We start from the raw sequence: 45,369 nt of genomic DNA, 5'->3' as shown, positions 1-45,369 counted from the left end.
ACTTCTGCGGGCGTTTTGTACCCCAAACATTTGCGCGGCGTATTGTTGAGCCGATGACAGATGAATGCGAGGTCTCGATCACTGAGGGTGAGCGGATCAAGGTCTCGGGGGAGCCAACGTCTTGTGCGTCTGTTGGTGTTTTCAACGGTGCCTTTCTGCCAGGGTGATTGCGGATCGCAGAACCATATTTGCGACCCTATTCCATTCTGTAGATACGACCACTCTGTAAACTCAGTGCCACGATCAAACGTGATTGATCGGCGGGCCATTTGGGGCAGGGGTTGGAGTACCCTAATCACGCCATCCATCACCGGCCGTGACTGACGATCATTGTTACGTAGCAACACAGTAAAGCGGCTCACCCGCTCGACCAGAGACGTCACATTGGCCTTGCCGAACCTCTTGCGAAACTGGATGAGGTCGCATTCCCATGTGTGGATACCCCCGGTAATGCAAGGATTATTTTTGGATTGCTCGAACGTGAGATCGGTTACGGTCATGTGTCAGGCCTCTGTTGAAGCGGCCATTTATGCCGCGGGCCGGTATGGCGATGCGAAGGTCAGGTCCATGTCAGTGGCGCGGGCGCGAAGCCCTTTGGGAATGCCTGGTTTTCCTGATCTCGATCTTGCCGATCTGTTTGCCCTTACTTTCCAACGTCCTCCTCACATAATCGGAGATTTCCGTTTCGGTATTAAGCCGAAACAGGTTCTCCCCGATATTCTTCACCTTTTGTCATCATTGCCCAGATCGCTCGCGCAGTCTTATTTGCTAAGGCGATAGCGATGAGCAATCGTGGTTTACGTTGCAGCATTTTCTGAAGCCACGAGCCTTCAGGGACTCCATTCTTGATCGCCCATCGAATGCGGGTCATTGCCCCAATGATTAGTAGGCGGCGGATGTCGCGTTGTCCCATTTTCGAAGTACGACCAAGTTTTTGTTTGCCGCCAGTCGACTTCTGCAAGGGTACAAGGCCAAGCCACGCCGCAAAATCACGGCCGCGACGAAAGCTGTTCATATCCGGCCCAAAAGCTTTGATAGCCATAGCGCTGACAGGGCCAATGCCCGGAGCTGTTTGCAGGAGTAGCGCCTCTGGGTCACGCTTCGCTTCTTCCTTCATCTGCCGCTCGACAACAGCAATCTTCGTATTGCAGCTCTGGAGCTGATCCATAAGTAGATGTCCGAGCTCCACTACCAGCAAAGGCAACGGTGTATCGGGATCTTCTATCTCCCGTTCAAGTTTGCGCACAAAAGTAAGGCCCGCAGGTACAACAATCCCGTATTCCATCAAGTGTCCGCGCAGAGCATTGACGATTTGGTTCCTTTGACGAACCAAAAGATCTCGTGTCTTAAAGACCATGGCCCTTGACTGCTGTTCAGCAGACTTAACCGGAACGAACCGCATGGTTGGTCGGATAGCGGCTTCACTAATGGCTTCCGCGTCGGCGGCATCATTCTTATGTCTTTTAACAAAGGGCTTAACGTAGATAGGTGGAATGAGCCTGACGTCATGGCCAAGGGCACCAATCTCGCGCCCCCAATAATGCGCAGAACCACAAGCCTCCATTGCGACTACTGTCGGCGACTGGCTTGCCAGAAAGACACTTAACTGATCTCTCGTCAGCTTTTTCCGAAACAGAGGTTTGCCAGTGACGTCTGCTCCATGCAGTTGGAATACAGACTTAGCGAGATCAATACCAATTATTGCGGCGCCTTCCATGAACACGTCTCCTGTGCCAGATTAACCCCGCACCCGCAGTATGCCTGATCTTCCTACGATCGGGGAAGGGGTATCCACACCATCAGTGTCCGAACTGCTTGCGCCTGGCAACCATGTCTGGATGATAAAGGATGCTCAGTTCTGGTGGAAAGCGGCGTCCATGATGACGCCGGGCATGACGTGGGCGGCGTCGGGCACGACGTTCCGGCAGATATTTCCAAAGCTCTTCTTTTCGACCGTCGGTGGAATACACAAACTGATAGATTGTTTCGTGACTGACAGATATGGGATGTTGCTCCAACCGCATTCTCCCAGCAATCTGTTGCGGCGACCATCCATCGCTGATGTGATCTATCACGGACTGCCGTAGCTCATCATACCGAATGAGCTTGCGTTGCTTCGAACGCCGCTCGCGGCATTTCTGCTCAGCAATCGTACAGTAATAGCCGTTTAAATCCTTAATCTCATCATCATTAAACTGATTGCGTTTCAGTTCACGAAAAATCGTCGAGCGATGCCTTCCAAGCTTCTCAGCAATAACGTCAACGGAAAGCTTTGCAGTGCGCCAGCGTGCTATTCTGCGACGTTCATCCAGATCAATATGCGAATAGGTGCGGTCCATGACGGGTTCCTTGCATTGGATAACTCATTGTTATCATTTGCAAGTCGCACTTCAAACTAGAACCCACCCGCTATTTTCAGTGTCTGGCATAATATTTCCGGTGCTTTGCTGGCAAATTGGTTCTCCAGCCGTGTAGAGGAGAAGGCTGAGCGGTCTTGAAAGCATGACCTTGATCTTTATTCAAAATCGTCTTGGTGGATGTTTATCTAGGGCCTTTTGGACGGGGCTTTTGGGCTAACCTAAGTGTAAACATCAGAAACGATAACGTGTGCTGCCTCAGCCTCGCTCTTGGATTTAGCGTCGCTATTGTTATCCATCGCGATAATTGTAGAAGCGGTGTGGTTGTATACCGCTTTCCACTGAGTTTTCGCATCGTCGAAGATGGGCTGGCTTATCGCGATATCTTCATCAAAAATAAGACAGTTTACCAATGGACTGCGATTTTCGGGCAGGCCCATGCTAACACCTACGTCGCCGTACCTTACGCCTTGGCGACAAATGGCGTCTGGATAAATGCGTGATATCCATCAAAGGTGAGCATTACATTCTTTTGCAGGTGGTTGAACGAATTACTAATAATGCGATTGCGTTTACAACGGTGTTTTTGCGTAACCTTTTGACAGAACTGGTCCTGTCGGACGTCCCGTAGGCGAACCACCCGCAGGCTCTAATGTAAGCTCATAAAGCTGCTCACCACGCGGCAGAGGCAAATCTGGCCCCTTCAACTGAGCTGAATGCGCGCCTTCAAGAAGACCCATTGAGACAGGCCCCATGTCTTGAGAAGGAAGCGTCCAGACCTGAATGGTTTTGCCCGATGGAATTTCGACATCGTTTAACAGGCGGACGCGCGCATTTTCATTGCCGAAATCTTCAACGATAGCCTGAACGTTTCCAGTATCATCCAGCAAAACAGCGATCACAACCGGTTCAATGGTTCTTGTAAGCGACCATCCAAGACCAATAGCAAGAAGGATTGATGCAGCCGATGCCGAGAGTGCTGCAAGTCGCCATCCATTAACACCAGGCTTGTTATCGTTGGCATTTTTGACAGGTGTTATTGCCGGGGCAGGCCTATCCGAAAGCTGATTTTCAACAGTTTCCCAGACGTGTTCATCGACGCGCATCGGCGTAGCGGATGAATCGAGCGCCAAAAATCGCTCACGGCTGCGGGCAACGTCCTGCCTCAGCTCGTCATTGCGGATAATTTCGGCTTCGAGCTGAAGGACTTCGTCCGGATTAAGCAGACCGAGCACATATTCGTCAGCAAGTTCCGGCGTATTATCAAATGATTTTATCATGTCATACATGCCCGCAATGCGCTCAGACCTCGTCTTACCCAGGATTTTGCGGTGCCCAAAGGTATTTGTAATCGCCCAGCAATTTCACCATGCGTGTAGCCACCGACGTAAGCCATAAGAATGCCATCTCGCTTGTCTTTGTCTAGAGCATCAAGACATTCTCTTAGCTGGCTTGTTTGATCAAGTTGATGCCAAGCTGTCAAAATGTCATTTGAGTGTTCGGCTTCGCTTAAAGCGTCGACATCATCCACTGTCTGCTCACGTTTTCCGTCGCGCAACACATTCAAAGCGCGATTACGCACAATCGCATAAATCCACCCTTTGGCAGAGCCCTGATCGGGCGCATATTGATGGGCATGGGTCCAGATGCGAATGAGCGCTTCCTGCAAAACCTCTTCCGCAAGTTCGCGGCGGCGCAGAATGCGGTGGGCAACGGCCAGCAATCGTCCCGATTCCTGATCAAAGATAGCTCGGAGTCCTGACCGATCACGCCGCACGCAGGCAGCAATAGCCTTTGCTAGCTCATCCGTTTGCCCGCCCATTCCACTCATCTCCTCATCCGTCAGCTAATTTAACCTTGATTTCTATACGCAGGAAACAGGCAAACAGATGCATTGGAATTTTATTTTTCTCCACTGCATCCAAACTGGTGGTCGCATGTGTCTGATAATCAGAGGCGCCGAAATCTACGACCCTAACGGCAGCTTCGAACAACGAAACAATGGAGGACAATGATGCATATTATTCAGCTGGTACTGGCTACATCCACAATTTTTGGCGTTTCGATTATTCATGGCATAGCCGCACCTGCGCTTGGCCTTGTCGGTGACAAGACGCTGGTGATGTTTGACACAGATGACGGCAAAGTCACAAAGACGATGGAAGTCGATGGCGTTGACAATCTGGTTGGTATTGATTTTCGACCTGTCGATAAGACTGTTGTCGGCGTTACCGGGGATCATCGGATCGTCGCAATCAATATCGATAGTGGAGCGATAACAGAAATCGCCAAAATGAATACGATGTTGCCAATGGCTGAAGGGCAGGCTGTCGTTGTTGATTTTAATCCAATGGCTGATCGGCTTCGTTTTATGACGGGCACGACAAATCATCGTGTGCATCCGGATACGGGTGAAGTCACGGTAGATGGTAAGCTGGCATATGAAAAGGGTGATACAGGTGAGGGCGCTGAAAGCAAAATTGTCGCCGCTGCTTACACCAATTCAATCGGTAAGCCTGAAAAGACAGCTATGTTTAATATCGATGCTGGCAATAAAACACTTGTGCAGCAAACGAAGCCAAATGACGGAACGCTGAAAACAATCGGCAATCTTGAAATCGAGGGGAGCCCGGAGACTTACGCGTTCGATATTCATGGAATGGCGGAAGGCAAAAACACGGCCCATCTCGTTGCAGACAACACGGTTTACACGGTAAATCTTGAAACTGGCGCTGCCACCAAAATCGGCACCGTTGAGAAACTGGAAAGCAATATGCGCGATGTGGCTATTTTGCCAGCGTCATAGTTTCCGGAATGGGGCCGGTTCCAAATCGGCCCTTTTTCTTTTTTTGCCTTATCTATAATCTGACGCTCCACTTGCCTCGCTACAGAACTCAAATCTATGTCTCGCCCCGCAAGCTTCTCAATGGCTGAGGTCACAAGATCACGTGCCACATACTCAGATTTGTGCCCTATGCCTTTGATCACCAAAAGCTCTGACCGTGCTATTGGGGATAATGAGTCGTCTGAACGCCTATTTCGTTACTAGACCAGTTCCCGTTGAGCATTACACCAAAAACCATGAACATAGAAAGATTATGCTTAGTAAATGCACTAAGGGGCGGGAAAGAGAAAAGAATTGTGATAATGCGCGTATGGCGGAATTTATTTTAAATAGCCATAAAGATGAATAACGCAACGAATATAAAGAATATTATTATTAAATATTGGCTCTTTAACATTTTTTTCTTATTTCGGTATTATTTTCATTATAATTGATAGTATGATTTATAGATAATTATAAATTTTTCTAATAATATTGACAAAATTGTGTCCGATCCTAGGTTGACATTTACCCCTTCTGTGTCCCAGTTCTGCGAGAGACAATGCTAGCCAAATTTATTATCAATCCGCCTGTTTTTTTTGGTTCGATAATTATAATAGGATTATTCTTGGCAGTCGGTGTAATCGTTCCAGATCAAGCCGCTGAAATTTTTGCTGCGTTGCAAACCAGTATTCTTTTGAATTTTGGTTGGTTCTACCTTTTGGTCGTAGGAATTTTTCTTGCCAGCGTTTTGCTGCTTAGTTTGGGGCGATATGGTCGCCTTAAATTAGGACCTGATGACTCTACTCCAGACTTTAGCTTTATGTCGTGGATCGCGATGCTGTTTGCTGCCGGTATGGGCATCGGATTGATGTATTATGCTGTTGGCGAGCCAGTGTCCCATTTCATGGCCCCGCCAACAGCTGAACCGCGCTCGATTGAAGCGACACGACAAGCAATGGCTGTGACTTTTTTTCATTGGGGGATTCACGCGTGGGCGATCTATGCGGTTGTGGGTCTGTCACTTGCGTATTTTGGCTATCGCTACAATCTTCCTCTAACGATCCGATCAGGCCTTTATCCTCTGTTGAAGGAACGGATTAACGGCCCTGTTGGTCACGCTGTTGATATTTTTGCGATTGTCGGAACAATGTTCGGTATTGCAACCTCTCTTGGACTTGGCGTCTCACAAATTAATGCCGGGCTGAATTATCTCACCGGAGTTCCCATTGGGTTAGAGGTTCAGCTTCCGCTGATATTGGTTATCACCGGCCTTGCGACCATATCCGTCGTCACAGGACTTGATAAAGGCGTTCGCATTTTATCAGAAGTGAACCTTTTGATAGCAATTTTGCTTATGCTGTTTGTCCTCGTTGTGGGACCAACAGCACAGCTTTTTCGCGATTTTGTTCAGAATATCGGTCTTTATCTGGATTCCTTAGTACTGAGAACGTTCAATATATATGCCTACCAGCCCACACCATGGATTGATGACTGGACACTTTTCTATTGGGCTTGGTGGATTTCCTGGTCACCTTTTGTCGGCATGTTCATCGCTCGTATTTCGAGAGGTCGCACCGTACGTGAATTTGTTACAGCTGTTTTGTTTATTCCAGCTGGCTTCACATTTTTCTGGATGACGGTTTTTGGAAACTCTGCGATCCTGATTGACACAACTATCGCCAATGGGAAGTTGGGAGCCGAGATAGCTGCTGACGTGTCGGTTGGTCTGTTCCATTTCTTTGAATACCTGCCCTGGACGACATTGACCTCAACGCTTGCCGTCCTCCTGGTAGCGATTTTCTTTATTACATCTTCCGACTCAGGGTCGTTGGTTGTGGATTCTATTGCTGCGGGGGGCGAGACTGAAACGACCACCGCTCAACGGGTTTTCTGGTGCGCGCTTGAAGGTATCGTGGCTGCCAGTCTGCTTGTTGCCGGTGGATTGGGTGCCCTTCAATCGGTGACAATCGCAAGTGCACTTCCGTTTTCCATCGTCATACTCGTTCTTGTTTGGTCACTTTTCAAAGGCATGCGAGCCGATCTTGCCCAGCAAGTCGCACATGCGGGAATTCCAAATGCGCCAACGGCACAGCCAGCAGCAGGTCTGACCTGGCAGCGCAGATTGGGGTTAATGCTGCATGCGCCTTCCGAACGTGAAGTGCTAACGTTTGTCGAAGGTCCGGCGATGAAGGCACTTTCCGAAGTTGCGTCAGAACTCAACAATCGTGGACGCGACACGGTTGTGGTGTCGGAAGACAACGGTTCGATAGCGCTGCGCTCCTCTGCAGAGGGTGTTCGTGACTTCATTTACGGAATAATGCCCGCCTCACACCAGATTCCGGCTTTCTCGACTATGGCCGTGGGAAAACCGGAATTTCGCTTTGAAGCCAGAACGTATTTTTCAAGCGGCGGTCGGGGCTATGATGTCATGGGCATGACGAAAGAACAATTGATCTCGGATGTACTGGTCCAGTTTGAGCGTTATCTGGCATTGGTTCACACACCAGAAACGCAATTGGTCCATAGCGCACCGGAGCATTCAGCCGACATGTGATGATCGGCCCACCAAATTCAAAATGCTCGCAATTGAGATAGGAATAATGGAACAAAAAGCGACCGAAATCTTTGAAAATACTAATCAATTTCTGTTCCAGACATCAGATCTGCTTTTGCGCTATTCTCAATCGACACTCGGTGCAATTTTGATCCTTTGCGCAGGATGGATATTAGCTGGAACACTTCAACGCTGGGCAGTAACGTCACTATCAAACATCCGTGGGCTTGATAAAACAATCTCAAAATTTTTTGGCGGAGTGATCCGCTATGGAATACTTGCTATTGTTCTTGTGATGGTTCTGGGCCAGTTCGGCGTCCAGACCGCCTCAATACTTGCGGCAGTGGGAGCAATCGGTCTCGCCATTGGCCTCGCCTTGCAAGGAACGCTTCAGAATATTGCAGCTGGCATTATGCTTCTGGTTCTTCGGCCGTTTCGAGTTGGAGAGTTTATAAGCGCAGGCAGTGTGGTGGGTACTGTTGAAGAGATAGGCCTGTTTACGACCGAGCTTATCTTACGACGGCCTATACATTATGGTTCCAAATTCTACTCTTTGGAACACCTCTGTTACCAATTACAGTCGCCTTAAAGCGCGGATGCACGACTTCAAGGTTAGCATAGGATACGATGACAGCATCGATGACGCTTTCAAAATAATTGAGAACATTGTTTCGTCACAAGTGGGCGTTCGGGCGGATCCTAAAGCGGCATTTTTCGTCGATGAGCTCGGCGATAGTGCAATTATTTTGTGCTATCGCTATTGGGTTGACAGCAACAATTATTGGGATGTGGTTCGCAACACGACCAGATCAGTGAAAACGTCCTTTGATGCAGCCGGAATAAAAATACCGTATCAGCAGGTGACCTATCATATGAAAGCTCAAAATTAGATTTTCATGTATCATCCTTATTAATGGCCATGCGCCGATTGGATGGTGCTCTAGGCGGCACTGTTATCGGTGCGCATCTGTCGTGTGCAGCATGACAAAAAATCAAAACTGGCAAATCGCGTAATTGCTCTCGGAATCAGAAGCCACCTCAGTCAGACCGGACAACGCTTCAATAAGTTACATATGATCTTTGTCGATTAAATATTTAATAATCACAATTATTTCGATATAAATAATCTCGTGACGAGCACATAAATGTCTGACCGTTTTTAATCAATGTGCAAAATGAAATGATAAATGAAAGTTGAAATGATGAAAACAGGTAAATTTGGTAAAATTATATCTTTGAATGTATTGATATTATCGTCATTATACTCGAATGCATTTGCGAGCTATGGCTTTTATGTTGGAAAAAATCTGACTGAAGACGGATCTGTATTGATAGGTGGTACAGGTGAGGAAGTTTCGGGGCATTGGTTGACTGTTGTGCCAGCTAAAAAGCATCCCGAAGGTGCGACAATATCGGTAGGAGCAACTGACAAGGCCTATATGCCAGGCAAACTCATTGAAATCCCTCAGGTTCCTGAGACTTTCAAATACATAAACATGAATTATAGCGATTTCGAAGGCTTTCCCGCACCGCTGACCAATGGCGGTTTGAACGAGCACGGCGTGGCGTTACGGGATATCTGGTCGAACTCACGCGACGAACTGGTTGAAATGACACCAAACCCGCAAACGGGTCCACAATACAGCGATCTGGCCCGTATTGCTTTGGAGCGTGCTAAAACGGCGCGTGAAGCCGTCGAGATTATCGGCGATCTTATCAATAAGCATGGTTATACCACCTACGGCGGTAACTCGCATCTGATTGCCGATAAGAATGAAGGTTGGGTAGTACTGCAATTCGCAGGCGGCAAAGGCTTATGGGTCGCTGAACGCTTAGGTCCAGATGATGTGCGCGTTTCATATCCTGGCTATATTGGCGATATTCCAGCCGACATCACTGGCAACAACGACTACCTGGCTTCCCCGAATTTTTATGATTTCGCCATCGAGCAGGGTTGGTGGAAACGTGATGGCGATAAACCGTTTAACGTGCATGCCGTCTATAGCGAACAAGACCGCCCGATGCGAACCGGTCAAAAGCACTGGACAATTGAAACCGTGGAAAAAGAACTCCACGATATGGCGCCGGTCACACTGAAAAAAATGATGAAACTGGTCCGTGATCCGCGTGTATCAACTGAGCGTTCCGGTTACGGTGAAGTCGCTCAGCTGCGTGATACATCGCATTCAGGTTTGAATCTGCTATGGGTTGCACCAACAGGTTCTGTTACCGCGCCGTTTGTGCCCTATCATATTGGGATCGATAAGGTCATCCCTGAGTATGGCATTCACAGATACCTTTTCCGTGATGCAGGCTCCACCTTCCTAAATGCTGAATATCAGTCGCAGGAAGCGACACAGTTTGCGGGACGTTTGTTTAAGCGAATTATGTACCATGCGTGCGCAAACCCAGAAACATTCATGCCTGAAATTACACAAGCCCTTGAAGCCTTCGAAGCTAAACAGATCGATGACATTCCTGAAGTTCAGGCGACAGCTGACATCCTTTACAAGGCCGAAAAGCCGGAGCTGGCTTCCAGATATCTGACGGATTACAGCGTGCGTCAGTCAGAACGAGCATTAGGCCTTGGTGAAGCCCTGCTTGCGTCAATCGAAGCGCGTTCGAAACTCCTCTACGGCATTGAAACCGCTGAAGGCACAGCGATCAATGCCGAGGGGACTGACATGCCATGCCGTAAAAAGTAAATTCCACTCACCAAAATAAATACCCTCAAGTTGATGCACGGACCTTTTTGACGGTTCGTGCATTCTTAGCTCTCGTCAAAAGTCGAACGATTGGTCTCAACATCTGGGTCAGATCTAATTGTCAGCTTTTTACGCGGTCGTTAGTTTCACTCTCTCAGATCAACGCGTACCGCAATGCGAAAACACAGAATTTGGATACAGGAAAGATTGTAAAGCCGGCCAAAATCATGGTTCCAGATGACAACGGATTTGCGTAATGTGAAGGAGGACGGAAGGCTAACGCATACATAAAGGCAGTGAGTATCTGACTTTAAAAACAAAAGCGTAACGAGAGCGGGATCGTCATCGCTGGCGAACGTGACCCCATCCGATCTCAGATTGAAGTTCAAGATTACGCTAGGACGCCACGGATGGGGAGCCAAAAGTGGCAGGCGTATATCATTCTGACTTTATCGCCTTGATCGCTAAGTGAAGCGTGGTTCCCCATACCAGTAAGGCAACGAAGCTAAATCCCGCTCCGAGTATTGACACACCGAGCCATTCGGCTTGGGCATAGGCCGCTGTAACTCCTTCACCTGAGCCTGAAACGCCCGGTATTCCGAGGCAGGGACAACCTACTCTTCGGTTGCCGTTGCAACCAATGCACCCTGTGAGGCAAGTTTGCGCCACGCGAACAGCTGGTTAGGCGCAATGCCATGGCGACCGGCGACCAGACTGACCGTCGCGTCCGTCTCGTAGGTTTCGTGGACAATCGCAAGCTTCTCCGCTGTACTCCAGCGTCGACGCCGCTCAGGGCCGGAAAGAATTTCCATCTTAATGCTATTACCAGTCATAATGTGAACAGTGTCCTATCACTTATTTAAGTGGCAGAAACTGTCCGGCCAATTAGGGGACTATTCCAGTTGGAAAGGGTTGGCGCCAATATTCTTGACTGGAAATCGGTACGTCGGCCAATGATTGGGACGAGTGGATCGTATCGCTCCAAGGCGGAAAATGAAGTGACTTGGCGAACACAGAAATTTTCTATAGACTGTGTAATTCATATGCATTACAACTAAGCTTTAAGTTGGAGAAACTTATGGCTTCTAACGCACTCGTTCAAACTCGCATTGATGCAGAAGTTAGAGATCGTGCCTCTGCGGTTCTGGAAAGTATGGGTCTTACGGTGTCGGACGTAGTTCGTATCTTACTCACACGGACGGCGAACGAGGGGGCACTACCGCTAGAACTTATATCAGGCAGCGAAGCGCACGATGCTTGGTTTCGCAGCAAGGTTCTTGAAGCGCTTCACGACACGCGACCCGACGTGCCGGATGATGAAGTCACAGCTCATTTCGAAAGACGACGGGCGGCAGCGCGCCTTAAAGCAGCGGCGCTCAAGTCGTGAAGCTCAACTGGTCTGCATTTGCGTTATCAGATCGAGACGCCATCTTCACTTTCATTGAGGCGGAGAATCCCTCATCTGCAATCATGGTCGACGAACGAATAGTCGCGGCTGCTCGTCGCCTAGTTGATTTTCCTGCGAGTGGTCGGGTTGGCAGAATTGCCGGGACGCGGGAGCTGGTGATAAACGGCACCCCATACGTCGCGGCTTATGCTGTAACACAATCGGCTGTTCGTATCCTCCGCGTACTTCATGGCGCACGGGAATGGCCAGACATGATTCCTACCAGCTAAGCTTCAAACTTTATTTATGGGATCAACGGGGCACCAATCCGCTTCTCTCCAAGATAGACGGGCGATATTGCCGTTGAGGAGGGGCAATCATCAAGAATCTTGACTGGTAATCTGGAAATGTGCGGCGTCTGGATGTTCCGACCTCTAGAATAGCTGTTTGGGGTAGCATATGTTCGAAATTGCCATTTTTGGCTTTCTGCATTTAATAGATATGCCCTTTTCATGAAGCTCAATTAATTGTATGAATTATTCATACCATGCTTGATGTCATCGAAAAGAAAAGTAGAATGGCCAATAACGAAAAACGTACGATTAGCCTGCCTAGTGAGCAAGCAGCCTTCATCGAATCCAAAGTCAGAAGTGGGGATTACGCCTCAGTTAGTGAGGTTGTTCGTGCTGGCATCCGTGCATTAAGAGAGCGGGATGAAGTGATTGAGCGCTGGCTACATAATGAAATTGCTGCATCGTATGACGGAATGAAATCCGACCCTTCACGGGCGGTAAGTGTCGATTCTGCTTTTGCGTCAGTTCGCACTCGACATGCTGAACGCATGAAAGTTCGAAAGTGATCGGCAGGAGGGTTATCTTATCACCGGAAGCGGAGGCAGATCTTCTGGCTCTTTATGACTGGATAGCCGAAAGAGCTTCGCCTCAGACAGCGCTCGGATACATCGATAGGCTTGAAAATTATATTCGCGGCTTCGAATACGCTTCTGAACGAGGCACCTTGCGTAACGATATACGCGAAGGACTGAGAACCGTTGGCTTTGAACGTAGAGTCACGATCGCCTTCAATGTCACTGATCAAGAAGTTGTTGTGTTGGGCTTCTTTTATGGCGGCCAAAATTGGCAGGAAGCCTTATCTGAACATTGAAGTCGTGATCATCGTTCTTGGTCGGTTATTTTGAAAGAGAGCCGAGCGCGTTTGCTGGGAATGGAGCGATCCGGTTCTTGACTTGGTATCAGAAACATCGAAATGCCGACAAATCTGCCCTGCTTACACGCGGACGGCGGGCGCCTGTCCGGACATCAACAACGTCTATCAGGTGAGCTTTGCTTGGAGTTTCGGCCCGACAACTGGGAGCTCAATTGGACGGACTCGATGGTGTTAGTATGAAAGTAAATGATGAGCGCTTCCGACCACTTTGGGAGCAGCCAACCTCCAGTCCGATGATAGGTTAGATAAGATTACTGGTATCCGAACTAATTATTTAGGCTCAATGTTGAGGTTTCGATGTCAGGCCGGTTGGATACGAACGTTCTGTTGCTCTCCGGGCTTGCTACGCAACGCCGAACCGTTTAATTCTCAGACATGGAAACTGCGCTCTACCTTCCCGTGAAATCCTTCCTCGAGAAGGCGGGCCTAATCGTCAAGGGTGAGATTAGTGGTTGTGATCTCGTCGGTTTGAGCGATGACGCTCCACCAGTCGTGGTCGTATGTGAGTTGAAGCTCGCGTTCAATCTAGAACTGATCCTGCAAGCTGTCGATAGGGCCGCGGTCTCTGATGAGGTGTGGATCGCCGCGCGGATGTCTCGCCGAAAGGGGAGAGAAAATGACAAGCGTTACCGTGACCTTTGCCGCCGGCTCGGCATCGGCATGTTGGGAGTGTGGGAAAGCGGTGAAGTTTCAGTTCTCGTCAGCGCCGTCTCCCCAATGCCGCGAACTAACACGAAGAGAAGGTCTCGGCTTGTCAGTGAACACCGGAAACGAAAGGGCGATCCGGTCGTCGGCGGCAGCACGAGAATGCCGATGATGACAGCGTACCGTCAACAAGCGTTAGGTTGTGCCTCGGCGTTGGAGGCCGGTCCGCAACGGCTGCGGCACCTAAAGACGACTGTCCCCGAGGCAGCCAAAATTCTACAGTCGAACGTGTATGGTTGGTTCGCCAGGCTTGATCGTGGGATTTATGAACTGACCGAGGCTGGTCGAGCTGCGCTTGTTCGTTGGCCGCAGAATGCGAACACGACAGAACGCCTTGATGCTCCTGTGCCGGCATTTTGATACCAATCACCTCTCCTATCCCAAGAAAAATACACGCGACCGACTCGGCGCTAGGAAATTGATCCAATTGATCTCGCAGATTCCCTAACAAGGGCAATCGGCTCATCGGACTAGCGCAACTGGGCGAGAGCAGCTATTCCATAGGTGCGTCTGGCGGCTTGCAGTATCTTGCTTAGCGAAGCTGAAACCTATCGAAACTGTTCGATCCGTTTCAGCATGCAGGACGTTTTTTACATGCAATAGTCCACTTACAACATCGGGGAGAGACGCAGCCCAAGGTATCTGACTGGCAATCAAAGCAATAATGATTTCTGGGTGCTAAATTCCATATTTGCACGAGCAATACTTCCAAGCAATTAATAACCGGCCATCTCGGCCTGGAAGTTTGTAAATTGCAACCGGTTTCCGCAATCCACTTATATTCTATTCTTGTATATTTCAGTCATGTTTTGTATGAGCAAAGATATAGCTTGATGGCAGTGTTGCCCATAACTGATTGTGGCTTCGAATGGACGCAAAGTCTGACGAGATAGATGCTCTTTACAGGGCTGAGCGGCAGCGTCTTGAACGTATGGTCGTTCGAAAAATAGGTGCGCCGAATGCGTCTGATGTTGTTCAGGATGTGTTTGTTCGACTTTGGGGAAAGACCAGAGAGCATATTATTCTGACGCCTGCATATCTTAGGCGCTGTGTTCGTAATGCGGTCATCGACTTGATACGAGTTGAAAACCGACATAAAAAACTGCCAGAAATGTTGACGGAAGAGCAATATGCTGTCCCTGTCCCAACTCCTGAGCAGATTGTCATTGCGATCAACGATGTTCGCAGGATCGATGAGGCAATCCGCTCGCTTCCCGAGCGCGCTAGGCATATTTTCCTTCTTAACCGCATTCACGGCTGCTCTTATGATGAAATTGCTGAAGCGCTCGATATTTCATACAGCACGGTAGAACGAGATATGGCAAAAGCCATTCTTTCCTGTAAAAACGCCGCTGAGTAAAAAGACTGAGGGGTAGGTTGCAGAATAATCGTTATATTAACGAGACGGCAAGCGAGGCGCTGCTGCTGTAAATTTTTGATATACTCGGTGCAAATGGAAGAGCATAACGTTGAAATTTCTGATCGCGCTAAGGCCGAAAAGGAGGCTATAGCTTGGTTTACGCGTATGAACGGAAAGCCGTCGCGTGAAGATAAGCAGAATTTTCGTGCGTGGCAGCGGCTAAATATCGGTAATGAAGATGCCTATCGGTCGATCAGTGCTCTTTGGTCATCAAGTGTTGCGCCCGGAACAGAAATAGCGCGTGAAGAGGCGTCATCTCTTTCTGGTCATCTCAGCCGTATCAGAGAATTACGTAAGCGCAAAAAGACTGGCAGCAAGGCGGGTGCAGGCACACTGGCAATGATCTTTTTGCTGGGAAGCGGCTGGATATGGCTTGAGAAACCGAATTTCTGGCAGGATATGAGCGCAGACTATGTGTCTGCACGAGGCGAAACGCGTCAGATTTTACTTGATGACGGTTCGTCGGTTTTGCTTGATGCTGATACTGCAATTGACGTTCGCTTGAATGACGATTTTCGTCAGGTAAAACTCCTGCGCGGCACAGCATTTTTTGAGGTTAAACCATCGAGTGTGCCTTTCATCGTAGAGGCCGCCAATGGAAGCTCACGTGTTCTGGGTACGGCTTTTGATGTTGCTCTGGATAACGAGGGCGTTGAAGTCACGCTTGAGCATGGCAGTTTGCGCGTCGAGCTTGGCAATTCTTCAGATCAGGTCGTGCTGAAGCCGGGCGAAGCCGTGGCGTATAGCAATGACGGTCTTTCCACGCCGCACGATATTGAATTGGATGATGCCTTGGCATGGCATGACGGACGCTTTGTATTTAACAATGCAAGCTTGCAGGATGTTTTACAACGGATCGAACGCTATCGCGATGGCCGGATTATTATCGTCGGGTCCGCTTTGGGCGCGCGCCGGATAAGTGGCAGTTTTTCGCTCAATGATACCAATGCGGCGCTGTCTTCATTGCAGAGTTCTGTCGGATTCAAGATGAATAAGCTAAGCGAGCGCCTTGTTGTGATCAGGCCATGAAGGCCGTTTTCATAAACAGGATAAAATAATTCACCTTTTTATGAGGGTGCATTGTCTTCCCGAGCGTTAAGTCCAATGAGAGGGGCGCGGTATTCTCGCGTCCGCACCATTATGGATACGGGAAAGAATTAATCATGAATTCCAGTGCTGGGACACGCAGATTTGCGTTGCTGCTTGCGACGACAATATTATCAGTGACGACAAGTGCGTCCCTGTTGCTTACGGCAGCATATGCTCAGGCACCCGCCGAGAAAATTCATGATTTCAATATTCCGTCGAAATCGGTTCGTCAGACATTGAACGATATCGGTCGCCTTTCTGGTGTCGCTGTGGTGTTCGTTGAGACGGCCTCTGCATCTAAGGTCGCCAAAGCGGTCAGAGGATCGATGTCTACTTCTCAGGCAATCGGCACAGCTTTGGTCGGGACTGGCTTGAATTGGCGATTTACAAATCCAACTACAGTTACAATTGCGGATCCATCCTCGGCATCATCAGGTGTTGTGGCCGCACCGGATGGCACAACTGTGCTTAATACGATTACGGTTGTGGGTCAGGGATCAGTTACGGAAGGTTCCGGCTCTTACACGACTGGTGAAATGTCCACTGCAACGGGATTAAACCTTTCAATTCGCGAAACTCCTCAATCTGTTAGCGTTGTGACAAATGCGCGGATGCGAGACGCGGGGATGGTCACAGTTGAAGATGCCTTAGCGAATACGACAGGCATTACGGTTGGTGCAACGGGTGGCGAGCGAAGCAATTATTTCGCACGGGGATTTCAGGTCGACAATATTATGGTCGATGGCCTAACCATCAGTCAGGATTCAGATGTTGTCGGCTCATCGACCCTTGCAATGTATGATCGGGTTGAAGTCGTAAGAGGGGCTGCCGGCTTGCTCGAAGGTGCCGGAAATCCATCAGCGTCCATTAATCTGGTGCGGAAACGCCCAACGGCTGAACGCCAGATCATCGTAACTGGAACGGCAGGCAGCTGGAATAATTACATGGGAACGCTTGATGCTGGCGGCTCCTTAAATGCTGCAGGTACGTTGCGCGGGCGCATGGTTACATCGCTCCAGGATTCGGATACTTTCACGCAGGATTATGAACGACAGCGTCAGTTATATTACGGGATTCTTGAAGCAGATCTGACCGAAGATACGATGCTGACATTGGGCGGATATTATAATCGCGAGAAAAGCCCCGGAGCGGACTGGAACGGATTGCCAACTCGTCCCGATGGCAGCTTTTACGATTTCGATCGTTCTGTGCGCTCGAGTCCGTCATGGACATACTGGAATAAGGCAAACACCAATGTCTTTGGTGAGATTAAGCATGAACTTGATAATGATTGGGTGATTAAGGTCAAAGGCAGCTATCTTGACGCTAAGATGGATATGCTAGGCGCTTCACTGTATCGTTTGGATCCCGCAAGCGATGAGTTGCAATATAATATTGGCAAGTACGATTATCATCATAAGCAGACCGCTTTTGATGTGAATGCTCAGGGTAAATTTGACCTGCTCGGACGTACCCATGAACTTTCCATTGGCGGAAACTACAGACGTAATATCAACGATGATGGCCCCGGTGGCTGGCCTTCAGAGTTTCCATATCAATTCGATCCCTTCAATTGGCAGCAGTCCGTTGACGTTCCCATGCCTGAGTTCAACTACATGTGGGAGCGGCAGTCTAAAGAAATTAATTACGGTCTTTATGGAACAGCCAAGCTTAACGTGACTGATCCTCTTAATGTGTTCGTTGGCGGTCGTCTGAGCTGGTATGAAACGAATACATTCTTCCGTAGTGGTACTTATACTGAAGCTACCGCGTTCGATGCTGAGCATGAGTTTACACCCTACGTCGCGGCCACTTATGATCTCAACGACGTTTTCACTGTTTACGGCAGTGTAACCTCTATCTTTAAACCGCAGAATTATACCGGGAGTAATGGCGCATTGCTTAATCCGGTGACCGGCACGAATTATGAAGCCGGTATCAAAGGTGAGTTTCTTGGTGGCAGGCTTAATGCAAGTCTTGCAGCGTTTCAGATCGACCAGAAAAATCTACCGGATCAACTGCCTCCCTGTGACGGAGGTATTGAGTGTTATTCAGCGGCGGGTAAGGTTCGCAGCCGTGGATTTGAGGCCGAAGTATCGGGTCTGATCACTGAAGACTGGCGCGTTTTCGCGGGATACACCTACATCAATGCAAAGTATCTTGAAAATTCGACAGGCGGTAAAGCGGGCGACCGATATGGGCGAGATAAGCCTCAGCATCTGCTTACACTATCAACCGTATACACGCTTCCTGGAGATTTAAACGGTTGGCGAGTGGGGGCGTCTGGTCGCTTTCAGAGCGCAATCGAAGGCAACGTGAACGGTTACGTTAACGCAAAGCAGGATGCATTTGGCCTTCTGGATTTGATGGTTGCTTACAGCCCGACCGAAAACACGGACTTCAGACTCAATGTCTATAATGTGTTTGATAAATATTATTACAAAGGTGTCGGCTATACGGACAACGCTAATCTGATCGGAGCGCCACGAAGCTTCACTGTAACGGGCACTTATAAATTCTAGAGTTTTCCGGAGCGCGTGAGCGCTCCCAAAGGCTTTTTACTTTGGATTAGAGGCATAACTATGCTGAAGCACTATATTCGGATCATCCGCTGGATTTTCATTACCCTGCTGCTTGTTCATCCTGTGACTTTAGCCCAGAGCGAGGATGCAACTGCTATTGTGAGGGTTTCGCATGCACTTGGGAAAACCGAAATCCCATCCGAGCCAAAGCGCATCATCACGCTCGGATGGAGCGGTGAAGACGTTGTACTCGCTCTGGGAACAGTACCAATAGCGATGACCCGCTATGGTTCATTTCCGAGTGGAATGTTTCCATGGGATGAAGCGAAGCTGGATGGAGAAACGCCACTTTTGCTAAGTGGTGATCTTAACTACGAGGCTATAGCGGCTTTAAATCCCGATCTTATTCTTGGTATCTATTCCGGTATTGACGCAGTTGCTTACAAGAGGCTTTCAGCAATTGCGCCGACAGTTGTCTATCGTTCTGGACCGTGGCAGGCAGATTGGCGAGAGCAAACTAAAATCATCGGTGAGGCTCTGGGCAAGCCCAAAGAAGCCAAAACTCTGATCACCAAAACAGAAGCTCTTTTGGAGGAGTTTGGCAAAGAACACCCCGAACTTCAGGGTAAAACATTTACGTTCGGCTCTTATATCCCCGGCAGTTCAGGAATTATTGTTTATCTTCCTTCCGACCCACGTGTTCAGGCACTGACAAAAATGGGCTTGAAAGTGTCTTCAGGCGTCGAGGCACTCGCCACCTTAGACCCTGATGAGACATCCACCTCAGTAAGCCTTGAGAATATTGGGAGCATTGACGCTGATATTCTGATCATGTGGTACGGGGAGGGTGCACGGTCAGCAGCGGAGGCGCAGCCCTTGTTTGCGGCGCTTGATGCCGTGAAGCGAGGATCATACGTAGCGCTCGATGATCCGGTGTCGGTCTGGTCGACATCGGCTTTGAGCGTTCTCTCTATTCCCTATGGTTTTCCGAAGTTTGTCCCGCGTCTGGCTGACGCCGCACGCAAAGCGGAGCAGCATCCATGATACAGATGCACGACGATACGCATAGTCACGAAACCCACTCACATGACCATAATCACGCCCACGATGAGGATTATGGTCATCATCACGATCCTTATGTGGAGGACTATTTCTTAGGAGAGACGATTGATATTGAACAACTCTCTCCATCTCTCATCCGGGTTGTTCTGAAGGTTGTTGGCGGAGAACGGCTGCTCCCATCCGGTCATGCGGATGAATGGGTGCGGCTTGCGTTGCGGCCTGACCCTGACACGGCCGTGACGCTGCCGGTTCTGATGGAGAATGGCAAATGGGGCAGACCAGATGGTTCTCAACATTGTCCAAACCGTCCCTATACGGTCCGTCGCTGGGATGCATCACGCTGCGAGATGACGATAGATATCGTCGTGCATGAGGGTGGAGTTGCTACAGGCTGGGCGATGTCTGCCAAAGTTGGCGATGTTGTGGGCATTTGTAATCCGGAAGGCCGGCTATGGATCCCGAAGGGCAGCACATGGATTTTGATGCTCACGGATATTACCGGCCTGCCCGCTGTTGGTCGTGTTTTGGAAGAACTGCCCGATCGGTTTCAGGCGATTGTGCATGTGGAAGTTCCGCTCGATGAGGACCAGCAAGAGATTGCGACAAAAGCAGATGCCAGCATTCACTGGCATGTCTGTCATGGTTTGAAGCCAGATCGCCCTGGCTATACAGAGCTGCCGCGGATTGCCGAGAGCATCGATCAGCTGCCAGAAGGTCCGGGCTATATCTACATTGCCGGTGAAGCACTTGCCGTTTCGCAGTGTCGCAAACATTTCCGCGATACCCTTGGCTTTGAAAAAAGGTGCATTGATGCAATCGGTTACTGGATCGAAGGACAGGCGCGGGTTTAGGGCTTAAGTGAAGAGGATTGAAGATACGACAGGGCGAGAGGCAGCTGGTTTGGCTACAGCAGCCTTGTCAGTGAAAGCTGAAGGTCGCATCAATATCTCTGCGCCAGCAATGCAGCTGAGCCTTGTGTGGATGCTGTGCGGCTTTGGCTTGCTGATTGCGCTGAGCCTTTTAAGCCTTCTTTTGGGGACGCGGATGCTGTCGCCTGATGTTCTGCTTCAAGCCTTGTCAGGCCAGGACAGAAGATCGGCTGAGCAGATCATTTTGCTTGATTATCGGCTGCCTCGCACCCTGCTTGGGCTGTTATGCGGTGCAGCCTTTGGCGTTTCGGGTGCGCTGATACAGGCTGCGACGAGAAACCCTCTGGCAGATCCGGGAATTTTGGGTGTGAATGCTGGGTCTGCCTTCTTTGTCACACTGGCCGTCGGCCTTCTGGGCTGGCAGTCGATTGGTACATATATCTGGGCGGCCTTTGCCGGGGCTATTGTCATCACGCTGATTGTCTATGCATTGGGTGCAACAGGTCGCGAAGGTGCAACACCCGTCAGGCTGGTTCTGGCAGGGGTGGCTTTGTCTGCTGTCCTGAGCGGCATTGGCTCCGCCATGACATTACTCAATCCTCAGACCTTTGATGCGCTACGTATGTGGTCGATTGGCTCTATCGCCGGTCGTGACATGCATGTGGTGACACTGGTTGCGCCGTTTATTCTGGCAGGGCTGGTCATTGCACTGCTGGCAGCCCGATCGCTAAATGCTGTCGCACTTGGGGATGATCTGGCTCGTGCTTTGGGTTCAGATATTCTCAAAGCGCGCATTCTTGTGGTGATTGCTGTCACACTGCTTGCGGGGGCAGGGACTGCTGCTTGCGGTCCGATTGGCTTTGTCGGACTGATTGTGCCGCATATGGTGCGATGGTTTACTGGCCCCGATCAGCGACGGATTATTGCCTTCACGCTGATCTTCTCACCGGTCCTTCTGTTGAGTGCGGATATTGCAGGACGTCTGGTGCTTTATCCCGGAGAGCTTGAAGCCGGAATCGTGACAGCCTTCATTGGTGCACCCGTTCTTATCGCGCTGGCACGCCGCAGAAAGGTCAGCGGATTATGACCGACAAACACGGATATACAGCCACGCTCCGCCTGTTTGGTGATCAGCTCTCCTTGCGCCTGCATCGTCGTAGCCTGCTGACTGGCGTGATCCTCATCGTGCTGATCCTGCTCATAATATTGGCATCGCTCACTTCTGGCAGTTACCAGATTCCGGTCCTCAATGTGCTTGATGCCTTGCGTGGTCATGGCGATGATATGGTGCGGATGATTGTTGTCGAATGGCGGCTGCCGCGAGTGCTTCTCGCCATTTTGTTAGGTGCAGCACTTGGCATGAGTGGTGCGATCTTCCAGTCGCTCACGCGCAATCCGTTAGGCAGTCCCGACATTATCGGTTTTGCAGCAGGATCATATACAGGTGCACTGTTTGTCATTCTGCTTTTGTCGGGCGGCTATTATGAGATCGCCGCTGGCGCGCTCATAGGTGGTATTCTCACAGCTTTAGCAGTTTATGGACTTGCCTGGCGCAATGGCATGCAGGGCTTCCGGTTGATCATTGTCGGCATCGGCATCTCGGCGATGTTATCCGCCTTCAATGGCTGGATGATCAAGGTGGCTGATCTCAATGTTGCGATGTCGGCGGCTATCTGGGGAGCGGGTTCTCTCAATGGTCTCAGTTTTGATCAGCTCATACCGGTTGTAATTGTTCTTATCATCATCATGCCTTTCACCATCCTGCTTGCAAGACCCATGCGGCAGCTCGAAATGGGTGATGATGCGGCACGAGCCTCAGGCGTTAATGCCAATATTACGCGGGTGTCAGTAATGATCCTTGGTGTAGCACTCACCGCAACCGTCACGGCTGCGGCAGGCCCCATCACCTTCATTGCGCTTGCAGCTCCACAGATTGCACGGCGGATCACTCGTTCTGCAGGCGTCACCCTCATTGCATCAGCCCTTACAGGCAGCAGTCTGCTTGCAGCCGCTGATTACGCAGCCCAGCACGCCTTCCAAACACAACTCCCCGTCGGCATCATGACGGTGAGCATTGGTGGCATCTACTTTATCTCGCTGCTCGTAAAAGAGGGGAGAAAATGAAGGGGGGAATGGGTGCGGATAAGAATCAAAGGCACTGGTGCGTAACAGGAGTGTCCGCTTTCGGCTTGTTCAGGCCCAAAGCGGATCTTCCGGAGACGGCCCCATTCCGGTCGTTAGCACCTGAGAATTTTAACTGGCAGTCAAGGCAGTCGATGAGATTTGTGCTCTAATATCCTATGGCGGCACCACCGACTGCACGACTGTCAATAGCACCGTAATAGCGGCTATTGCCGCCCTTTTCGATGGCCGCCATATCCTTGCCACCGACAAGTATGCCGGCTGCCTCACCCCAGACCGGCCAGTCAGCGTCTACTCCAACCGTATAGCCCATACGCGTCAGTAGCCGGATCGTATCCGGCGAAAGCGCGTTTGCTTCCATATAGACCTGGTCGGGCAGCCACTGGTGGTGGATGCGCGGGGCGTCAATTGCCTCCTGAATGTCCATACCATGATCGATGATATTCATGATTGCCTCGAGCGTGATCGTGATGATGCGCGAACCGCCGGGGCTACCGATGACCATGAACGGCTTGCCATCCTTCGATACGATGGTAGGGCTCATTGAGGACAGCGGTGACTTCCGTGGTTCGATGGCGTTGGCTTCGCCTTGTATGAGGCCATAGAGATTGGCTACGCCCGGCTTGATGGTGAAGTCGTCCATCTCGTTGTTGAGAAGAATGCCGGTGCCCTCGGCCACCTTGGCCGTGCCGAACGATCCATTAAGCGTATAGGTCACGGCGACAGCATTGCCGTCCTTATCCACAATGGAATAATGCGTGGTTTCTGTGGACTCCTTGAACTCGGCTGGTTTCAGCGCCTCGCTGACACCGGCGCGATAAGGATCAATGCGACTGCGGATTTCTGCGGCATAGGCCTTGCTGGTGAGCTTCTCGATTGGATTATCGACGAAATCAGGGTCGCCCAATGCCGCGTTGCGGTCGACATAGGCATGGCGCATCGCTTCCACCATCAAACGCGTGGTTTCCGCCGAGCCATAGCCGAGATAAGAAATCGGGTAGCCTTCAAGCACGTTCAGGATTTCACAGATGATCAGTCCGCCCGAAGAAGGCGGCGGCGATGAGACGATGTCATAGCCGCGATAGCTGCACTTCACCGGTTCCAGCTCTCGAACCTTGTACTGCTCGAAATCGGCCTTGGCGAGAATGCCGCCATATTCCTTGCTCGACTTGACGATCAGATCGGCGATATCGCCCTGATAGAAGGCTGCCGGACCCTTTTCCGAAATGGCCGAAAGCGACTTTGCCAAATCGGGCTGGACAAGCTTTTCACCCAGAGGAAGCGGCTTGCCGTCTTTCAGGAAGATTCTCGCCGCTGCCGGGTCTTTCGCCAGTCTTTCGTTGCCATCGGCTAAGGAGAGAATATCGCCAAGTTCAAGTGTGAAACCGTTTTTGGCGAGTTTCAGCGCCGGGTCGATCAACTCCTCGCGCTTGCGGGTGCCATATTTTTCGCGTGCTTCCTCAAGGCCAGCCACCGTTCCTGGTACACCGATGGCCAGATAGGTTTCAGTGCTGGCGCCATTGATCGGCTTGCCATCCTTGTCCAGATACATGGTCTTAGTGGCGGCAAGCGGCGCGCGCTCGCGAAAATCCAGAAAGGTGCTCTTGCCGTCCTTGAAGCGGATCGTCATGAAGCCGCCGCCGCCGAGATTACCGGCCGTTGGATAGACAACCGCCAGCGCGTAGCCGACCGCAACCGCAGCATCGACGGCGTTGCCGCCGTTCTTCAGCACATCGATACCGACCTGCGAGGCAAGATGCTGGGCTGTAACCACCATACCATTCCGGCCTTCTGCCGGAGCTGGCGATGCCGCTTGAGCCGAAGGCAGATGACCTGCAACGGCAATGACTGCGGCAAGGGAAAGCGATTTCAGTCTGTAATGCTGCATGTCTTTCCTCCCAAGAGCTCTCCCGGATGGGAGCCCGGCAACAGCCTCCGCAATATCGATTGCAAAAGCAAGCAGGAGAAAAATATCCTGATTGATGTTGGGATCAGCGCGTGGGCGATACTAACTGGCCACCTTTGCGGAATGACGTGGTGATTATTGCTTCAGACTTTATTGCAATGTCTGCAATTCTCGCGGGCTGCTTCGGACTGATGAGTGCTTTCAGCTCATTGCGCAACTCTATCAATAGCTTGGAAAGACCAAAGGCTCAGATCGCGGGTTCATTTCCCTTCAAGGTATTTAGGGGCCATATTGCTTTTGATGGGAGATAGCTGGCAAGAATCTTGGCCGGCAATCAGATGATTGGATTGATCATTTTAAATGTTGATCGCAATATTCTTCCTCAAAACAAGCCGTGAAATGGATAATGTCATTTCATTATTAATTGTGCAGCCGCTCGTAAAGCCGTGCACCGGCTTTTTCAGCCGTAACCTTTAAGCGCTTGTCTCGGGTCCACAGTGAAGTTCGCCGGTCGAGAAGAACTGATGCCAGCAGTTGGGCATCAGTATAGCCAATGCCCATGCTAAAAATGCAGTGCTTTTCAATCATGGTCATGACTTCGTCATGTGTTGCGACTTCAGCTTCACGCTGCACATTCAAAAAAGCCAATACACTCGTCCTGTCTCGGAGACTGCCCAACGCAAGTTCGCCTATAATCGCTGGATGGCAAAGCAAAAGGTCATCAGCGATAATCTTAATAAGCTCATTATCGCCGCTGCGGAAATGGTCAATCCAAATTGAAGTGTCTGCCAAAATCACTTCTTCTCTGAGCTCCGACGGCGAGGAGCTGCTTCAACGTCCGGCATCGTGCCTCCAAGAGCAATAAGGCGTTTACCAGTCTCTAGTCGCACAAGTGTTTCTAGCGCTTGTCGGACTAAAGCGGCTGTCTCTTTCGTTCCGGTCAACAATCTGGCTTTTTCTAAAAGCTTGTCATCAAGATTGATGGTTGAGCGCATAATTCGACTCCCTGCAGAGGCGTCACAAGTATCACCAAATGATGCCAAAATCAACACGATTCGGTTTGCTCACTCTAAAGATCATTACTTGCGACTTCGAACAAAAGCACACAACAGGCCAAAACCGCCTGAGACACACTGGGTGTTCTTGACTCTACGTAAAAATCTTCCGGAAAACACACATAACGGATCAGTTCGTGCTACCAGTTTATGCCCGCTTTAAAGGAACCAATGTCTCTGACTGGCACACTAAATCTACTATCTGCTAACTTAGCTGCCGGGTTACAAACACAACGGGCTGTTGAGCGTCACGATGCCATTGTCGGGGCCTAGTCCTGAAGGGCCCAGGTAGTGGTGACGGGTGGTGCCCTCATAATCGCCGATAAACACCAGCACTTAGGCTGCGGAAAAAGAAACAGAGAGCGGCTTCAAAAACCTGACTGACAATCATTTCATTCAGTGGCTTTTGAAGCGGCGGAACCGACCGAAAATCGCGTTTTGGCGATAGAAAACTGTATGCGTCAAAGGGTGAGCTGTGGCGCAACAAAACCACCGCGACCATCAGCTGGCGGTTGGTGAGATTCTCAACACTCGCAGCGCATTAACAATGACGGTGACATCAATCGCTTCCTGGAGCAATGCGCCCCGGACAGGCAGCAGATAACCCAACGCTGCTGCGATCATGGCGATAACTGAAAGACCAATCCCAACCACAACACTTTCGACAGCAATGCGTCTTGATCGCTTGGCAATTTCTATCCCGGTGCGAAGTCTGTCTATTCTATCTACGAGAAGAACGACATCGGCCGCCTCTGCCGAAGCCGCCGCTCCCCTCGCACCCATGGCAACGCCAACATCAGCCGCTGCAAGTGCGGGCGCGTCGTTGACCCCATCTCCGACCATCATCACGGGGCCGTTCTTACGCTCGCTGAGCACGGTCAGCACCTTTTGATCGGGTGAAAGTTCGGAGTAGATGGCATCAAATCCCAAACCCTTAGTGATGCGTTTGGCCACTGCAGCACGATCACCTGTCGCCAGCACTATTCGCTTGACGCCATCTTTGCGTAAGCCCCGTAACGTATCGACCACTTCGCCGCGCAAGGGATCGGCCATAATGATATAACCCGTGATGCTACCGTCTATCGCGACTGCAACCAGGGCCGCTCCAGCTTCTGTATGGGGGATTTCACTCAGTATTGCGTTGACCTGCCTCTCAACGAAGCTGTGTCCGCCGACAACGACGCTTTTGCCATCGACCCAGCCCGCCACTCCATCTCCTGCCAGTTCGCTCACATCGGTCGGCAATACAAGATTTATACCGCGCCGCTGAGCGGCTAGTACAAGAGCCTGCGCCATCGGATGTTTGGACACCTGGTCAAGGGAGGCGGCGAAACGCAGTAGATCATTTTCGCTCAATCCAGGCTGCGGGTGGATCGAAGTAATTTGTGGGCGACCATCTGTCAGTGTTCCAGTCTTGTCCAGCACCAACGTGTTGATACGAGCCATGTTTTCCAAGGGACCAGCACCCTTCACCAGCACGCCGAAATGAGCGGTGCGCGATAGACCGGCAACAAGAGCGACAGGTACCGCCAGGATGAGAGGACATGGCGTCGCCACGACGAGGACGGCAACCGACCTTATCGGGTCTGCCGTGAACCACCATGCACCGAAGGCAATCACGACTGTCACGATCAGAAAACCGACAGACCACCGATCCGCCAGTCTCGACATTGGAGCCTTCGAATGCTGGGCCTCTTCAACGAGGCGAACAATGCCAGCGTAGGTACTGTCTTTCGCTTCGTGTCTGGCAACGATATCGAATGCATTACCAGCATTCATTGATCCGCTCAATACATCGGCTCCGGCCGCAAGCGAGACCGGAAGGGATTCTCCCGTCAGCGCAGACGTGTTCACAAAGGCCTTTGCAGACGCAATACTTCCGTCGACAGGGATGACATCCCCCTGACGAATTAGCAGGCGGTCACCCGGACGAACAGTATCAACGGCAATCTCTTCGAGATTGTCGTCGATATAACGCATTGTTGTTCGCGGTGCACGGGACAGCAAAGCGTGAATCTCACGACGTGCTCGTCCTTCGGCGAAGCTTTCAAGGAAGGCTCCGCCGGTGTACATGAGGGCGACAATCGAAGCCGCCAGCATTTCCCCAAATGCCAGTGCGGCCGACATTGACAACGCCGCGACAATATCCAACCCGAACTCTGTTCGCCATAAACTCCTGAAAATCTCGACAAACAAAGTTGCCAGCACAGGCAAAGTGGCAATTGCCCAGATTATCCGTGCTCCCGATGAATAGCCGGAAAAGTGAAGGCCGAGCCCCATCACAAGTCCACACAAGGCAAAAATCAGCAGGATTGTTTTTGATCGATCTTCAACCGAGAACCGCATCTTCAGTCTCCCCGACCTATAGAATGAGCAAATTCTAGAGCCATGCCTCTCACCGACTACTTTAATTTTTCTTTACATATGTATTCCCTAAAAACTCAGATCGACGGTCAGACCGCTGTGCCGACCAGGGCCCCAATACCAGCCGTGATTGCCATCGCCAATGCGCCCCAAAAGGTGACGCGAACGGTTGCCTTAAGTATATTAGCTCCTCCCGCCTTGGCGCCGATGGCGCCTAGAAACGCCAGAAACAACAAGGAAGAGATAGCAACCGCGTAAAGCAAGATGGAGGCAGGCGCGATGACCGCCATCAGTAAGGGTAGGACGGCCCCGATCGAGAACGTGACCGCTGAGGTCAGCGCTGCTTGCACAGGCCGTGCTTCCATGTGTTCGACAATTCCCAGTTCGTCACGGGCATGCGCTTCCAGAGCATTGCGTGAGGTCAGCTGTATTGCCACCTGCCGGGCCAATTCCGGGGTTAGGCCGCGATCAATATAGGCTTGCATCAATTCATTGAGCTCTGCTCCGGGCTGAGTTTCGAGTTCCTTGCGTTCTCTGGCAAGATCTGCCAACTCCGTATCGGATTGAGAGCTGACAGAAACATACTCACCCGCCGCCATAGACATCGCGCCTGCGACAAGGCCCGCGATGCCAGCGACTACTATCTGCGTCGTTCCCGTTGAAGCAGATGCGACGCCCAAAATGAGGCTTGCCGTTGAGACAATACCATCATTGGCGCCGAGTACCGCTGCACGAAGCCATCCGATCCGGTATACGAGGTGTTTTTCTGTATGCAATCGGCCCATTGAGGTACCTCCGGACATTGGATGCATATCATCATACCTCTATCGAGACCCTTTGCCAGTGGCCTAAAAATTTAAAGGTATAGCGTTCTTCTCCGGCGATCTTTTTCGTTAGAGCTTCTGCGCAGGTTGTGAAAATCTGCATTTTCGAGGGGGGCTTGAAAACCAAAATATTATACATTATAGTATATTATATAATGTTATTATCGGAGGGTAAGATGCCCGTCACCAGAATATCCGAGAGGCTGTCGGTATCTTCGCAGCCAGGCCCGGAAGAGCTCAGGGTACTAGATCGAAGTGGCTTCAGAACGCTGGTCAACAACCGTCCCGACGGTGAGGATGCAGACCAACCTGGAAACCAGGCTGAATGCGATGCAGCCCACCAATGCGATCTCTCTTATGCGTATATTCCGGTCGCAATGAATACGATCACTGAAGCTGATGTGCGTGCGTTTCAGGCGGTGGTCAGAAAATCCGATGGCCCCGTGCTTGCGCATTGCAAAACAGGTACGCGTTCGCTCAGCCTTCATCTGATCGGTGAGGTGTTGGACGGACGCATATCTGTTGAAGACGTCGTACCATTCGGACAGCAGCTCGGCTTTGATACCAGTGTCGCAGCATCGTGGCTTCAACGCTTCGCTGACCGTCGCCCGCAGGTAAAAGGCTTTTTCGATAGGCGAACCTCCAGTGTTCAGGAAGTGGTGTCCGATCCGACGACCGGTATGTGCGCAATTGTAGATCCCGTTCTCGACTTTGATGAAAAGTCGGGGTCAACGGCGGAGATCAATGCAGACACAATTCTCGAATACGTCCGTGATAGTGGACTGACAGTCGAATGGATTCTCGACACCCATCCACACGCCGACCACTTTTCCGCAGCTCAGTACCTTAAGGAGAAAACGGGCGCAAAGACGGCGATAGGCGAGCATGTAATCAGAGTCCAGAAGCTGTGGAAGGAGATCTACAACTGGCCCGAGCTTGCCACCGATGGCTCACAATGGGATCGGCTGTTTGCCGATGGCGAGACGTTCAACATCGGTTCCATTGATGCCAGGGTTCTGTTCTCGCCGGGGCATACGCTCGCCTCCATCACTTACGTGGTTGGCGATGCCGCCTTTGTGCATGAGACAGTTTTTATGCCAGATAGCGGTACGGCGCGGGCCGATTTTCCCGGCGGCGATGCGCGAGCATTGTGGGAGTCAATCCAGAATATCATAGCACTTCCTGATGAGACGCGGCTATCCACCGGACATGATTACCAGCCTGGTGGCCGTACGCCGCGTTGGGAGAGCACTGTAGCGAACCAGAGAAACTTCAATTCGCACATTGCTGGCGAGTTGGAAGAAACATTCGTTGCATTGCGGAAAGAGCGCGACAAAACGCTGCCAATGCCAAGGCTCATCCTGCATGCTTTGCAGGTGAACATAAGTGGTGGACGTCTACCTGAGCCAGAAGCCGACGGTAAGCGTTATCTGAAGTTTCCACTGGATGCATTGGAAGGGGCTGCATGGGAATGACCGTAGACAGGATGGCAATAATGAAAGCGGGGCTATCTTCCATTGAACTATCTCTGCGCGCGGGCGAAGTGGCAGACCTGCTCAAGACACTGTCCCATCCAGCGCGTCTGATGATCGTATGCTGCCTGGTGGAGAGCGAATACTCCGTAGGTGAACTTGAAGAAAAAATCGGGGTTGGTCAACCACACCTGTCGCAGCACCTAACCGTATTGCGCAGCTCCAGAATAGTCGAGACGCGACGAGATGGAAAACAGATTTTCTATCGTCTCACAGAAGACAAGGCGGCTCAATTGGTCGCTGCCCTTTATGACATCTTTTGCGTGGAGGGTGTAGAATGATCACTTATCTATCCTCACTTATCGGCGGGATGTTAATCGGGGTTTCAGCAGCGATGCTCCTGATCCTTAACGGCAGGATTGCTGGAGTAAGTGGAATCGTCGGGCGACTTTTACAGAGAAGCGCGTCGTTAACAAACCTTGCGTTCGTCGTGGGATTGGTAATCGGGCCAATTAGTTATCTGACCGTTTTCGGCACCTGGCCCGCTGTGCAAATTACTACTGGATGGCCACTGATCATCGTCGCCGGACTTCTTGTCGGCTTCGGTGCGCGCATGGGGTCAGGCTGCACGAGCGGGCACGGTGTGTTAGGGCTGGCTCGTCTCTCACCGCGATCAATTGCAGCGGTTGTTACCTTTCTGGGAACAGGAGTGATTGCTGTTACTGTGCTGCGAGGTCTGGGGCTATGAACTTAAAGTTTTATCAATTCTGCAGCGCTCTTGCATCCGGTGCCGTTTTTGGTTTTGGACTGTCTATGTCTGGAATGCTCAATCCCGTTCGTGTACAAGGCTTTCTAGACATTTTCGGCGTATGGGACCCAAGTCTTGCTTTTGTTCTTGGTGGCGCGGTTGTCATGGCCTTCATTGGTGTTCATATAACGAAGCGGATGCAGCATCCAATATTCGACGACAGTTTTCATGTGCCAACGCGCCGACGGATCGATGCCCCTCTTATCATTGGCTCGGCGCTGTTCGGTCTGGGATGGGGCATTGGCGGCTTCTGTCCCGGTCCCGCCCTCGCGGCATTGTCGATGGGGCTTCCTCAAACTGTTCTCTTCGTCATCGCAATGCTGGTCGGAATGATCATACATGACAAAACTTGGCAACGACGGAGTTGTTCTCATCCTTCCACGATTGTTCCGGCAGGGTTCGTTAAGCGCCGCTGGCCAAAAGAACCACTAGATTAGCAGTTTTTGTCGTAACGGAACCATAGTTTCATTTTGTCAGCGCAGGTCTTCCGAGCGCTGAAAAAGACTGCAGTCAGCTGAGAGTTAATGCTCGCGCATATAGCAATAATAGGAGGCCGGTTGTCGCTCCTGCTCGGAGACCTCCGAGTTCATCACAATTAGTCCTAGCCAAAAATGACAAGTAGGTCTGATCCGGTTCAGAATGCTCATCTCGTGTAAGGCCATTTCCAATCCCTGATTTCGGGCATGTCCTCTCCGTGCTCGCAAACATATTTCTTATGCAAGGCCAGTTTTTCTTCTAAACCGGCAATCAGAGGGAACGCAATCTCGTTACCTAGTGGCAGACGTCTTATCGCCTCAATCGCTAGATGAAAGCGATCCAGTTCGTTGAGAACCGCTATATCGAAAGGCGTTGTTGTTGTTCCCTTTTCGATGAAGCCTCGCACATGGAAGTTTGGGTGGTTGGCCCGGTTATAAATGAGCCTATGAATGAGATAAGGATAGCCGTGATATGCGAAGATGACCGGACGGTGGGTTGTGAGAATCTGATCAAAATCTTCATCAGAAATGCCGTGAGGATGATGCTGAGGTGACTGTAAAATCATCAGGTCCACGACGTTGACGACGCGGGTGCGCAGATGCGGTAGAGAGTGACGCAGTAGATCAACAGCAGCGAGGGTTTCCATTGTCGGGACATGGCCCGCGCAAGCTATCAGAATGTCTGGTTCCAGACCGTCTTCAGCGCCGGCCCAATCCCATATGCCCAGACCCGCTTCGCAATGGCGTATGGCGTTCTCCATTGCAAGCCATTGTGGTTCGGGTTGCTTGCCCGCCACGATCACATTGACGCGGTCCCAGGTTTTCAGGCAATGATCGCCAATCCACAGCAACGTGTTGGCGTCCGGTGGAAAATATACTCGAACCACGTCTGCACTTTTGTTCGCAACAAGATCAACAAAACCTGGGTCCTGATGGGAAAAGCCGTTATGATACTGACGCCATACGTGGGATGTCAGGAGATAGTTGAGCGATGATATTGGCTCTCGCCATTCGAATTTTGCGCAACCTGCAACCATTTGGCATGCTGATTGAATATCGCATCAACGATGTGAACAAAAGCCTCATAGCAAGAGAAAAAGCCGTGCCTTCCAGTCAGCAAATAGCCTTCGAGCCAACCTTGGCATAAGTTCTCGCTCAGTATTTCCATTACTCGCCCGTCTGAGGACAGATGATCATCGGTATCAAACGTTTCCGCCATCCAAACACGGTCGCTTACGTCGAAAACAGCACTTAGACGGTTGGAAGCTGTTTCATCTGGGCCAAAGATGCGAAAGTTCTTTTCCCGTTCGTTCAGCTTTAAAACGTCGCGGAGATATTCACCAAGAATTTTGGTTGATTGGGCCTTGATCAGGCCGGGTTGATCCACAGCCACAGCATAACCACGGATATCGGGTGTGTAAAGTTCGGTGCGCAGCAATCCACCATTGGTATGTGGGTTGGCAGCCATACGTAACTTGCCCTTTGGAGCGAGCTCACGCAATTCGGGTTTCAATGAACCGTTCTCGTTAAATAGATCCTCCGGAACGTAGCTTTTCAGCCAGTCTTCGAGGATTTGTCTGTGTCCACTGTTTTCCGGCAGTTAGCAACAGGCACCTGATGCGAGCGCCAGTAGTTCTCTACAATTTGACCGTCGACTGTTTTGGGACCCGCCAGCCTTTCGGGCTTCGCACGATGGTCATGGGCCAGAACGGACGTTCTGGTGATTTTGCATCGGCATACTTCTTGATCGTAGCAACACGTTACGGCGGTGAAGGCGAAGCCTCGCGCTGATCGCACAGATGCGACCCATTCCAACCATGTTTGGGCAATGGATTTTGTCCATGATCAATTGGCGACAGGACGGAAGATCCGCATCCTGACGGTGGTTGATACATTCTCACGCTTCTCGCCAGCAGTTGATGCCCGCTTCAGTTATCGTGGTGAGGATGTGGTGCAGACCCTCGAACGGATATGTCGTCAGGTCGGTTATCCTGCGGTTATTCGTGTGGATAATGGCAGCGAATTTATCTCTCGTGACCTGGATCTATGGGCTTACCATAAGGGGGTGGTGCTCGACTTCTCCCGGCCCGGCAAGCCGACAGATAACAGCTACATCGAGAGCTTCATGTATAGACGGCCCCGCGGGCGCAAGAGGCTTTCTGCAAGTTCAGGTCATCATTCGGGTGCGTTCATGTATTCGGCCTTTAACTGCGACCGATACAATGGTCGCTGGCCCTGATGGAGTACGCGGATCGAGGCCTCATCAACGGGTCGCGCTTGAATGGCGCCTAAAGCTCTCCGGGTTTGCTCGATCCTCAGCTCCGCTGGATGACCATCTGTTGCTTCTGCACCTTACACCAACTGGATTGGGTTGCGGCCTTATGCGGCCTTAACGTGTGCCTCTCTGAACATTTCTCCATTCGTCATCATCGCCCAGATGATCCGGGCAAGCTTGTTGGCCACGGCGACGGCCACAATCATAGGACGCCGTCGTTGCAGCAAAGCGTCGATCCAAGCTCCGCCGACTTTCGCTCGCGCTTTTGGATACCGAACGATGTTTCTGGCACCGATCACAAGCAGATGACGCAGGTACGCATCTCCTTGCTTCGTTATGCCTCCTAATCGAGTTGTGCCACCGCTGGAGTTTTGACGTGGGGTCAAGCCCAGCCAGGCGGCAAACTCTCGACCAGAGCGAAACATTCTCGCGTTCGGAACGGTCGCAGCGATAGCCGTAGACGTGATTGGGCCGACACCTGGGATCGAAGATAGCAGATTGGAGACTGGATCTGATCGGCCCACTTCCGCCAGCTTCGTCTCAATTCCCTCTATCTGCGTGTTCAACTCGCCGACCGTTCGCATAAGACTGTTCAATGCGAACCGGGCATGTTCTGGTAACGACGCTGCGACTTCCTCTATCGAAGGGATTATGGTCTCGATGCGTTGTCGACCTTGACCGAAGATAATTCCAAACTCAGCAAGGTGAGCGCGGATCGCACATACTGCCATGGTCCGTTGTCTCACCAGCAGACCTCGAGCTCGATGTAACATCAGGAAGCCCTGGTTGGCTTCCGATTTGATCGCAACGAAACGCATATCAGGTCGACGGACGGCTTCGCAGATGGCTGCAGCGTCCGCAGCATCATTCTTAGCGCCGCGCCGTACAAACGGCTTAACGTACGAAGGCGGGATCAATTTGACTTCGTGGCCAAGCTTCGTCAGTTCGCGGGCCCAGTAGTGTGCGGTAGCGCAAGCTTCCATGCCAACAAGGCATGGCTTAGCACTCTGAAAGAACTTGATCATCTCGCTTCGCCGGAGCGCAGCGGTTTTAATCACTAAACCCGCGGCATCCACCGCATGGACGTGAAAGTTATGCTTGGCCAGATCAAGGCCGATTGTGCTGGCAATCATATCAATGGCTCCTGGTTGAGTTGGCTATTCATCATACGACGAACCGGGTTGGAGCGGGACCGTCTCCCCCATCAATGGCAAGTTCAGAGCCGAGTGCCTGAACGCCCACTGGTTCATGAGTCTTGACGACGCCCGCATTAAGATGGAGGATTGGCGTAGAGACTTGTATGAAGCGGTGTTTGTCAATCCTTCTTCCATCTTGCCCAAAATTGCTTTCCTCCAGTTATTCGCAGTCGTCTGGCGATCTGGCACACTGGTGCCTCGACTTGTATTCGGCTGGAGCCATTGCTCCCGACCATAATCCCGATTCATGGTGGCCAGGCGTCTGCTTGAAGCGCGTTACCAAACTACAACTCGGCGTCTGATGTCCATCTCTACGCACGGTAGCCGCGCTTCCCCTTCAACTGCCCGTCGGCAGTCAAACCTTACTTGGTGGCGACTGCTAGTGTAGCCCCTTCAGGGACTACGCCATCTTCGATAAACCGCCAGAACGCTATTGCGAGTTTGCGGGCCAAGGCGACTATTCCGACCTTCCCGGACCGACTTCCATGCCCCGAGAAGCGGGCGCGATACCATCGCGTCAGTTCGCTCTGTGGCTGGTATTTAAGCCAGCACCACGCCAGTTCGACGAGCATCACTCGAGCCTGTTTGTTTCCGGCTTTGCTGATGCCTTGATCCCGATGGACCTCGCCACTGGAATAGGGGCTGGGTGACAGTCCTAGGTAAGAGGCCAGATGCTTTCGGTTTTTGAATGTTCGATGGTACACTTCGGCGACCAACTGTGTGGCACCCACTTCACCGATGCCGTCAAGCTGCTTCAGCACCCTGATCTTCCCGCTGTCGTTGATGGCTCCTTCGGTCTCGCAAGCCTGAATGCGCTCCTTCTCTAAGCTCTTGAGCTGCGAGTGCACGAGATCGAGCCGTTCAAACTGGCGGCAAAGCTCACGGAAGATGAACCGCCCTAATTCCCTGCCATCACCGGTCCGGATATTCGAAAGTGCCTCCTTCCAGCGTCCTCCCCAAAGACCAGGAACAGAGCGGATACCGTGAAGCACGAGCAAGGCGCGGATGCGATTGACGTGCCGCGTGCGCTCCCTCTTCAATTGCGTGCGTTCCCGAGAAAGACGCTTCGCGTCTTCTTCCGCGACTGAGGGCAGCCGAACTGGTCGACAAACTGACCTGTCTCCGAGCAAATACGCCTTCAGCGTAAACACCATCGCTTCGACATCGATGCGATCTGTCTTCACACGTCGGCCTCGTCGCGAAACCAGAAAGCTGGATGGGTCCAGGATTGTGGTATCGATGCCGCGATCGATAAGATAACGGGCAAGCCAGAAGCCGTCATAACCGGCCTCGTAGCAGACCCGCATCGACACCATGGTGCATTCTGCAGCCAACCGAGTTCCTGCCAGGCTTTCAATCCTTCCGAGCGCCGACAGAAGAGCTTCGGCGTCACCACCGGCAACCGTCATTATCTGAACCTTATCCGTGCCGGGCAAAAGAAAGCCGATCAGCCATGTGCGTTGGCTGAGTTCGAGGGCGACATAACAATCGTTGACACGTTCAGCGCTCATGATCATCCTCCATGGAAAAGCGGAGGCAAATTATCAAGCTCCGCGGCGAGCTTGCATAGGATCTATAACGAATTCCGGCCACATAGCGCCATTGGCAATAAGGTGCCGATTTCGCTTATGAATGGCTCAACGGCATCCCCGCCGCTTTGAGCCTTAAACCCGGAAAATTCCAGCTCTCCGTGGTACAAATTCGGGGTGCACCTCAACATAACTGGAATTCCAGTTCTGAATGGCCTAATTAACGGGAGCACGTCGAGAGGAGCAAATTGAGTAATAGTCCTGATCTAAAAAATGACAGTTTTGTCTATCTTTATTCCCAAACCATGTACAATTTGAATGGGAAAGCGAATTCCTGAATTCTTAAATTTAAAACGTAGACGTGCTAATGCTGCATCGAGGCTTCTGCTCTCCGGCTTTATAGTGTCATCGAATAATAGTTTACTGATCTCATCTCTTTTAACCGTCCTCCCGGAGTTCAATGTTAGATAATCAAAGATCAACGATTCTCTGACTGAAAGTAGTACCTTTTGGTTGTCCGAATTGTAAACAGCTCGCTCATGACGATTAAACCGGAGTGTATCGTCTTTATTTGTGCTAACAATCTTTTTGTTTGCGCGAGTTCTCTTTGCCAGATTAGTAATAGCCAGTCCTAGTTCCTCGCCATCGACGGGCTTAGTCATGTACAAGTCAGCGCCCGTACTATACCCATCCACTCGATCCTGGCGTGCGGTACGGGCTGTCAACATAATGATTCCAATGGAATTGAGCGATGAAAGCTCTCGGACTATTTCGTATCCGGTGGTGTCGGGAAGATTAATGTCGACAACCGCCACATCAAAGGTTCCTTTGTTTAGTTCTTTGTAAAACTCCAGTCCCGAGGCTGCTTCTGTCACGATCATTTCCCGTAGCCTCAGATAATCTGCGAGACTTTGCCTCAAATCGAAGTCATCCTCTACGAGAATAATTTGAAGGGGTGGTTTATCTGGTGCGGATAGGTTCATTCGCGTGTATCAGTTTGACGATTTAATTTTTCAGATGAAAGTTCGGGAGCTTCGATGGGCAAGGCAATGGGGAGCATTAGAGATCAACAACTGAACGTTAATAAGACCAAAATTATGATGCCGGTTGCTTCTCTTAGGAGTCTTTTAGGTTCTATTCTCCTTTTATTGTTAGTGCACTTTACTGGTACAAGCAAGCTCGCTGCACAAGAAATGGACAAAGAGCCTCAACTACCTGGTAGTGTTTCTGTTCTGATTGACAGAAGTTTTAATGTGCAATTCGAGGATATTCTTCGAGGCGAATTCGCCGGCGAGTTTATGCCGATTGCCGGATCGACGTTTAACAGTGGCTTCTTAGAAGCTGCGCTATGGCTAAAATTGTCTATTCCGAGCGTAACGCAGGGCGAGGGCGTTTTATCGATTTCGCCGAATTACCTCGATTTTGTCGATGTTTATGTGGCGAGGCCTGGGTTTGACCAAGACGTTTCCGACTTTGTTAAATTTGAAACAGGTGATCATCGCCCCTTGCTGAATAATGGCATATCCGGCATTGATCCTGCCGTTGCAGTATCGCATGCTCCGGGAAAAATCACTACCGTTTATGTTCATGTCGTTAATCTGAACTCCGCCACTCAGTTAAGCCTGAATCTGGGACTTCTAGAGAAAAGTAGTCAGTATTCTGCGACACGGGGACTTGTATATGGGACATGGTTTGGAGGAATGTTTATCTTGCTGCTTACGCAGCTTGTTTTTTATTTCTTTTCACGTAAGTCGGAATATCCACTGCTCGCGCTTAGCACTCTGGGCGTCATAATGATTTACTTCGGTAATCTCGGTTTAAGTCATATATATTTATTCAGTCGATGGGGTGCAGGCAATGATGCATTTATAGGGTTTAGTGCGTGGGCGGGACTAGCAGCAAGCGCTCTCGCATATATGAAAATACTTAACCTCAGGCGTTACGCACCGAAAGTACGCTTTTTCTACTTGTTTACCGCTTTTTGTGGCCTTGTTGGTGTTGGCTTTGCTCTAACCGGCAATACTGTTGTGTTTGGTCCCTTCGGATCGATTTTGAGTATTAGCGGTGTATTTGTAACTGTTTTGTGCAGTTTATATTTAGTTAATAAAGAGGGAACTGCTAGTAAAATGCGAACCGCTGCGTTCTGCAGCATGGGAGTTGGTGCTACTCTCACAATGCTTCAAAGGCTCGGTATACAAGGGCTTCCAAACTGGACTTTACATGCCTATGGAGCGGCCATTCTCGTCCAGACACTTTTGCTCACGGGTTCACTCGCCGTCAGATTGCGTGATTTGGAAATTAAGAACCACAAAATGCACAAAGACGCCCTGAGGCAGGCGAGATCAGCAGAGCGGTTGGCCGGGATGCTTGTCGAGGAAAGAACGAAAGAGCTTGTGGAAGCGCGAACCACTGCGGAGAATGCATTGCGCGCCGAAATTCAGTCTCAAACATCTCAGATAAGATTTTTGGAAGTGGTTTCACATCAATACAGAACACCGCTCGCCGCAATTCGTTCAAGCGTAGACAGTATTGAATTGGCATTGCCAGTAAACGACGTGGAGAACCGCACACGCATATCCCGCATTCGACGCTCAATTGTCAGACTGATCGACTTACTAGAAGCAAATTTAGTTCGGAGTCGGATTCAGGGACCATCTTACAAGCCAAAAATGAGAATTATTCACGTTGGCGAGTTTATTCGAAAATCTCATCGACGCGTTGCTGATATGCACGGTGTGGAGATCCATTTGATTATAAGCGAAGAACTTGGGGATGCTGAAATTACAGCAGACCCAGGCATGCTTGACCTCGCTTTGACCAATTTAGTCGATAATTCTGTTAAATATAGCGTCACGGGTGAAGTGCCAGTGATCCAGCTATCAGTGTTCTCACGAGAACAGGACGTGGTGATCGAAGTTTCAGATGAGGGAAAAGGTATTCTTACTGATGAACTGCCTGATATATTTAACAAATTTACCAGAGGCAGTAACGCGGATACAGTTGAAGGTTCTGGCTTGGGGTTATACCTTGTGTCGAAAATTGTGGCCATACATCGCGGGACCATCGAGTCAGAAAGCGCTCCATCTCACGGAACTCAAATTCGAATGCTTATCCCACGAAGGCTAAATAGTTAGATTCTAAGTGACGTGTAACCAGAATCCTACACTATTCGTTGCATTTCGTTACATTGAGCAACTTTCGTTACATTCGCAAGTATTGTTCCCTTGGTAACAGCCCGCTACACGAGAAGTTACAGTAATTTTTAGCTAGCATTCTTCTGTGCGGCGGTGGGGAAAAAATGTCTTCAAATATCGAAAATTTCCTGATTGGTCGGGATGCAATCGCTTGTGGCGAGGACCTGAGTGGAGCGAAACGACGCAGGACGAGTTTGCTCGCCTCTGTTTCAATCAATATTCTCGCCTCTGTTGCAAGTTTTAATCAGCAATACAGGTATTTCAACAAGGTTGGATTGGTAACTCTGGGTGTAATGGCTGCGCCAATGGCCGCGCATGCACACACCGATTCTCTGGGATATATACTTTCCCCCGGTAGCTCAGATGGTCTCTATACTGCCCGAATTGTCTATGGCAGTTGGCACACCGGTACAATCGCGGCAGAAGGCGCTGCGAAACTTTCCAAAGATGAAAGTGAAGTCGGAACCCAGAATTTTGTGATGTACCCCGGACCTTATACCAACGGTAACATGCCGGAAGGCCTTATCCTCGGGCAGAATTATTTTTACGCAAGTTCTGATGGACAGACCTTGACAGATACACCGCATCCGAGCGGCGTTTATAATTTTCAGTATGCCGAATTCCTCGATCTTCAACCAGGAACTTACACATTTGGATACGCATCGACCTCTGGTCTTTCTGCGAACTGGACGCCGGCAGGGTCTGCGATCAGCCAGGGAAAGTTCACTATAACAGCTGATGGCGGGATTATCGTTCCAGGAACAGCAACAGATATTGCGGGTGCGGGAACGGAATATGATGCCAGTAAATTGGGAGACAGTGTAAATCCTGTTTTTACTGGCGGGACGTTAGTTGCAAACGAGAATGATAAGACATACTCAAATGACTTTACGCTTGATTCTTCAGCAACCAACACGCTCGACGCAAATGGTAACAATAACACCTTTACGGGCGAATTCTCGGATGCCAATTCAGCGCAAGCCGGCAAAATAACGTTTGCTGACAGTTCCTCGGGCGGAGACGGCACAGTTATTCTTACGGGTAAAAACACACATACCGGTGGCACAACCGTGACGAGCGGCACGCTGGCTGTTTCCGGCAATGGGACACTGGGTGCTGAAAGTGGCACGACCACCATCAATGGCGGCACGCTGGAACTCGGCGGTACGTCGCAGACGCAGCAGGCACTGGTTCAGTCGTCGGGCACTGTCCAGAACGGCACTGTAAATGTTGACGATTATACGCTTTCAGGCGGCACACTTGCGAGCACTGCGGTGATCAATGCAACGGACGCGATTTCTGTCAGTGCAGGACAAGTTGATGGCGTGCTGAATGGCGCAGCAGAGCTGACCAAGACCGGAAGCGGTACCGTCACACTGACCAATGCCAATAGTTACACCGGTGGCACAACAATCGAGGGTGGAGCACTCGTTGTCGGCAATGGCGCTACCGGTGGATCGATTATTGGTGACGTTGCCAATAATGGTACGCTTGTTCTTAACCGATCGGACAGAGTTGATTTTACGGGTGATATCTCGGGCACTGGCTCCTTTGTCCTTACAGGAGGTGGAGTAACCCAGCTTGGAAACAACAACCAATATGAAGGCAGCACGAACGTTGCCAGCAGTGTTGCTCTGGGAACAGCCTCAAGCTTTGGTAAGGGGAAGATTAGCAATAACGGCCTTGTTGTTTTTGGTCAGCAACAGGCTGGCGAACTGAGCAATGTCCTTGCTGGCGCGGGTTCCTTCGTGAAAGCGGGAGCCGGAGCGCTAACACTTTCTGGCGACGGCGATTTTAACGGCACATTTTATGTCGAAGAGGGAGCCGTGATTGCCAACTCTCAATTAGGTCAAAGTAATTTTGAGATCGGCAACGGTGCAATTTTGCGTGGAACAGGACGAGTTGGCAACCTAACTCTTGAAAATGGTTCTGTGCTTGCTACCGGCCAAAGCATTGGCACTTTGAATGTGACTGGGAACATTCAACAGCAAAGCGGATCTCTCTGGCAGGTCGAGGTTGCACAATCAGGTGTGAATGACAGCCTTATTGCCGGCGGAAGCGCCTCAATTGAGAACGGTTCCGTTCTGAATGTTGAAAACCTGACGGGTGAAAGATATGCACTGGATGCTTCATTCCAGGTGCTTACTGCACAAAACGGTGTTTCGGGCACATACACGCTAACTGGTGACACTTATATCTCGACATTCTATGGATTGACCGCTGATTATAGCAATCCTAACGCTGTTGTGTTGCGCGTGTCTCAGAGCCGTTCATTTGATCAAATCAGCGGGCTAAATAAAAATCAGAATGCTGTTGCAGGTGCTCTGCAGTTCCTGGATATTCACAATCCACTGTATCAGGCAATCGGTTATTTGACTGACGAGAATGAGGCAAAACGTGCGTTCACACAATTGGGTGGTGAGATACATTCTTCTGGTCAAGCTGTTGCAATAGAAGACAGTCGTTTCGTTCGTGAAGCAGCCTTTGGACGTTTGCGCAGCAGCTTGGGAGGTATTGGAGCGGGAGAAGCGGTTAAAGACGATGGCGTTTCTTGGTGGAGCCATGGTTTCGGCTCGGGCGGACGGTTTGAAAACACAACAAACAATGGTGCGTCTGATCTTGACCGCACCATTGGTGGAGGATTTGCAGGAGTAGACGCCGCGCTTAACAATTCTTGGCGCATAGGCGCACTTGCTGGCTATAGCCATTCAAACTTCAATACACGATGGTTGGATTCAAGTGGCGAGGCGGCTGGCTATCACGTAGGTGTCTATGGCGGCGGTAAAGCCGGCATGCTCGATGTGAAGTTGGGTGCTGCCTATAGCTGGCAGGAGATTGATACCTCACGTTCTATCAGCTTCACAGGCTATACCGATGCGTTGTCCGCCAGTTATCGCAATCATGTCACGCAGGTTTATGGTGAAGTATCGCATCAATTCGATGTCATGAGTGTCGTGGCAGAGCCGTTTGCAAACTTGGCATATGTGCATCTGAATAGCGGAAGCTTTACAGAGGATGGTGGCGCGGCTGCATTGAGGGCTGATAGCAGCAATTCCAGTACCGTTTTCTCAACCCTTGGTTTACGTGCGAGTTTCGCAGTGTCTGAGGATGGAGCAACAAAATTCTATGGTTCTGCCGGTTGGCGGCATGCTTATAATGATCTCAACCCTGCCGCTACTACAAGCTTTGTGGTAGGAGGAAATGCATTCTCGACTGGTGGTGTGCCGATTGCACAAGACGTTGGAGTGCTGGAGTTCGGGCTTGATCGGAAACTAAACGATGGTTTGAGCATCGGCGTCTCGTATTCTGGACAGTTTAGCAAGGGGTCCCAGGATAATGGCGCTAAGGCGCGGCTGCAGTGGAAATTCTAAGCTGTAATACATTATAGAGAGAAGCCGGAGAATGCTATTCTCCGGCACTTCTAGAGCGCTTCCGATCTTATTGGGCCAGATCAGCGCTCTAGTCATTTGTTCTTAACGCGCATCACGAAAACAGTTTTACTTTTTCGCGATGCGCTGTCATATACGAGGGGTCGCATGTTCAATCTGATGAAATCTGCCGGGGCAAGTTGCGTCATCGTCTTCGCTATCAGCTTTCCTGCTCTTGCAGCATCTGACGATGCAAATGCCGTAACCCAAACATATGACGACTGGCAGGTTGTTTGTAAGGAAGCGAGCGGAAAACGGCTTTGCGCGGCTGTTCAGCAGGTGGCCGGGCAGATTGAGGGCCAACCTAACACCAAGCAGCGCCTAATCGCCGTAGAAATCATACGTTCAGGAGATTCTGCAACGGGAAGTATGATATTGCCTTTCGGAATTAATGTGAGCAAGGGCGTCTCTTTGGGCCTCGATAAAACTCCAGAAAATGCACCGCGCATCCCATTTAAAACATGCATACCTGCCGGTTGCATCGTACCCCTTGAATTTGGTCCTCAGGCAGTAGATGCCCTTAAGAAAGCGAGCAGGATTTCCGTGGGGTTTGAAGGTGCGTCCGATCGAAGAGAGAAAACAATGGAAGTCTCTTTGAAAGGTTTTGCAGAAGCTTTTGAGAGTATCAAGTAGAACCCCATTGCTAGAGCCACCGAATATACCGTTGCAGTAAAACTCTTATCGAAGGCAGAACACTGTTCTAGACGCTTTGTCGTTGGTCGTTTCCGGTTCTCTTGCCAAGATATTTCTTAACGGACTACGATTTAAGCGAGTGGCATTCGTTGCTCGCTCAATAGTTTACGGTCGTTGAATAACAGAATCCATTTCATTATGATCTCGGATTTTTATAACATATTGAAATACAAAGATATTAAAGCTTGTTAGAAATTTTTTCAGTATGACGGACTAGAGAAGCGCAGTAGAGTTGTTGCTTAAGCGCAACGCCGGCAAGAAAGACGCAAATGCAGATTTTTTTTATTAGATAAACAATTAATTTTGTCTACTACTCCCTATTAGTTGGGGTTTAGTAACCGGGATTCCTATAAGGCGTTGACCGTTCCGCCCCCGAAAATTTTCAATGGAGCCTGGGGGGCACATATGTCTATTTTTTCTAGAAATAAGAAATCAACCTTGGCCTCAACAGCTATGCTGTTGGTCTTCGGCTTGGCTTCAACTGCTCAGGCAGATCCTATTTCAATAGTTGTAACAGACAAAGCCGCAGTCATTCACCGGGACGGCACCACAAGAATTATCACTTCTGAAGAAGTTTCAAAAGTTAAGGCTGGCACGACTGGACCGTCTAGGCGCGCCTGGGGTGTTTTGGTATCTCAGGGGGTGAGTGCGGCTAGCCATCTCGAGATTTCGGGTAAAAATGGTCCTATCAGTATTGCCACCGAAGGCGGCAAAGCGCATGGCGTTCAGGCTGGCGCAAAAGGCTCGAATGCTAACGGCCAGGACAAATCTGAAATCAGTTTGGCTGACAATATCAAGGTAGTGACGACCGGTTCACATTCAGTTGGTCTTCATGCAATCGACGGTGGAACCATTAACAGCTCCGCTGATATTGAGACATCCGGCATGAATGGCTTCGGTATCTTTGCTGAATCCTATTCGAAAATTACTCAGGACGGGGGAAATATTGTAACCACTGGTTACTATGGTCATGCGCTGATCGCTAATAATGATATTGCGAATGCTGAAGCTGGAAAAGTTACGGCCATTGGTACGGTTATCGAAACAGGTGGAGATTGGGCGCACGGTGCATTCGCGGACAATGGCGGAGCTATCTTCCTTGACGGAGCGAAAATAACAACTGAAGGCTCACGAGCTTTCGGTATCTTGGCCGCCAAGAACTCAACTGTTAGCGGCCAAGCCGCAGTATTCACGATAAATGATAAATCACACGCTGTTCAGGCTGGCGCAAACGGGTCAACAGGTGATGGTTCAGATAAGTCTGTCGTTAATTTGAATGCAGG

General features: G+C 50.5%; 37 protein-coding genes and 7 pseudogenes (1 of these 44 only partly in view). 27 read left to right on the top strand and 17 right to left on the bottom strand.

The genetic code is table 11. From position 1 onward, the window contains the following. The 6 genes and pseudogenes from CEV34_RS17760 to CEV34_RS17735 form a co-directional block, all read right to left on the bottom strand. A pseudogene (locus CEV34_RS17760) lies at positions 1 to 431 on the bottom strand (IS30 family transposase); the annotation flags it as partial. 260 nt (positions 432 to 691) lie between these two features. Then, the gene (locus tag CEV34_RS17755) at positions 692 to 1,717 is read right to left on the bottom strand and encodes an IS110 family RNA-guided transposase (RefSeq protein ID WP_007880984.1); all 1,026 of its coding nucleotides are present in this window, start codon (positions 1,715 to 1,717) and stop codon (positions 692 to 694) included. 85 nt (positions 1,718 to 1,802) lie between these two features. Further along, positions 1,803 to 2,339: pseudogene (locus CEV34_RS17750) on the bottom strand (IS30 family transposase); the annotation flags it as partial. A gap of 239 nt (positions 2,340 to 2,578) precedes the next feature. Then, entirely contained in the window at positions 2,579 to 2,797 is a 219-nt protein-coding gene (locus CEV34_RS17745; RefSeq protein ID WP_064322963.1) for a hypothetical protein, read from the bottom strand. A 132-nt stretch (positions 2,798 to 2,929) separates the two neighbouring features. Beyond that, entirely contained in the window at positions 2,930 to 3,646 is a 717-nt protein-coding gene (locus CEV34_RS17740) for an anti-sigma factor (protein WP_007880977.1), read from the bottom strand. Next, positions 3,634 to 4,179 (bottom strand): sigma-70 family RNA polymerase sigma factor, encoded by a 546-nt coding sequence (locus CEV34_RS17735; RefSeq protein WP_007880975.1) that lies wholly within the window; start codon positions 4,177 to 4,179, stop codon positions 3,634 to 3,636. Before CEV34_RS17735 ends, CEV34_RS17740 begins: the two co-directional genes overlap by 13 nt. 192 nt (positions 4,180 to 4,371) lie before the next feature. On the opposite strand from CEV34_RS17735, the gene CEV34_RS17730 reads away from it, so the two are divergent. From CEV34_RS17730 to CEV34_RS17715, 5 genes are all read left to right on the top strand, one after another. Continuing rightward, entirely contained in the window at positions 4,372 to 5,163 is a 792-nt protein-coding gene (locus CEV34_RS17730; protein WP_179253572.1) for a DUF4394 domain-containing protein, read from the top strand. Between the two features lie 580 nt (positions 5,164 to 5,743). Further along, positions 5,744 to 7,738 carry a BCCT family transporter gene (locus CEV34_RS17725; protein WP_064322966.1) on the top strand — a complete coding sequence of 665 codons (1,995 nt, stop codon included), beginning with the start codon at positions 5,744 to 5,746 and terminating at the stop codon, positions 7,736 to 7,738. A gap of 46 nt (positions 7,739 to 7,784) precedes the next feature. Further along, positions 7,785 to 8,327, top strand: a complete 543-nt coding sequence (locus tag CEV34_RS27575) for a mechanosensitive ion channel family protein (RefSeq protein WP_268877855.1) — start codon at positions 7,785 to 7,787, stop codon at positions 8,325 to 8,327. Positions 8,328 to 8,334: 7 nt separating this feature from the next. Next, positions 8,335 to 8,628 carry a mechanosensitive ion channel family protein gene (locus tag CEV34_RS27570; RefSeq protein WP_007880966.1) on the top strand — a complete coding sequence of 98 codons (294 nt, stop codon included), beginning with the start codon at positions 8,335 to 8,337 and terminating at the stop codon, positions 8,626 to 8,628. A 297-nt stretch (positions 8,629 to 8,925) separates the two neighbouring features. Further along, the gene (locus CEV34_RS17715; RefSeq protein ID WP_007880965.1) at positions 8,926 to 10,443 is read left to right on the top strand and encodes a C69 family dipeptidase; all 1,518 of its coding nucleotides are present in this window, start codon (positions 8,926 to 8,928) and stop codon (positions 10,441 to 10,443) included. A gap of 545 nt (positions 10,444 to 10,988) precedes the next feature. Here CEV34_RS17715 and CEV34_RS17710 read toward each other — a convergent pair. Continuing rightward, positions 10,989 to 11,276 (bottom strand): annotated as a pseudogene (locus CEV34_RS17710) (transposase); the annotation flags it as partial. Positions 11,277 to 11,521: 245 nt separating this feature from the next. On the opposite strand from CEV34_RS17710, the gene CEV34_RS17705 reads away from it, so the two are divergent. From CEV34_RS17705 to CEV34_RS17650, 12 genes are all read left to right on the top strand, one after another. Then, the gene (locus CEV34_RS17705; RefSeq protein WP_064322969.1) at positions 11,522 to 11,830 is read left to right on the top strand and encodes a type II toxin-antitoxin system RelB/DinJ family antitoxin; all 309 of its coding nucleotides are present in this window, start codon (positions 11,522 to 11,524) and stop codon (positions 11,828 to 11,830) included. After that, entirely contained in the window at positions 11,827 to 12,120 is a 294-nt protein-coding gene (locus CEV34_RS17700) for a type II toxin-antitoxin system RelE/ParE family toxin (protein WP_094544175.1), read from the top strand. Before CEV34_RS17705 ends, CEV34_RS17700 begins: the two co-directional genes overlap by 4 nt. 257 nt (positions 12,121 to 12,377) lie before the next feature. Next, positions 12,378 to 12,689: a type II toxin-antitoxin system ParD family antitoxin gene (locus tag CEV34_RS17695; protein WP_235819101.1), complete on the top strand. Its 312-nt coding sequence runs from the start codon at positions 12,378 to 12,380 to the stop codon at positions 12,687 to 12,689. Beyond that, positions 12,686 to 12,994, top strand: coding sequence for a type II toxin-antitoxin system RelE/ParE family toxin (locus tag CEV34_RS17690; RefSeq protein ID WP_064322872.1), 309 nt, complete (start codon positions 12,686 to 12,688; stop codon positions 12,992 to 12,994). The genes CEV34_RS17695 and CEV34_RS17690 overlap by 4 nt, the downstream gene beginning before the upstream one ends. A gap of 438 nt (positions 12,995 to 13,432) precedes the next feature. Further along, positions 13,433 to 14,122 (top strand): DUF2161 domain-containing phosphodiesterase, encoded by a 690-nt coding sequence (locus CEV34_RS17685; RefSeq protein WP_007881525.1) that lies wholly within the window; start codon positions 13,433 to 13,435, stop codon positions 14,120 to 14,122. Between the two features lie 508 nt (positions 14,123 to 14,630). Further along, the gene (locus tag CEV34_RS17680; RefSeq protein ID WP_007881524.1) at positions 14,631 to 15,122 is read left to right on the top strand and encodes an RNA polymerase sigma factor; all 492 of its coding nucleotides are present in this window, start codon (positions 14,631 to 14,633) and stop codon (positions 15,120 to 15,122) included. A 93-nt stretch (positions 15,123 to 15,215) separates the two neighbouring features. Further along, positions 15,216 to 16,211: a FecR family protein gene (locus CEV34_RS17675; RefSeq protein WP_064322976.1), complete on the top strand. Its 996-nt coding sequence runs from the start codon at positions 15,216 to 15,218 to the stop codon at positions 16,209 to 16,211. A gap of 167 nt (positions 16,212 to 16,378) precedes the next feature. Next, complete coding sequence (locus tag CEV34_RS17670) at positions 16,379 to 18,793, top strand: TonB-dependent siderophore receptor (RefSeq protein WP_210199577.1); 2,415 nt, start codon at positions 16,379 to 16,381, stop codon at positions 18,791 to 18,793. 15 nt (positions 18,794 to 18,808) lie between these two features. Next, a complete protein-coding gene (locus CEV34_RS17665) occupies positions 18,809 to 19,837 on the top strand; it encodes an iron-siderophore ABC transporter substrate-binding protein (RefSeq protein ID WP_235819100.1) in 1,029 nt (342 codons plus the stop codon). After that, positions 19,834 to 20,706, top strand: a complete 873-nt coding sequence (locus CEV34_RS17660) for a siderophore-interacting protein (protein ID WP_007881516.1) — start codon at positions 19,834 to 19,836, stop codon at positions 20,704 to 20,706. Before CEV34_RS17665 ends, CEV34_RS17660 begins: the two co-directional genes overlap by 4 nt. A 7-nt stretch (positions 20,707 to 20,713) precedes the next feature. Then, on the top strand, positions 20,714 to 21,811 hold the full coding sequence (locus CEV34_RS17655; protein WP_235819099.1) for a FecCD family ABC transporter permease: 1,098 nt from the start codon (positions 20,714 to 20,716) through the stop codon (positions 21,809 to 21,811). Further along, a complete protein-coding gene (locus CEV34_RS17650) occupies positions 21,808 to 22,848 on the top strand; it encodes a FecCD family ABC transporter permease (RefSeq protein ID WP_094544173.1) in 1,041 nt (346 codons plus the stop codon). Before CEV34_RS17655 ends, CEV34_RS17650 begins: the two co-directional genes overlap by 4 nt. 166 nt (positions 22,849 to 23,014) lie before the next feature. Here the strand turns inward: CEV34_RS17650 and ggt are convergent, their stop codons facing one another. From ggt to CEV34_RS17620, 5 genes are all read right to left on the bottom strand, one after another. Then, positions 23,015 to 24,754 (bottom strand): gamma-glutamyltransferase, encoded by a 1,740-nt coding sequence (ggt, locus tag CEV34_RS17645; protein ID WP_094544172.1) that lies wholly within the window; start codon positions 24,752 to 24,754, stop codon positions 23,015 to 23,017. A gap of 438 nt (positions 24,755 to 25,192) precedes the next feature. After that, positions 25,193 to 25,570, bottom strand: coding sequence for a type II toxin-antitoxin system VapC family toxin (locus CEV34_RS17640; RefSeq protein ID WP_064322980.1), 378 nt, complete (start codon positions 25,568 to 25,570; stop codon positions 25,193 to 25,195). After that, positions 25,567 to 25,767, bottom strand: a complete 201-nt coding sequence (locus CEV34_RS17635) for a type II toxin-antitoxin system VapB family antitoxin (RefSeq protein ID WP_007881510.1) — start codon at positions 25,765 to 25,767, stop codon at positions 25,567 to 25,569. Before CEV34_RS17635 ends, CEV34_RS17640 begins: the two co-directional genes overlap by 4 nt. A gap of 561 nt (positions 25,768 to 26,328) precedes the next feature. Next, positions 26,329 to 28,173 carry a heavy metal translocating P-type ATPase gene (locus CEV34_RS17625; protein WP_094544171.1) on the bottom strand — a complete coding sequence of 615 codons (1,845 nt, stop codon included), beginning with the start codon at positions 28,171 to 28,173 and terminating at the stop codon, positions 26,329 to 26,331. Between the two features lie 107 nt (positions 28,174 to 28,280). Next, positions 28,281 to 28,976, bottom strand: a complete 696-nt coding sequence (locus CEV34_RS17620; protein ID WP_094544170.1) for a VIT1/CCC1 transporter family protein — start codon at positions 28,974 to 28,976, stop codon at positions 28,281 to 28,283. 215 nt (positions 28,977 to 29,191) lie between these two features. Here CEV34_RS17620 and blh point away from each other — a divergent pair, with 215 nt between their 5' ends. From blh to CEV34_RS17600, 4 genes and pseudogenes are all read left to right on the top strand, one after another. Then, a complete protein-coding gene (gene blh / locus CEV34_RS17615) occupies positions 29,192 to 30,490 on the top strand; it encodes a bifunctional sulfur transferase/dioxygenase Blh (RefSeq protein ID WP_094544169.1) in 1,299 nt (432 codons plus the stop codon). Beyond that, positions 30,481 to 30,828, top strand: coding sequence for a sulfite-sensing transcriptional repressor BigR (gene bigR / locus CEV34_RS17610; protein WP_007881504.1), 348 nt, complete (start codon positions 30,481 to 30,483; stop codon positions 30,826 to 30,828). Before blh ends, bigR begins: the two co-directional genes overlap by 10 nt. Beyond that, positions 30,825 to 31,235, top strand: coding sequence for a YeeE/YedE family protein (locus tag CEV34_RS17605; RefSeq protein WP_007881503.1), 411 nt, complete (start codon positions 30,825 to 30,827; stop codon positions 31,233 to 31,235). The genes bigR and CEV34_RS17605 overlap by 4 nt, the downstream gene beginning before the upstream one ends. Next, positions 31,232 to 31,660: pseudogene (locus tag CEV34_RS17600) on the top strand (DUF6691 family protein); the annotation flags it as partial. The gene CEV34_RS17605 and the pseudogene CEV34_RS17600, both read left to right, overlap by 4 nt. 278 nt (positions 31,661 to 31,938) lie before the next feature. Here CEV34_RS17600 and CEV34_RS27765 read toward each other — a convergent pair. Both CEV34_RS27765 and CEV34_RS27760 read right to left on the bottom strand, forming a co-directional pair. Then, positions 31,939 to 32,574, bottom strand: a complete 636-nt coding sequence (locus tag CEV34_RS27765) for a phosphoketolase family protein (protein ID WP_374891543.1) — start codon at positions 32,572 to 32,574, stop codon at positions 31,939 to 31,941. Positions 32,575 to 32,652: 78 nt separating this feature from the next. Next, positions 32,653 to 33,568, bottom strand: a pseudogene (locus CEV34_RS27760) (phosphoketolase family protein); the annotation flags it as partial. Between CEV34_RS27760 and CEV34_RS17590 the strand changes: the two are divergent. Continuing rightward, positions 33,540 to 33,947, top strand: a pseudogene (locus CEV34_RS17590) (DDE-type integrase/transposase/recombinase); the annotation flags it as partial. The pseudogenes CEV34_RS27760 and CEV34_RS17590 overlap by 29 nt on opposite strands. Before the next feature lie 203 nt (positions 33,948 to 34,150). On the opposite strand, the gene CEV34_RS17585 reads toward CEV34_RS17590, so the two are convergent. Beyond that, entirely contained in the window at positions 34,151 to 35,179 is a 1,029-nt protein-coding gene (locus tag CEV34_RS17585) for an IS110 family RNA-guided transposase (protein ID WP_094544168.1), read from the bottom strand. Between the two features lie 73 nt (positions 35,180 to 35,252). On the opposite strand from CEV34_RS17585, the pseudogene CEV34_RS26800 reads away from it, so the two are divergent. Continuing rightward, a pseudogene (locus tag CEV34_RS26800) lies at positions 35,253 to 35,339 on the top strand (integrase core domain-containing protein); the annotation flags it as partial. A 265-nt stretch (positions 35,340 to 35,604) separates the two neighbouring features. On the opposite strand, the gene CEV34_RS17575 reads toward CEV34_RS26800, so the two are convergent. Both CEV34_RS17575 and CEV34_RS17570 read right to left on the bottom strand, forming a co-directional pair. Further along, positions 35,605 to 36,753, bottom strand: coding sequence for an IS110 family RNA-guided transposase (locus tag CEV34_RS17575; RefSeq protein WP_094544166.1), 1,149 nt, complete (start codon positions 36,751 to 36,753; stop codon positions 35,605 to 35,607). A 284-nt stretch (positions 36,754 to 37,037) separates the two neighbouring features. After that, positions 37,038 to 37,754, bottom strand: coding sequence for a response regulator transcription factor (locus CEV34_RS17570; RefSeq protein ID WP_007881488.1), 717 nt, complete (start codon positions 37,752 to 37,754; stop codon positions 37,038 to 37,040). 54 nt (positions 37,755 to 37,808) lie between these two features. Between CEV34_RS17570 and CEV34_RS17565 the strand changes: the two genes are divergently transcribed. From CEV34_RS17565 to CEV34_RS17550, 4 genes are all read left to right on the top strand, one after another. Further along, positions 37,809 to 39,905 carry a sensor histidine kinase gene (locus tag CEV34_RS17565; protein ID WP_094544165.1) on the top strand — a complete coding sequence of 699 codons (2,097 nt, stop codon included), beginning with the start codon at positions 37,809 to 37,811 and terminating at the stop codon, positions 39,903 to 39,905. 164 nt (positions 39,906 to 40,069) lie between these two features. Further along, positions 40,070 to 43,336, top strand: a complete 3,267-nt coding sequence (locus tag CEV34_RS17560; protein WP_094544164.1) for an autotransporter outer membrane beta-barrel domain-containing protein — start codon at positions 40,070 to 40,072, stop codon at positions 43,334 to 43,336. A gap of 165 nt (positions 43,337 to 43,501) precedes the next feature. After that, a complete protein-coding gene (locus CEV34_RS17555; RefSeq protein ID WP_007881475.1) occupies positions 43,502 to 44,026 on the top strand; it encodes an invasion associated locus B family protein in 525 nt (174 codons plus the stop codon). Between the two features lie 465 nt (positions 44,027 to 44,491). After that, positions 44,492 to 45,369: the start of an autotransporter domain-containing protein gene (locus CEV34_RS17550; RefSeq protein ID WP_094544163.1), read on the top strand. 2,938 nt of this gene lie beyond the right edge of the window; only the first 878 of its 3,816 coding nucleotides appear in the window; it begins with the start codon at positions 44,492 to 44,494; the stop codon falls past the right edge of the window.

Source organism: Brucella pseudogrignonensis (assembly GCF_002252525.1).
In the GTDB taxonomy this organism is placed as follows: Bacteria; Pseudomonadota; Alphaproteobacteria; order Rhizobiales; family Rhizobiaceae; genus Brucella; species Brucella pseudogrignonensis.
The sequence above is the reverse complement of the archived record's forward strand: the minus strand, read 5'-3'. Positions and strand labels throughout refer to the sequence as shown.

What these genes read in the sequence shown, in the direction of transcription:
- CEV34_RS17755 (WP_007880984.1), bottom strand. Translation starts at nt 1,717, where the DNA reads ATGGAAGGCGCCGCAATAATTGGTATTGATCTCGCTAAGTCTGTATTC.
- CEV34_RS17745 (WP_064322963.1), bottom strand. Translation starts at nt 2,797, where the DNA reads ATGGGCCTGCCCGAAAATCGCAGTCCATTGGTAAACTGTCTTATTTTT.
- CEV34_RS17740 (WP_007880977.1), bottom strand. Translation starts at nt 3,646, where the DNA reads ATGTATGACATGATAAAATCATTTGATAATACGCCGGAACTTGCTGAC.
- CEV34_RS17735 (WP_007880975.1), bottom strand. Translation starts at nt 4,179, where the DNA reads ATGGGCGGGCAAACGGATGAGCTAGCAAAGGCTATTGCTGCCTGCGTG.
- CEV34_RS17730 (WP_179253572.1), top strand. Translation starts at nt 4,372, where the DNA reads ATGCATATTATTCAGCTGGTACTGGCTACATCCACAATTTTTGGCGTT.
- CEV34_RS17725 (WP_064322966.1), top strand. Translation starts at nt 5,744, where the DNA reads ATGCTAGCCAAATTTATTATCAATCCGCCTGTTTTTTTTGGTTCGATA.
- CEV34_RS27575 (WP_268877855.1), top strand. Translation starts at nt 7,785, where the DNA reads ATGGAACAAAAAGCGACCGAAATCTTTGAAAATACTAATCAATTTCTG.
- CEV34_RS27570 (WP_007880966.1), top strand. Translation starts at nt 8,335, where the DNA reads ATGCACGACTTCAAGGTTAGCATAGGATACGATGACAGCATCGATGAC.
- CEV34_RS17715 (WP_007880965.1), top strand. Translation starts at nt 8,926, where the DNA reads ATGAAAGTTGAAATGATGAAAACAGGTAAATTTGGTAAAATTATATCT.
- CEV34_RS17705 (WP_064322969.1), top strand. Translation starts at nt 11,522, where the DNA reads ATGGCTTCTAACGCACTCGTTCAAACTCGCATTGATGCAGAAGTTAGA.
- CEV34_RS17695 (WP_235819101.1), top strand. Translation starts at nt 12,378, where the DNA reads ATGCTTGATGTCATCGAAAAGAAAAGTAGAATGGCCAATAACGAAAAA.
- CEV34_RS17685 (WP_007881525.1), top strand. Translation starts at nt 13,433, where the DNA reads ATGGAAACTGCGCTCTACCTTCCCGTGAAATCCTTCCTCGAGAAGGCG.
- CEV34_RS17680 (WP_007881524.1), top strand. Translation starts at nt 14,631, where the DNA reads ATGGACGCAAAGTCTGACGAGATAGATGCTCTTTACAGGGCTGAGCGG.
- CEV34_RS17675 (WP_064322976.1), top strand. Translation starts at nt 15,216, where the DNA reads ATGGAAGAGCATAACGTTGAAATTTCTGATCGCGCTAAGGCCGAAAAG.
- CEV34_RS17660 (WP_007881516.1), top strand. Translation starts at nt 19,834, where the DNA reads ATGATACAGATGCACGACGATACGCATAGTCACGAAACCCACTCACAT.
- CEV34_RS17650 (WP_094544173.1), top strand. Translation starts at nt 21,808, where the DNA reads ATGACCGACAAACACGGATATACAGCCACGCTCCGCCTGTTTGGTGAT.
- ggt (WP_094544172.1), bottom strand. Translation starts at nt 24,754, where the DNA reads ATGCAGCATTACAGACTGAAATCGCTTTCCCTTGCCGCAGTCATTGCC.
- CEV34_RS17635 (WP_007881510.1), bottom strand. Translation starts at nt 25,767, where the DNA reads ATGCGCTCAACCATCAATCTTGATGACAAGCTTTTAGAAAAAGCCAGA.
- CEV34_RS17625 (WP_094544171.1), bottom strand. Translation starts at nt 28,173, where the DNA reads ATGCGGTTCTCGGTTGAAGATCGATCAAAAACAATCCTGCTGATTTTT.
- CEV34_RS17620 (WP_094544170.1), bottom strand. Translation starts at nt 28,976, where the DNA reads ATGGGCCGATTGCATACAGAAAAACACCTCGTATACCGGATCGGATGG.
- blh (WP_094544169.1), top strand. Translation starts at nt 29,192, where the DNA reads ATGCCCGTCACCAGAATATCCGAGAGGCTGTCGGTATCTTCGCAGCCA.
- bigR (WP_007881504.1), top strand. Translation starts at nt 30,481, where the DNA reads ATGGGAATGACCGTAGACAGGATGGCAATAATGAAAGCGGGGCTATCT.
- CEV34_RS17605 (WP_007881503.1), top strand. Translation starts at nt 30,825, where the DNA reads ATGATCACTTATCTATCCTCACTTATCGGCGGGATGTTAATCGGGGTT.
- CEV34_RS17585 (WP_094544168.1), bottom strand. Translation starts at nt 35,179, where the DNA reads ATGATTGCCAGCACAATCGGCCTTGATCTGGCCAAGCATAACTTTCAC.
- CEV34_RS17575 (WP_094544166.1), bottom strand. Translation starts at nt 36,753, where the DNA reads ATGAGCGCTGAACGTGTCAACGATTGTTATGTCGCCCTCGAACTCAGC.
- CEV34_RS17570 (WP_007881488.1), bottom strand. Translation starts at nt 37,754, where the DNA reads ATGAACCTATCCGCACCAGATAAACCACCCCTTCAAATTATTCTCGTA.
- CEV34_RS17565 (WP_094544165.1), top strand. Translation starts at nt 37,809, where the DNA reads ATGGGCAAGGCAATGGGGAGCATTAGAGATCAACAACTGAACGTTAAT.
- CEV34_RS17560 (WP_094544164.1), top strand. Translation starts at nt 40,070, where the DNA reads ATGTCTTCAAATATCGAAAATTTCCTGATTGGTCGGGATGCAATCGCT.
- CEV34_RS17555 (WP_007881475.1), top strand. Translation starts at nt 43,502, where the DNA reads ATGTTCAATCTGATGAAATCTGCCGGGGCAAGTTGCGTCATCGTCTTC.